The organism is Cohnella pontilimi (genome assembly GCF_005049045.1).
GTDB classification, from domain to species: domain Bacteria; phylum Bacillota; class Bacilli; order Paenibacillales; family Paenibacillaceae; genus Cohnella; species Cohnella pontilimi.
Genome location: NZ_SUPK01000006.1, coordinates 344,717 through 388,566, shown reverse-complemented (window position 1 = coordinate 388,566; position 43,850 = coordinate 344,717). Strand labels below are relative to the sequence as shown.

The window sequence follows — 43,850 nt, the reverse complement described above, 5'->3', positions numbered from 1 at the left end:
ACTTCATTGTAGAGTGACCTCCATGATGATAGGTTTTTGGGGCAACGACCCCGTGTGCAACCCTATCTTACCGAGGCACTCTTTTTTATTCAAAGTCCGAATTAATCGCATTACAGGAATTCTTAACATCAAAATCGACATTAAACGTTAACAAAGCCTTTATAAAAAGAATGAGCAACACAAAGAGCTTTTCCCCCTCTGCATTGCCCATTGAACCATAAAATGTCTAACATTGTATTCAATTGCTTATTGTTATTGGCTTTATTGGACTTCCTCCACCTTTAATGTTACAGAGTAGAGGGCTTCTTCTTTTCGATTCAGGCTTTGCTGCACCCCCGGAAATTGTGTAGGAGGTGTCAAAAGCGTCTTGATATATTCACGATATAAATCCAGTGCGGAATGAACGGCGACCAGACTTGCCTGTTGAGCCATTTGACTTCGAACAAATGCGATGGACTCCCGGGCCATATCAGCGTCCATGATTTGAGAAACCGCACCCGTTTGATTGATAACCTGAGTATCCAAGAAGCTGTAATGCGAGGTTAATCGATTCTCGTAAGCTCCGTATTTGCTCCGTTCCCCGATTACTTTTGCAATGGCCCCGTCAATCAAGTCCAAAGCATGGGAATCGGTAATCTGCAAGTTGTGAATGCCCAACGACTGAGCGGTAACTTGAGAAAGCTCTATATCCATAAAATCACCGGGGTTCGCACCGATTTGCAGACGAACGGACTCTACAGTGCCAGGGGTTGCGGGTACGTCCGGAGTGCCCGGCGTACCCGGCGTTCCGGGGATGCCCGGGGTTGGAGGTCTTCCGGGAACCCGCACTTTTTCTTCAAAGTTTTGGGTTACCGAAACGTTGAGGTGATGATAGTTGCCCCATTTGGCCGCGGTTGAATTAAATTCTATCGTATAACGGCCTGGTGATAGACCGATAATAGAGTAGGAAGAGGTTGAAGGAAACTGGGTGAGCGTCGTGCTTCCTTGAACAGGGCGATTATCGGAATCCAATATCGTAACACTGAGATTCTTTTGTTTATCGGGTCCCCGTTTCGACGTACGTACAAATTCGGCAGACAGTTGAATCGTCGTCTCCAAATTCCGAACGTCCGCCCCTCCTGAAACCTCAAATTGGTATTGCGTAAGGTACCGTACATCGATGCTGCCGCCGGAGGTGGCGGATGACGGCCGCCATTCGTAGGTATCCGGTGTACCGGGATCCGCCGGAATGTCGGGTGTTCCCGGCGTGCCGGGCGTACCGGGTATGGCGGGTGTGCCCTCGGTACCGGTATTCAACAAAGCCCGTCCGTTAAAAGTTGTTTGCTTCGCGATGGAATGAAGGGAACGGATGAGCAAGCGAGCCTCGTCCTGTAATACGGATCTGTCCTGGGCAGTCAAAGCCCCATTGCCGGCTTGGATGGCGAGTTCTCTCATGCGGTGGAGATGATCCAGCATAGAAGACAGGGCGGAATCCGCAACCTGGGTAAGGGATACTCCATCCTGAACATTCCTTTGCGCCTGACGAAGCGCACGTATGTTGGCGTTCATTCGGATGGATACCGAGAACCCGGCGGCATCGTCCGCTGCCCTGTTGATCCGAAGTCCGGAACTCAGCCTTTGAATCGACTTGCTTTGATCCGCTTCGTGTCTATACCATTGATGAACGGAATAACGTATCGCATTGAAAGAAATAATGGCGGTTCACCCCCCTGCAAGACGAGCACTCGAGTGCTATTCTAGCAACCGGGGCGTAAAAAGTTTGTCAAAATAAGTAGAGGTACACACTTTAATTTTCGACAAAAATAGTTGCGGAAACGTAGACACGCGGTAAATTCTGTATGCTAGAATAGGCATGTTACATGAAAAGAAGGAGTGTTGGATTACTTGGCTATGCCACAAAAAGAAGGAAAAGCTCCAAGCGTTTTCGGCAACCGGTTTCTTCAGACGATTTTGCTGTCCAATATTTTGCTGCAAATCGGCATCTGGGTCCGGAATTTTGCCATTTTGCTTTTTGTTTCGGAAAAAACAAACCAAGATCCGTATGCCATCTCCTTGATCAGCGTCGCCGAATTCGCGCCGATTTTCGTATTCTCGTTTATCGGAGGCACTTTCGCCGATCGGTGGCGGCCGAAACGGACGATGATCTGGTGTGATTTGTTATCCGCGGTATCGGTTTTCGTGGTGCTGCTGATGATTCATTATGGATCCTGGCAGTCCGTCTACCTGGTCACGTTCATCTCTGCGGTATTGTCGCAGTTCTCGCAGCCTTCGGGCATGCGTTTGTTCAAGCAGCATGTGCCGGAAGAGCAGCTCCAGCAGGGGATGGCGATGTTCCAGTCGTTAATGGCGATCTTCATGGTGCTTGGACCGATGCTGGGGACATTCGCTTACAGCAGGTTCGGCTTGGAGACGTCAGTCGCCGTGATGGGCATCGCGTTCCTGCTGTCCGCGCTATCGCTGGTCCGCATACCCAAGGACAAGACGGAGCAGCGGACGGATGCGGCAAAGGGTGATTTTCGCAAGGAGTTCAAGGAAGGCTTCCATTATGTCTGGCAAAGTCCTGTACTTCGGTCGCTGGGGTTTGTTTTCATGCTGGCGGGACTAGCGGTTGGTCTGGCCCAAGCGCTCAACCTGTTCATTGTGACAGAAAGACTTGGCCAGCCGAAGGAATTTTTGCAATATATTCTCATGGTGAGCGGAGCCGCCATGCTGATCGGCGGCGGGATCGTAGCCGTATTTGCGAAGCGGGTTGCTCCGCAGGCGCTGCTTGCTATCGGTATGCTGGTGGGCGCCGTCTGTACCGTCGTGGTCGGGTATTCGACCAACGTGGCGCTAACGCTCGTCGTACAGTTCGTGAACGGACTCGTGTTCCCTTGCATCCACATCGGGATCAGCACGATGATTCTGAAATGGTCGAATGAATCCATCGTCGGCCGAGTGAATGGCGTGCTGAATCCGATGTTCATCGGCATGATGGTCGTCTCCATGTCGTTCGCCGGCGCGCTCAAAGCCGCTTACCCGCTCGTATCGATTTATACCGGATCCGGAGTCTTGTTCCTTCTTGGTGCATTGGTCATGCTTCCGATCATGAGCCAGAAGGCGCCGGAGACCGTCCAACCGGTCGCCGCCGAGTAACCTCTGACCACATCGTTTTCATTTCAAAGCGATCGCGTCCACACCATGGGATGCGGTCGCTTTTGCGTGGTGACCGCAAATCATTGCGCGGGAGGGTTCATCATTTGCGCTTCCTCTCTATCTCATCTGTCTTATGATGGCTTATGATAGAAACAACTCATTATAAAGAGAACGGGAGAGAACCCCATGCTGTCCGTAATCCGCTTTAGTATGCGCAATAGTATCGCCGTTTTCTTGATCATCGCCCTGCTCGTCGCAGGCGGCCTTTATTCGGTCAACAACATGAAAATGGAAAAATACCCCGACGTGGACATCCCCTACCTGCACATGAGGATCTTATATCCTGGCGCTTCGCCCGAGCAGGTCATGAACGATATCGGCAAGCCGCTGGAACAGGAACTGGCGAATGTCAAGGGCAAAGTCAACATGTACACCGGTGCGAATCCGAATGTGTTCTGGTCGACGCTCCAATTCAATATGTCGGTCGACATGGACGATGCGGAACAACGGATGAGAGACGCTGTCGCGAAACTCAAACTTCCCGACACGGCGGGCGAGCCGTCTTTCCAGAAGGAGAGGCTGGATGCGGAAGTCTATCAGCTGGCCGTCTACGGAGGCACCGACGAGCAGGTACAGCAGGTTGTTGACGAATCGATCGTACCCGCGATCCGGAATGTATCCGGCATAGACGAGATTAACATTTTGGGTGAATCGGAACGCAATCTTTACATTCGTTTGCGCCCGGACGCGCTCAAGGAGTACAAGCTGTCTTACGATCAAGTGAAGCAGCTGATCGCAGCCAATAACTTGTCCATTCCGATCGGCGATCTCCGCACGCCGGAACAGACGCTCCCTATCCGTGCCGGAAGTGCCTTCAAGTCGGCAGAGGATGTGAGCAACATTCCGCTTCTCATGCCGGCTTCCTCCTCCAATGCAATACTCAAGCTGGGGGATATCGCCGAAGTGGCCTATGAAGCTCCCGTCACCAGTTTTACCCGCATGAACGGAAAACCGGCATTGCTCCTCTCCGTCATTCCGAAGCCGGGTGAGGATGCCGTCTCCATCGCCAATCAGGTCAAGGATGAAGTGGCCGGCACACCGCTTCCGACAGGATTGAAATCCGAAGTGATGATCGACCGGTCCGTTGAAATCGAGCATTCCGTGAGCAGCATGCTGCGCGAGGTGATGCTCGGAGCGCTCATGGCCGTTGTGGTGACGCTGCTGTTTCTGCGAAATGTGAGAGCGACGATCATCGCGATCATCTCGATTCCGCTGTCGATGTTCGCTTCGTTTATGGTACTGCAGCGTCTCGGCTACACGCTGAATATGATGACGCTGGCCGGCATCGCCGTCGCCATCGGCCGGGTGGTGGACGATTCGATCGTCGTCATCGAGAACATTTTTCGGCGTATCCGCATGTCACAGGAAAGGGGCGCCAATCTCGTCGAGCAGGCGACACGCGAAGTGTCGTCCGCGATTACTTCCTCCACGCTGACGACCGTGGCGGTGTTCCTTCCGCTCGCCTTCGTGCCGGGGATCGTCGGTAAGTTCTTCGTTCCGTTGGCGTGGACGATCGTCATCTCTCTATTATTTTCGCTGCTTGTGGCCGTTTCCGTTGTGCCGTTGATGTCCCGGTTATCGCTTCTGCGCCTAAAGCATGTCGAGCCTCGCGAAAACCGGCTGCAGATAACGTACCGCGCTGCTTTGCACTGGTCGCTCGGCCATCGGTTGTCGACGCTGGGTCTGGCGGTCGTGCTGCTGCTGGGAAGTGCGGCACTCGTCCCGTCGCTCGGCTTCAACTTCCTGCCTTCCGAGCAGGTCAAAACCTACGATATCACCGTGAAAATGCCGGTCGGAACCGCATTATCCCAAACAGACGATGCGGCCAAGCAGATCGAGGCCATCCTGAAAAGCCGGTCTGAAGTCGCTCGTGTAGGCACTTATGTCAGCGGGGAAACTGCAAATCTCTCCTTTACCGTCAAAGACGACGTCTCGGATACGAATGCTTTGGCGAAACAATTACGGGAAAAGTTCAAGCAGGTCGCCGGTCCCCGGGAAGTGACGCTGGCGGGCGTAGGCGGCATCAATGTCGGCAACCGCCTGCAAATCACCGTCAACGGGCCGAACATCGGGAAAATCAAAGAAGCCGCGGGACAGATCACCGAGGCATTGAAAGGCGTCGAGGGTCTGGCCGACGTGCGGAATTCTGCGGAAGGCGAGAAGCCGGAAATTACGATCGAATTCGATAACGCCAAACTGGCGGCCCACGGCTTAACACCGGCGACGGTATCGTTGACTTTGCACAATATGGTCCAAGGAAGCAGGGTCTCCGAGGCACAGATTGAGGGCAAGACAACCGGTGTCATTTTATCGACCCTGATGGACAGTACGCCTTCACTCAGCGCTTTGGAGGAGCAAACGATTCCGACCCCTATGGGTACGGCTGTGAAGCTGAAAAATCTGGGCACGGTGAAGCAAGTGGTGAACCCGACCACGATCGCTCACTATAACCAAGCCGAGTACTTGCAAGTAAACGGCACCATCACGGAAACCAATTCGGGCAAAGTAACCGCCGATGCCGAGAAGGCGATGAATGCCCTGAAGCTGCCGGACGGTGTCACATGGCGATCTGAGGGAGCCTCGAAAGAAATGAACGACGGCTTTGTGAATATGGGCATTGCGCTGGCGCTCAGCGTGTTCCTCGTCTACATGGTCATGCTGCTCGCATTCGGCGAATGGAAGCTGCCGTTCGTCATTCTTGCCGCGATTCCTTTCTCCGTCATCGGCGCCCTTGCCGGATTGTACGCGGTCGGGGAGCCGGTAGGCATGCCTGCGATGATCGGCCTGCTGATGCTGAACGGAATCGTGGTCACCAACGCCATCGTCCTGCTCGAACGCGTGCGCTCGAATATGCGGCGCGGTCTCGACAAGCATGCTGCGTTAATGGAAGCCGGCGCAACGCGCGTACGCCCGATCCTCATGACGGCGATCGCCACAATCGGCGCCTTGCTGCCGCTGGCGCTGTCGACGGAAGCCGGCCTCGTGTCGCGGGCACTGGCGGTTGTCGTCATCGGAGGCCTTACGACTTCGACGTTCCTGACGCTGCTCATCGTGCCGGTGCTGTTCAGCCTGGTGACGCGCGGGAAGCGGAAGGGCGATATACCGACGGACTCCACTCTTTCCTCACCGGTATGACAAAGAGAGCCATCCTGCGTTTTTCAGCAGGGTGGCTTTTTTATAAGTTGAAAATTTCGCCGCCCGGTTGCAAACTTTTTTCAAAACGGTCAGGTAATATTTATAGAATGGCATAAACGAGGTGAGCCGGTTGGAGAGACAATGGATCGAACGCATTCTGCAGGGCGACCGCAGTGCGTTTCGAAACCTGTATGACGAGTATTTCGAGTACGCCGTGCGGACAGCCGTTATGGTGACCAAAAACCGCGAGTGGGCTCAGGATGCCGTCCAGGAAACGTTCCTGCGCGCATACCGCAATATTTGGCAATACGACAAAAGCAAACCTTTCAAGCCTTGGTTTTATACGATTCTTCTTCGCGAATGCTACCGGGTCATGGAACGGGAGAAGAAGGTCGTTCCGTTCGGAGAGCAACTCGACCAAATTGCCGTGGAGCCCAAGCTTCCGGATGTTTCGGTAGATCTCTACGCGGCGCTCCAGTCGCTGGATGACTTGTACCGGATTCCTCTGATATTGAAGTATTTGCACGATTACAGCGAGAGAGAAATCGCCGAGATGCTGGATGTGAACGTGAATACGTTAAAATCGCGCCTGCTCAAAGGCCGGGAGAAATTGAAAAAAGGTCTGGGAGGGGAACCGTATGGAACGGAAGCTTAAGGAACGGATGCTGGATGAGAGCCGGTTCGACCCCGGGCTCAAGGAGGCAATGTGGGAACGCATCGAAGCGCAACTGGATATCGAAAGCCCGGCCGCGTCTCGCTCAAGAACGCATGCCAAACGTACACAGAGGAGCCGAAAAACGATGAGAAGAATTAAGATTTCCACCGGGCTTGCCGCCGCTGTGATCGCCGGAGCTGTATTTTTGACGATGCCGGCCGGCACGGCGTTCATGAAAGACGTGAGATCCTGGTTCGCCCCTGAGAAGAAAGTGGAAGTCAACATCGAAGGGGAGAAGGAACAGACGAACCAAAAACTTCATGAGAGCGGAAAAACGAATGGAGAGCAAACGCCGGGCAATTCCGAGACGAGCAAGGAAACGAGCCGTTATGTCATCTATTACGATCAAGAACGGTATAAACTGGAGCAGCAAGGCGGTAAAGACGTCATTACGACCACAACGCCTCTGCCGGACAAGTACCCTGAAGTATCGTTTACGATCGAACAGCGCCCGGGAATTCAGCCGGCAGATGCTGCCGCCGATCTGGAGAAGCAATTGGCCGCAGGCTACGCCGAGGTCCGCAAGGCGGAGCAAGTGACCGAACCCATTGCGGGATACCGAATCTATGCGCAGGACGGCAAGGACTGGAACAGCAAAGTAATGGTCGTTTATGTGGTGGACAACGGAAAGCAGGGCAGCTTCGTGCTGACGGAAAAATATTTCCTTGAAGCGTCTGAAGGCCACGGGTCGAGATTCGATCAGATGCTGAAAGAGTTCAAGGTATTAAGCGAGTAACGGAACGGACCATGGAGCATGCCTCCATGGTCTTTTTTTTATTGGGTGGGATGAGGTGGTCAAATCTTTTTCAAAAAGGTAAAATCCGTTGCTTTCTATTTCAATCGCAGTAAGGTGAAATAAAGTTATACGGCCAACTATTGCATCGGGGGGAACGGCAAGCATGAAACAGGCAGACAATTATGTGGATTCCATTCATAACGAATCCTATGAAACTCCTTATTTGTCAAAGAAAATCACGAACGAGAGCATGATATACGACAGGGGACGGCTTAAAGAATCCCTCAACGGCAACTGGAGCTTCGGTATCGATCAATACGACACTTGTTTGCGGGCCAGATGGTTCGAAGAGAAGTATCAAGATGATGAAGGCCTGTACAATCCGATGGATTTCAGCTTTGACGAATGGGAGAAAATACGCGTCCCTTCGTCCTGGAACACCCAGAAGGAGAAGTATTTGCTCTACGAAGGAAGCGCCGTGTATACCCGTACTTTTCTGTATATCGCCAAAGGCGAGGAACGGGTATTCCTGAAATTCGGGGCAGTCCAATACGATGCCAAAGTTTTTCTGAACAAAGAATACCTGGGCTGCCACAAAGGCGGTTCTACGCCGTTTTACATCGAAGTGACGGGCTTGCTGCAGGAGCATAACCGCATTCTGGTTGTCGCCAACAACACGCGCAAACGCGAGAATGTGCCGTGCGAAAATACGGATTGGTTCAATTATGGCGGTATTTATCGGGATGTGGAGCTGATCCGGCTGCCGGGGACGTTCGTCAAGGATTTCTCGATCGGCCTCATTCCGGGCAGCGGCTTCTCCAAAATACGGGTTGAAGTGGAAGTGGAAGGCTCCGGCCGGGACGGAAGCGCAACGCTGGAGATTCCGGAGCTGGGCCTCCGGGAGGCACTCCAAATCAAGGACGGAAAAGGATCTGTCACTTTGGACGCCCGTCCGGAGCTTTGGAGTCCGGAAAGCCCAAAGCTGTATGAGGTTACTTTAACGTATGGCGCAGACGAAATCCGCGAGAAAATCGGCCTCCGGGAAATTCAGGTGGAAGGCCAGGACATTTTGCTGAATGGACGGCGGATTTTCCTGAAGGGCATCAGCGCGCACGAGGAAAGCGTGAAGAACGGGAAAGCCGTAACGGATGCCGAAATCATCGAGAACTTTAAGCTCGCTAAAGAAATGAACTGCAATTACATGCGTCTGGCGCATTATCCGCATACGGAGCGTGCGGCCCAAATTGCCGACGAGATGGGGATTCTGCTTTGGGAGGAAATTCCCGTTTATTGGGCCATCGCTTTTGAAAACGCGGAAACGTACCGCGACGCGGAAAATCAACTGACGGAGCTGATCCGCAGAGATCGTAACCGCGCGAGCGTCATCGTATGGTCGGTCGGCAACGAGAATGCCGACACGGAAGCGCGCCTGAAATTCATGAGCTCGCTCGCCCGCAAGGCCAAGGAGCTCGACCCGACCCGCCTCGTATCCGCAGCCTGTATGCTGGATCATGTCAATCACGTGATCAACGACCGGCTCGCGGACGACTTGGACGTGATCGGCGCCAATCAGTATTACGGCTGGTACCAGACCGATTTCGACAACCTGGTGAAGCTGTTTGAGAACAGCAAGCCGGAGAAGCCGGTGATCATCACGGAGTTCGGCGCCGACGCCAAAGCCGGTCACCGCGGCACGGTCGACGAGAAAGGGACAGAGGATTGTCAGCTTGATATTTACCGCAAGCAAGTGGAGGTGTTGGGGCGCATTTCGTACGTGAAAGGGACGAGCCCCTGGATTCTGTACGATTTCCGCTGCCCGCGGAGGCTGCATCCGGTGACGCAAAACTACTACAACACGAAAGGGCTTTTGAACGAGGATAAGACGTACAAAAAGCCGGCTTTCTATGTCATGCAGCAGTTTTACAGAGATCGGGAATAAGCGTTATTTAAAATTCTCTGCCGCCGGATCATCGGCGGCAGATTCATCCGATAAATTGAAAACGCTTGCAAAATAAAGATAAGAGGTGGGAAAATGAGGTTAAGAAAAAGTTTTTCTGCACTGTTGGCGGTGGTAATGGTGATCAGTCTGTTCACGGTTTTTCCCGGCAGGTCGGGCGCGGCCGAAGCCAGCGGCGCCGATTCGACGACCGGGCATGCGGAGCCTGCCGCGGCGGCTTCTTCGACGCAGCCCGACTTCGGCCCGAACGTCTACGTATTCGATCCTTCGACGCCGGCGGCCGACATTCAAAGCATCAGCGATGGAATATTCCGCAAGCAGGAAACCAACCAATTCGGCACCGAGCGGTATGCGCTGCTGTTCAAGCCGGGTGTTTACAATGCGAATATCCGGTTAGGCTTCTATACGCACGTGGCCGGACTCGGACAAATGCCCGACGACGTCACGATCAACGGAGGCGTCACGGTGGACGCCAACTGGATGGCGAACCACAACGCCACCCAGAACTTCTGGCGGTCGACGGAAAATTTGGCCGTCATCCCGACAGGCGGCGATTTGAAATATGCTGTATCTCAGGCGGCTTCCATGAGAAGGCTGCACATCAAAGGCAGCGTGTCCCTGCACGATCAGGGAGGCTGGGCCAGCGGCGGCTTCCTGGCGGATTCCCTGGTTGACGGAAAGGTGATACCCGGCTCGCAGCAGCAATGGCTCTCCCGAAACAGCAAGTGGGGGGAATGGAGCGGCGGCGTTTGGAACATGACGTTCGTCGGAACCGAGAATGCGCCAGTCGATAACTGGCCCGCGAACCCCATGACGGTTATCCCCCAAGCGCCCGTCATACGGGAGAAGCCTTTCCTGACCGTTGACCAGTCGGGGCAGTATCAAGTGTTCGTTCCGGACGTCCGGCAGAATGCGCAGGGGACTTCCTGGGCCAACGGCCCCGCGGCGGGAAAATCAATTCCCATCGATCAATTTTATATCGCGAACACGACGAATTTCGATGTAGACAGCATCAATGCAGCGCTGAAGCAAGGAAAACACCTGCTTCTTTCGCCAGGCGTATACCACATCAGCAAGCCGATCGAAGTGACGAACCCGGATACGGTCGTTCTCGGCCTCGGCCTGGCTACCCTTCACGCGGACGGCGGTACCGTGGCGATGAAGGTCGCGGATGTCGACGGGGTCAAAATTGCGGGCCTTCTGTTCGAGGCCGGACAAGACAGCTCTCCCGTCCTGCTGGAAGTCGGACCCAAAGGCAGCTTGAACGATCATTCGGGCAATCCGATTTCGCTGCATGACCTGTACTTCCGGGTAGGCGGGGATGCGCTCGCCAAGGCGGAAGTGTGTATCGAGATTAACAGCAACCATGTCATTGGAGATCATTTCTGGGTATGGCGCGCGGACCACGGCACGGGAGCCGCCTGGAATTCGAATATCACGAAGAACGGCATGATCGTGAACGGAAACGATGTGACCATTTACGGACTTTTCGTCGAACATTTTCATGAATACCAGACCGTCTGGAACGGCGACCGCGGCCGGATGTACTTCTATCAGACGGAGATCCCGTACGACGTACCGGATCAGGATAGCTGGATGAGCAGCGACGGCACCGTGAACGGGTTTGCTTCGTACAAGGTGGCGGATTCGGTCACTTCGCACGAGGCGTACGGGCTGGGTGTGTACTCGTTCTTCCGGGATGCAGACGTGAAGCTGGAACGGGGGATTGAGATTCCCGACCGGGAAGGCGTTAAAGTCCACCATGCGACGACCGTTTATTTAAGCGGCATGGGAGAGATCACGCACATTGTCAACGCAGCGGGTAATGCGGTGAGAAAGGGAAGCATGAGGGCAACGCTCACCGATTACATCCCCCGGACAACCGCGGGCATCGAAGAAGTGAACGCTGCCACCTATGCGGGGAAAGCCCCGGTTCTGCCGGTGGCCGTAAAGCAATTATTCACCGACTCCACCGCCAAGCTTGCATCCGTGACTTGGGATCCGATCGATCCTTCCCGTTATGCGGCGGAAGGAAACTTTGACGCCGAAGGAACGGTGGACGGCAGTCCGGTCAAAGCGGTTGCGCACGTTACCGTGTACGCCGCGCCGAAAGTTCCGGTCACCGGCATTACGGTGAAAGGAGCCGGCGGATCGTCGGCCATTACGACCAAAGGCGGTACGCTGCAGATGTCTGCTGACATTACGCCGGCGGACGCGGACAATCAAACGGTGACCTGGCGCGTAGTCAGCCCGTACGGTACGCCAACGGATAAAGCGACGATCAGCCCGGACGGTCTGCTCACCGCGGTGAACAACGGTACGGTGAGAGTGATCGCAGCCGCAGGCGACCATAGCGGCGTGACGGGCGAAGCCACAATCTCCATCAGCGGCCAGATCGCCAAAGTAACGTCCATTTCCGTAACTGCAGCGGGCAATGCTTCGTCTATCCTGACGAAAGGCGGCACGCTGCAAATGTCTGCGGACGTAACGCCGGCGAACGCCGATGATTCGTCGGTTACCTGGTCTGTAGTCAACGCGGACGGTTCCTCCACGGATAAAGCGGCGATCAGCGCGGGAGGTTTGCTGACGGCCAAGAAGGACGGGGCCGTGCGGGTTATCGCCGCCGCGAATGACGGCTCGGGCGTTAAGGGCAGCCGGGAAATCGTCATCTATGGCCAGAAGGTCATTCTGGCCGATGGCTGGTCCTGGGTAAGGGAAAGCCAAGGGGATTGGGCGACCGATCCGCAGGACGCCGGAGTCATGAAACTGACGACGATCGAAGGAAGCTGGGGCGGTTCGAAGCCGAGCAATATTCTTCTCCGAAATCCGGGTACAACCGGCGATTTCTCGATTACCACGAAGCTGAAATTCGATGCCTCCATGGGCTTCGAATGGGCGGGATTGATCGTGTATCAGGACGACGGCAACTTTATCACGCTGGGAAGACAGGCGAACGGCAACAATCCGGGCGCCGCGAAACAAATCCGGTTCTCGCAAGGAAAAAGCAGCCCGAGTCTCGTACAAACGGATAAAAATTACGCCGATCCAGTCACACCGGCAGATATTTATTTGAAAATCGAAAAAACTGGCACGGTTTACAAAGGGTACTACAGCGCCGACGGAGTCACCTGGACCCAAGTGGCGGATACGTTCAATATCACGCTGAACAATCCGAAAGTCGGTATCTTCGTCCGCAAGCTGAATACGGCGATTCCGCAAAAAACTGCCGTATTTTCGAACTTTGCGTTGAACGGCGCCGTGATCCCGTTCTGGAATCCTGTGACAACAGTGACGGTTGCCGGAGAAGGCGGAGCAACTTCCATCACGGCCAAGGGCGGCACTTTGCAAATGTCGGCGGATGTGCTGCCGGCTATCGCACCTAATAAAAGCGTGCTCTGGTCGGTCGTGAACTCCGACGGCACGGTCACCGACAAAGCCTCGATCACAGGCGGCGGATTGCTGACCGCGGTGAAGAACGGTGAGGTTAAGGTGCTGGCTGCCGCTCTTGACGGCTCCGGCACGACGGGAAGTGCCCTCGTGAAGATCAGCGGTCAAGTTCAGGTGAATTCCATCACCGTTGCCGGCGCAGGCGGTGCGACGTCGATCGTTAAGAAAGACGGCACGCTTCAGATGATCGTGGACGTGATGCCTGCGGATGCGGATGACCGTACGGTAACATGGGCCGTTTACAACCCGGACGGAACGGAGACCGATAAAGCGACGATCAGCCAAGACGGTTTGCTGACCGCTTTGAGTGACGGACAAGTGATGGTCGTAGCGGCTGCGCGGGACGGTTCCGGCGTATCTGGCAGCGCGCTGATCGACATCAGCGGCCAAAATATTCCGGTCGCCTCCATCGTGGTAACCGCCGAAGGCGGAGCGGACAAAATCCGGACGAAAGGCGGCACGCTGCAAATGTTGGCCAAGATTTTGCCGGCTGACGCCCGAAATCTTTCGGTGATCTGGTCCGTAACCGATCCGGACGGCTCACCGACCGATAAGGCCGAGATCAGCTCCACAGGCTTGCTGAAGGCGCTTAAGAACGGCGCGGTAATGGTGACGGCCACTGCGGCCGATGGATCCGGCGTCAAAGGCCAATTCAAAGTCGTCCTCAACGGACAGCAAGGCAAAGACTGATTTTCGCCGAAAAAGCCGGGGATTCCCCCCCGGCTTTTTCTGTTTTACCATGCGGAAAAGTAAAAATATTTTCAAATCGGTCATTTTCATCTCTTATGCGGTTTCCGGATTTTCTTTACGATAGGCAATAGATTGACGAACGGAGGTCAGCTATGGATAACTCGACAGATAAGAAAAAACGAAAACAACGGGGAGAGCGGAAGGAGAATTTGGCGGGCTACCTATTCGTGGCGCCGATGCTGATCGGTTTGATCGTGCTTACGATTATTCCGACACTGCTCACCTTGATCCTGAGCTTCACGGATTGGAGTTTCATTGCGGGAATCGATAAAATCAAATTCGTCGGATTTAAGAACTACATTAAATTGTTTGACGACAATGTTTTCCGCATTTCTCTCAAGAATAACCTGATCATGCTTTTCGTCGTTCCCGTACAGATGATCTTGGCCTTGATCCTGGCGGTTATCGTGGACCGGGTCGTCTTCTTCAAAAATTTCTTCAAGGTTATTTTTTTTCTCCCTTATATTTCGAGTATTGTAGCCGTGGCGATCGTATTTCAGCTTTTGTTCCACCCCTCATATGGACCCATCAATAAATTTTTGATGGCGGTCGGCGTCAAGAACCCGCCATTGTGGCTCGCGGACATTCATTATGCTCTGCCATCCATCATGATTATTTTGGTATGGGTAGGCATCGGATTTTGTATGATCGTCTATTTGGCGGCGCTGCAATCGATTCCGAGAGATCTTTACGAGTCCGCGGATATCGACGGAGCCGGTGTATGGACCCGGTTTATGCGGATTACCTTGCCGCTCGTGTCGCCCACTACGTTCTTTCTTCTCGTTACGGGCATCATCAGCACGTTCAAGTCGTTTGACATTATCAAAGTGCTGACGGAAGGGAAACCGGCTTACTCCACGTCCGTTGTCACGTATCATTTGTACACGAAGGCGTTCGATGAACTGAAGACGGGTTACGCATCCTCCATCGCTTGGTTCCTTCTCGGATGCGTGCTGCTGATTACCTTGTTTCAACTGTATGGCCAGAAAAAATGGGTGAACTACTAGAAGGGAGCAGGAACTATGGAGAAGCAGAACCGCATCGCGAGACTCCTGATCACCCTCGTCATGCTGCTGTTGGGAGCAGCCTTCGTGCTGCCCTTCGTTTGGATGATCTCGGCTTCTTTCAAACCGGAGATCGACGTGTTCAAATATCCGATCGAGTGGATTCCGAAGCATTGGAACGCGGTCGAGAATTACCGGGAAGTTTGGCTCGGCGATCATCCTTTTGCGATCTATTATTGGAATACGATCAAAGTAACGGTTTTGACCACCATGGTCTCGGTCCTGGTATCCTGCATGGCAGCCTACGGATTCTCGCATGTCGAGTTTAGAGGCCGGAATTTCCTGTTCGTGCTCGTTCTCATGACGTTCATGGTGCCGCCTGCGTCCATTCTCGTTCCGCAATTCATGATATTCCGCTGGCTGCACCTGTTCGACACCCATCTGGGACTCGTGCTCGTCGGTTCGTTCAGCGCGCTCGGCACGTTTATGTTGAGACAGTTCTTCATGGGTATCCATAAAGATTACCTCGACGCCGGCCGGATGGATGGAGCGGGTCATCCCCGTATCTTCCTGCAAATCGCACTTCCCCTCGTCCAACCGGCGGTTGCGACTTACGCCATTCTCCGGTTTATCTGGACCTGGAACGACTACGCCAATCCGCTCGTATTCCTGCGCAGCGATAAGCTTGCCACCATCCAGCTGGGGATCCAGAAGTTTGCCTCCGAGAGCGGCGCGTTCTATTCTCTCGTCATGGCGGGAACCGTCTCCGCGATCTTGCCGCTCATCCTCATATTCGTGCTGGGACAAAAACGAGTCATCGAAGGAATCGCGCTCGGAGGAGTAAAAGGGTAAAAAAATTTCATAAATCGGTAAAAAAAGAATCTCTGCCCGAAATCTCAAACATGTTACGTTTAGGTTGTCAGATAAAGTGCTTTCATAACCATAGGGAGGTTTATTGAATGAAGAAGAAGTGGTTGTCGATTATGACTGCAACCGTTCTCACTGCAGGATTGCTGGCGGGCTGCGGATCCGGCAAGGGGGGCGATGCGTCGCCTTCGCAAGGCAACGATTCGCCGAGCGCGAGCAACAGCCCTGCGAAAGAGACGGTCACGATCAAGTTCGTCGGTTGGGAGAGCCCTGCCGTCTATCAACCGATGATCGACGCGTTCCAGCAAAAAAATCCGGATATCAAGGTCGAGTACTCGGCTCTCGTAGAGAACAATTCGAACGAATCGATCAAGAAAATCGATTTGATGTATGCTTCCGGAGACGATTTTGACGTGTTCCCGCTCAACTCCCAACGCGATTATGCACAGCGGGCGGCCAACGGGATGCTTGAGCCGGTGGACGACTATTTGGCCAAAGAAGGCGTCAAGTACGAAGACGAGTACAAAGTGGAACTGCAGAAATTCGACGGCAAACATTACGCATTGCCGGGCAAATTCGGCCCTTGGCTGATCCTGATGAACAAAGAAAAACTGGATGCGGCGAACTTGGCCGTGCCGACCAACTGGACATGGGATGAATTCCGCGATTACGCGAAGAAGCTCACAAGCGGCGAAGGCCCGAACAAAGTCTACGGCGCGCACTTCCATGAGTGGAAAGACTACTTCCTTCTCAAGCTCTACAGCTCTCCGGCAGACCAGGGGATCATGAAGGATGACGGCGTAACGCTGAACGCCGACAATCCGCTCATGAAGGCATCGCTCGAACTCCGTTACCAGATGGAAAAAACGGATAAATCCGCTACGCCTTACCAAGATGTCATTACGCAAAAAATTCCGTACCGCGACCAGTATTTCCAACAAAAAGGCGTCATGCTGCCGACCGGTCCTTGGATGATCGCAGAAGCCGGCGGCACGGACAAAATTGCTGCAACATTCGTTTCCGCATTCGCACCGTGGCCGACGAACAACAAAGGGGACGAGAACTACGCCTACGGACAGGCGGATCCGCTCGTCATTTCCTCAAAATCCAAGCACAAAGAGGAAGCCTATAAGTTCCTGCGGTTCTGGACCACGGAAGGCATGGGGCTGACGAAGCAATTGTCTGCGTGGAAGAAGGCGGACCTCAGCAAGGAAATCGATGCGATCGTGGGTTCGACCAAATCGCCGGATAAAATCGACAAAGCTTCCCTGCTCAACACGCTCAGCGTCTCTAAACTGCCGAATCCGCCGATTACCGTCTCCTACGCTTCCGATTTGGAGAAAGCCTACATCGCCGAAGCGGATAAGTATATGCTGGGCATTACGGACATCGATACAACGATCGCGAACGTGAAGACGAATCTCCAGAAAATCGTTGATGCCAACAAGTAAGCCTTAACTTTATAATGAGAAGGTGGATGCCTGTCACGGCATCCCCTTTTTTCTATATCGCTGCGACTGGGAGGAATCATGCATGAGGCTGCCTGCGATCAGTTGGAGACAGAAAGTGATCCTCACTTCGCTCCTGTGCCTCGTATTGCCATCGGTCATCACCCTCGTTCTGACGGCGGATTATACCAAGAATGAGCTGAAAAACAAAGCCGTCGCCAAAGCGGAACAGTCGCTTGAAGTGGCGGATTTATATGAATCCAACATTATGAGGGACATGATCAACGCCTTTAATTCCATCCAATATGACAGCGAAATGATTACCGATCTGCGCGTGGCATGGAACATGCATAAAACCGACCCGTCCGGCAGCGTCGATTTGCTTTCCTTCAAGAAAATCACCGAGAGATTGGAACGAATCCAATTTTTCGGAGGGAAAACATACGTCACGATTTTACTTCCCAATGAGTTGTACTTTTCCAATTATTCGACTTACAAAAATAATTTGTCGTTTCTGTACAATGAACCATGGCTGAAGTCCTTAGCCCGCGAGCCGGTCAACACGACCCGCTGGCTCGGCACCCAGAAAAACTATGTGCGGGCGGATGCCGATTCGGCTCCCCGCGTGGTGACGATCATCCGCACGTTCCAAATTTATGCCAAAGGCGTCAACGCCTACATCATTCTTAGCAAACCCGAAGAGCAATTCCGGCAAGTATTTTCCCAATATGCATCCGACCAGGTCATGATGCTGCTGGACGCGGATGGAACGATTATTTCCCATACCCAGCCGGATCAAATCGGGAAAGCGGTGAACCCGGTTCCGCAGGACGAATCGTATGCGACGGTGCGGCAGAATGGCAAAGGTTATATTGCCGTTAGCCATCCGCTTAAGTTTGCCGGATGGAGCATGCGAAGTCTCACTCCCTATGAGAATGTAACCAGCAAGATCGGGAACCTTTTTAATTACGTGTTTATCCTGCAGTTCGTCTTTTTCTTCCTTTTCTCGGTCGTCTTGTTATATTTCCTGGGTCAGTGGACCTTGCCGATTATGAAGCTCGCGAGGACGGCGAGCAAAGTGGAGAAAGGTTTTCTGGAAGAGCGCTCCAAGGTACGGGGAAGTGATGAAGTCGGCCATTTGGGGCTCGCGTTCGACAAGATGCTGGATCGAGTCAAGGAAATGATCCGGCAGGTCGAGACGGAACAAAACCGGAAACGGATGGCGGAACTCGAACTTCTGCAGGCGCAGATGAATCCGCACTTTCTCTTTAATACGCTGAATTCCATCCGTCTTAGGGCGATTCTGAAGGGCGAGCACGAGATCGGCGAGATTATCGGATCATTGTCCACTGTGCTGCGGATGACGATCAACCGGAACAACGAGTTCGTTCCGCTTCACGAAGAAGCCGAAACCGCGCGGCACTATATGGACTTGGTGAATTTCCGCCACCATGAAGGGGTTGAACTCAAGGTTAATCTCGCGTCGGATACGCTGCTCGAACTGATTCCGCGTTTCACACTGCAACCGTTGATCGAGAATGCGTATATTCATGGCCTGCAGCAGAAGAACGGAGAAATTGCCGTTTCCGCATGGAAAAGTTCTTCGTTCCTGTACATTGAAGTCATGGACAACGGAGTCGGCATAGCGGAAGATAAGCTGGCGGATATCAGAAGCGGCGCCCCCATCTCCGGGATCGGCCTCAAAAACGTGAAAGAACGCCTCCAAATCATATATGGGGATTTATTCGTAATGGAAATGGACGGGGCGCCGGGGAAGGGCGTCGCGATTACGCTCAAGATCCCTCTAAACGGAAGAGAGGAGCAGGCGCATGTATCGAGTCATGCTGGTGGATGACGATGTAGCGGTGCTTGAGTTTTTAAAGCAATTGGTTCCGTGGGAACAGATGGGATTCGGGCTTTCGGGTGTTTTTACCCGAGCGGCCGATGCGCTCGAGATGTGCCGGAAAGAGATGCCGGATCTCATCATCACGGATATCGGCATGCCCGGCATGAACGGCCTGGAACTCATCCAATGCCTTCAGACGGAAGCTGGCAAGACGCAATTCGTCATTTTGTCGTGCCATGACGAGTTTCATTACGCGCAGCAAGCGGTAAAGCTCGGCGTGCACGATTATATACTGAAGGAGACGCTCGACCTTGCCGGAATACAGGGAATTCTGGATCGGGTGCTCGGCAAGCTGGAAGAAGAGCGCCGGCTGAAGCAGCAAGTCGACCGGTTGTATTATCAAGCGCAAAAAAACAAGGCGGCATTGAAAGAAAAATGGCTGCGGGATTTGCTGGCCGGACCGGTGATCGAGGACCGCCCGCTGCTCGGTCAGCTTCAAGAGTTCGGACTGAATACGCAGCTTGGACACATTCTGCCCGTGTTGTGCCGCGTGTTCAGCTTCCAGGACGCGATTATCCGCTACCAGAAAGAGGATGTCGTCAAGTTCATCGTGGAAAACGCAGCGGAAGAGCTGCTCGAAGGCGAACCGGATGTGATGTTTTTCGGCCGTTCGGCGCAGGAATTTGTTCTGCTGTACTCTTTTCGCAAGGACTTCGCTTCCAACCCCTACGAAAAGATCGTTCAGGTGTGCCGCACCCTTCAGCTAGCGTTCGCGAAATATCTCAAGCTCGAATTCTCCATGTTGATCGGGGAGCCCACTGCGGACGGAGCCGGCATCAAACGTCAGCTGCCCGTCCTGCTGTCGGCGGCGGATCATCTGTTCTATTTCGAAGGTCCTGCGATCGTGAAAAGCAATCATTCTGCGGCCGTATGGATGAACCAGGAGGATTTGTTCGAGCATTACTCCGACTATGCCGAACGGTTCAACCGGCTGCTGCTCGAAGGCAGCGGGGATGTGGAACACGTGGTCGACGCTTTCGTCGGCTTTATGAAAAACAGGAATTATCATCCTGCCGACGTCAAGCAAATGGTGTGGAAGCTCGCGCTCGACCTGCAGCTGAAGCTGAAGTTCAGCATGGCCTACGACAAAGAAAAAATGCAGCAGACGGTCCAGCATATGATGAACGTCAGCGAGGTCCGCGAGTGGTTGGTGAAGTTTATCCAGAAAGCCGTTCGCCAAGCAGAGCATATCTCCAGAGAAAGCAAAAAAGCTGAAATCGTAGATATTCAGAAATACGTGATGCTGCATTTGAACCGAAAAATTACGCTGGAGGAAGCGGCCGCCCATCTTCACTTGAATCCGAGTTATTTCAGCCGGCTGTTCAAGAAGGAGACCGGGGAAAATTTCATCGAATTCGTCACCCGCATGAAGATGGAGAAGGCCAAGATGCTGCTCGAGGAAATGGGCAGGACGGTGGAGCAGGTCGCACTCCAACTCGGTTACGACAACAAAAGCTATTTCATCAAGTTGTTCAAACAGCACTACGGAATACCGCCCGGCAAATTCGTAAAAGCATAAGCAGCGCCCGATTACCGCTTGAAGGGAATCGGGCTTTTTTTTTTAGAAAAAAGTGAGAAAGAAGGATTTTTCACAAAAATACCAAAAATATTAAGTAATAGGACTGCAGAATCATCTTGGTTCGGGTGAGGTGGAACAGGCATGCTGAGAGAATATCAGCACATCGCACAGGAAGTATCGGAGGCGATTTCCGCCGCTCTGCAAATCGAAACGGAAATCGTGGACGACACGATGACGATCATTGCCGGAACCGGCAAATATAAAGCCAGAATCAACATGAAAGAAGAAAACGGGGAAATCGAAGCCGGATATTTGTATGGCCGCGTGCTGCAAACCCGGCAATCTTATTTCGTCGAGGATGCGCCAAGCGATTTATCCTACGATCCTTCCGTGCTGCAAGGCGAGACGGAGGAATTGGCCGAGCTCTGCACGCCGATTCATTATAACGGCAAGGTGATCGGCGTTATCGGCCTGATCGCTTTCAATGAAAAGCAGCGTAGAACGCTGGTCAATAACCGGTTGCCCTATCTGACTTTTGTTCAGAGAATGTCGGACCTGTTGGCCGGTAAAATCGCGGAGCAGACGGCCATTCGCAACTGGGAAAAAACATACATGCAGCTGGAGACGGTCATCGAATCGATCCACGAAGGAATTATCGCGATCGATGAGCACGGCGTCATTACAACGATCAACGATACGGCCGAAAAACTGATTCAATTGGATAAAGGGTCCTTGATCGGCACACCCATCGACCGGATATGGTCCGATACGCCGATGCTTCAGGTGCTGCAGTCCGGCAAAGGTTATATCGAACAGGAAGAGCTGTACCGGCTCGGCCACCATGAAATGCATTTTATTGTCACCGCCCGCCCGATCAGAAGCAACGGCGAGGTGATCGGCGTGGTCGCTTCCTTCCGCCGAATGGCGGATATGCGCAGGCTGGCATATATGCTCACCAATGAGCACAAAGATCTGAATTTCTCGCAAATTTTAGGCAAGAGCCGGTCTCTTTCCTTAATCATCAGACAAGCCCAGCAGGTGGCCAGGGGAACATCCAACATATTGATTACGGGAGAAAGCGGCACCGGCAAAGGAATGCTTGCCGCCGCGATTCACTCCTCCAGCAGCCGAAGCACCGGACCTTTGATCATCGTCAACTGCGGAGCAATCCCGGAAGCGCTGCTTGAGAGCGAATTGTTCGGATATGCCGGGGGAGCTTTTACCGGCGCGAAGCGGGAAGGGAAGGCCGGCAAGTTCGAGCTGGCGGACGGCGGGACGATCTTCCTCGATGAAATCGGTGATTTGCCGCTGCATCTGCAGGTGAAGCTGCTTCACGTACTGCAGAGCAAACAGGTCGAGCGGGTAGGCTCGAACAAGGTGGTGAACATCAATATCCGCGTCATCTCGGCCACCAACAAAAATCTTGAAGAGATGGTGCGCAACAAGGAATTTCGCGAAGACTTGTATTTCCGGCTCAACGTCATTCCCCTTCATATGCCCGCCCTGCGCGAACGCAAGGAAGATATTCCTTTGCTCATGGATTACTTTCTCGCGAAATACCGGGAGACGTTCGATCACCCGCTGCTTGACTTTACCCCGCAGGTCAAACAGCTGTTCATTCAATATCCTTGGCCGGGAAACGTACGAGAGCTGGAAAACGCCATTGAATACGCGGTCAACATGGAGACATCGGAATATATCGGAACGGACAGCGTGCCATTGCGCATTCGCAATCAGAACGGCCCGGAGCCTGAGGAACAAAGCGATGTCGGAACGCAGCTGCTGAAGGAGCAATTGAAGCAGTTTGAAAAAAACATATTGCAGGACATGCTTCGCCGGCACGGCCGGTCCGTAGAGGCGAAAAGAACGATTGCCGAGGCGCTGGGGGTCGGTTTGGCCACGCTTTATCGAAAGTTGGAAGAGCATCGCATTTCTCACTCGTGAGAAAGGTTTCCAACAAATTAGAAAGCGCTTGCGAGTAGCTGCGGGCTTCCGAACCAGGATATACGGGAATTTTGGAGATTCCGGCACGTGGATTCGACTTTGTCCTCAACATGGCATCTTTCTTGCTTGTATATTTAACACTTGGTTCGAGAAGGGGGTTATCATTACAGCCTATGGTCATCTTACAAAACCTGGTGAAACAGTACGGCTCCCAAACGGTCGTGAACGATGTGTCCCTTGAAATTCGCCAAGGGGAGTTCCTGACGCTTCTGGGTCCGAGCGGATGCGGCAAGACGACGACCCTGCGCATGATTGCGGGATTCGAGCACCCGACTTCGGGACAAATCATGCTCGACGGAGAACCAATTTTGAAAACACCTCCGTATGAGCGCAACGTGAATACCGTGTTTCAAAACTATGCGCTGTTCCCGCATATGAGCGTTTTCGACAACGTCGCTTTCGGACTGCGGGTGAAACGCGTGCGGAAAGCCGATATTCGGCAGCGTGTCGGGGATGCGTTGAAAATGGTCCAGCTGGAGGAGTTTGCGGGGCGCAAACCGGACCAGCTGAGCGGAGGTCAGAAGCAGCGGGTCGCCATTGCGCGTGCGCTGGTTAACAACCCTAAAGTACTGCTGCTCGACGAGCCTCTTGGGGCGCTCGACCAAAAGCTGCGCAAACAAATGCAGGTAGAGCTCAAGCATTTGCAGAAGCGGCTCGGCATCACGTTTATTTTCGTCACGCACGATCAAGAAGAAGCGCTGACGATGTCCGACCGGATCGCGGTCATGAACGGGGGAGTGCTGGAGCAGGTCGGCACGCCGAAGGACATTTACGAGTTCCCGGAGACCGGGTTCGTGGCCGAATTCATCGGGGAGACGAATCTCATTTCCGGCGTCGCGAAAGAGCGGAACGGTTCCTCGGTTGCCGTGGACTGCGGGGGGACGCTGCTGAGAGGTGCGGCGAAAAACGAAGTTTCCCTTGGCGGGAACGTTCTGGTCGCGGTTCGTCCGGAACGCGCCAAGCTCTCGCTGCAGCCTGATGCCGACGCCGGCGGAACGGACATTGCGGCTGAATTCACGGAGCGCATCTATGTGGGAAGCAGCATTCGCACCATGGTGAAGCTTCAAAGCGGCGCTTCCTTCGCCGTCGTGGAAAGTCCGGACCGGCTGATCGACGCGGGTGCAGGCGACAGGCTTTATGTGAGCTGGAAGCCCGAGCACGCGGTGGTGTTGAAGCGATGAGAAGACCGCCGGATTTCGCCCGTTGGTGGACGCTGTCGCCGGTGACGGTGTGGATGATCGTCTTGTTCTTGCTTCCTCTGATTTTGGTGCTGGCCGTCAGCTTCATGTCCCGGAACATTTTCGGAGGCATTGAATATACCTTCTCCCTCGACAACTACATCCGGTATTTCGATCCGTTATATTTGAAAATTTTGTGGGTCTCCTGTCAACTGGCGTTTCTCACCACGGTATTCTGCCTGCTTATCGGATATCCTTTCGCTTATATCATCGCCCGCTCGCCCGCAAAGTACCGCAACGTGCTTTTGCTGTTCGTCATCGTACCTTTCTGGACCAACTCGCTCATCCGCACGTACGCTTGGATCATACTGCTGAGGACGGAGGGCGTCATCAACACAATTTTGTTACATATCGGGATCATTGATAAACCGCTGACGATGCTTTACAACGATACGGCGGTGCTGATCGGCTTGGTATACACGATGCTTCCGTTTATGATCCTCCCCTTGTACGCTTCGATCGAGAAGCTCGACAAAGCTTTGTTGGAAGCGGCTTCAGACCTTGGGGCGCGGCCCCGGCAGACGTTCTGGAAGGTGACACTGCCGCTGACGGCACCCGGCATCATGGCGGGAACGCTGCTCGTCTTTATCCCGGCTCTGGGGTTATTTTTCATTCCTGACCTGATGGGCGGAAGCAAGGCCATCCTGATCGGCAACCTGATCAAAAACCAATTTCTGACCGCACGGGACTGGCCGTTCGGGTCCGCGATTTCCATCATTCTGATGGCGCTTACGCTGCTCTTTATCGCCGTCTATGTGAAGATCTCCAAAGATAAAGCCGGAAAGGATCTGATGTGATGCGCCTTTCCTTCGGCCGTAAGTTCGGCGTGTTTTACGCCTCGCTCGTGTATCTGTTTCTTTACCTGCCGATCTCGATCCTCATTCTGTACTCTTTTAACCGGTCGAAGCTGAACGCCGTATGGACCGGTTTTACGACCGATTGGTACGTTAGGCTGTTCCATAACGACTCCATTCTGGAGGCCGCGAAAACATCGCTGACGGTGGCGGTCATTACGACGATCGGAGCGACGATGATCGGTACGCTGGCGGCGGTAGGGATGTATCGCTATCATTTCCGGGGCAAAATCGCGCTGGAAGGCTTGGTGTTCCTGCCGATCGTCATTCCGGAGATCGTGATGGGGATTTCGATGCTCGCCCTGTTCAGCCAGCTCAAAGTATCGCTTGGCATTATGACGCTGCTCGCCGCCCATATCACATTTTCCGTTCCGTTCGTCATGGTGGTGGTACGGGCCCGCTTGGCGGGGTTCGACAAAAACATCGAGGAAGCGGCCATGGATTTGGGGGCGAAGCCGTGGACCACGTTCTTGAAAGTGACGCTTCCCGTCATCGCGCCGGGTGTGATCGCGGGCGCCTTGCTGACATTTACGCTGTCCATCGACGACGTCGTTATCAGCTTCTTCGTGGCTGGACCCGGCAGCACGACGCTGCCTTTGAAAATATACTCGATGGTCAAATTCGGCGTTACGCCGGAAATCAACGCCTTGTCCACCTTGATGCTCCTGGCCACTTTGCTCATCGTGCTGTTCGCGGAGCGTCTTCAGCAAAAAGAAAAATAGGAGGGTTCGTATGAAGGGGAGCAGCTTTCGGGTTTTGACGTCTTGCTTGGCGGTACTGGCTCTGATCCTGATGGCCGCCTGCGGCAGTTCAAAGGCGGGGTCGGACGGTTCGGGCGGCGACGGATTGGGCAAAGAACTGAACGTGTTCAACTGGTCTGAGTATTTGCCCGAATCGGTGCTCAAGAAATTCGAGGACAAGACCGGTGTCAAAGTGAATTACAGCACCTTCTCGTCGAACGAGGAAATGCTGGCCAAATTGTCGGCGGGCCAAGGCCTCTATGATCTCACCATGGCGAGCGATTACATTGTTCAACCCATGATTGCGCAAGGCATGATCCAACCGATCGACTTGAACAACATCCCGAACTTCAAGTATTTGCTGCCCGAGTTCATCGATAAGGATTACGACAAGGGCAACAAATATACCGTACCATACATGGGGAACACACAGCCGATCGGCATCAATCCGGATATCGTGAAAACGGAGATTACGAGCTACGCGGACCTGTGGAAACCCGAACTCAAAAATCAAATCGTGCTGCTGGACGACCAACGGATGGTGCTGGGCATGGTCCTGAAAACGTTGGGCTATTCCGCCAACGACACGGACCCCGCTCACTTGGAAGAGGCGAAGAAAAAAATGCTGGCGCTGATGCCGAACGTGAAGGCATTTGACAGCGACAGCCCGAAAACGCTCATGATCAGCGGTGAAGTCGGCGTGATGCTCAGCTGGGGTCCGGAAATTGCGCTGGCCCAGAAAGAGAAGCCGCAAGTGAAAACGGTTCTGCCCAAGGAAGGCTTGATTATCACTTTCGATAACTTCGTCATTCCGAAAGGCGCCAAAAACAAAAAAGCGGCCGAAGCGTTCATCAACTTCGTTACCGATCCGGACATCAGCGCGGAAATTTCCGTTTCCTTCCCGTACATCAACCCGAACGTTGAGGCGAGGAAAAAAATTGACAAGTTCTTTATGGACAATATCGCGATTTATCCGCCCACCGAAGAGTTGAAGCGCGTGGAAAGCCTCCAAGACTTGGGAGACAACGTCAAATTGTACGACCGCGTCTGGTCGGAAGTGAAGAGCTCGCAGTAAGGTTCAAAAAGTGGTGGAGCAGAGGGCTTTCCCTGCTCCGCCACTTTTTCATAGTGGGAAAAAATTTCAAGCCCGCTACTTCCTGATGGCCGTTGCTTAGTCGTTCCGCACGATAACCTCTAAGTACGCAGAGGAAACGCGAGGGGACGTAGTCTGGAATTTCATTTTGCCAAATTAATAACACGATGTGGGTGTACGACGATGCTGTAACTGCATTTTGCGAAATTACAGAGCCATTTCGAGCACACCCTTCCGCTAAGCAGCTCTCTAATTTGGCAAATTAAAATTACAAGTAGTTTCAAGGCGAAATTGTTTGCTGCAATTTCGCGAAATGCAGTTGCAGACTTCGATAGGAGTTTTTCTTGTTTTTTGCCGGTGTAAAAGCTGAAATACAGTTATTTTTTAAGATTTTAGCCGGTTTTTGAAGAATAAAAGTTGAAATACAGTTATTTGACGCATCTAAGATTACTTTAGCAGAATTTCAGGGAAAAATAGATGTACTTTAGACGTTATCTGGCCACTGAGAGGCTTGGAAGGCATAAATAACTGTACTTTGGCTGTTAGCAAAATAGCAAAGAAAAGGGGCTATCCCCCTGGTCTAGGAAGACCTTGCGGGATAGCCCCTTATACAATTACTGATGGTCAACCTACGATCGCGCTGCTCTCCTTCGCCAGCTGCGAGACGCCTTCCTCGATGCAGGCGAGAACGTAATCGATCTGGTCGTAGCTGATAATGGCCGGCGGCTCCAGCCGAATGACGGTGGCGTTGTTCAAGGTTCCGCCGACGAGAATTTTTTTGCCGAACAGCTGCTTCGCCAGCGTATAGCCGAGCGCGTTGTCGGCGAACTCCATGCCGATCAACAATCCGCGGCCGCGTACGTCAACCAATACACCCGGGTACTGTTGTTGAATTTCCCTGAGACCTTTCATAATGTAGTCGCCTTTTTCCTTGGCCATGCCGGGAATGTCCTCTTCCAAAATGGTATGGATGCCGGCAATCGCTCCGGCGCAACACAGCGGGTTTCCGCCGAAGGTCGAGGAACCGAGCAGGAACGGGTTCTCCTCCATTTGGTCCCACCACTTGCGCTTGGCCACCATGGCCGCGATCGGCATGACGCCGCCTCCGAACGCTTTGCCCAGCGTCATGATGTCCGGCACGACGTTCCAATGGTCCACGCCGAACATCGTTCCGGTCCGGCCCATGCCGGTCTGCACCTCATCTACGATCAGCAAGCATTCGTATCGGTCGCAAATTTGACGCAGCCGAGGCAAATAGTCGTCCGGCGGAATGTTCACGCCGCCCTCTCCCTGGATAGGCTCCACGATCACGCCCGCCACCGATTCCCCCGTGCTGATCAGCATGCGGATCGCTTGCTCCACCGCATCCGCGTTGCCGTACGGCACGTGCTGAAACCCCGGCACGAGCGGCAAGTAGGGCTCGCGGAATGTCCCTTTCCCGGAAGCCGACAATGAACCCATCGTCTTTCCGTGGAAGCCCCTTTCGGTTGAGATGAACCACTTTTTGCCGGTGGCCAGGCGGGCTAATTTTAAGGCCATTTCGTTGGCTTCGGTGCCGCAGTTCACCAGATAAGAATGCTGCAGATCGCCGGGCGTAATGTACGCGACGAGCTGAGACAAGTATCCGCGCAGCGGGTCGACCATTTCCTGGCTGTGCAGCGCGTACCGGTTCAGCTGCGCCTGCACGGCCTTGACTACCTTCGGATTTCGGTGACCCAGCAAATACACGCCGTACCCGCCGAGGCAGTCGATATATTCGTCTCCGAGCGTGTCGCGGAATACGGCGCCTTCATCCTCCCATTCGACGACCGAAAAATCGGTCGAAACCGACTTGCGGTGCCGCAAGATGGCTTTCGTCACATGGTTCGTGAAATTGTCGACCGACTCGGATACGATGTTTTTCTTTTGCTCCAGGGTCAGCGTTTCGCTTTCAATATAGCCCAATATTTTTTTGGCGAGCTGGAGGGATTCCTCCGTGGACTTTCGTTCCACAACGATCATCTCCTTTCGTGGTTTCCCTTTTCATCAAGCAAGAAGAATGCCAACAATCGCGGGCTTCCCTATCCGTATGTTTCGAGTCGCTTTTTCTCATTCGTTGGAACCGGTGTCGGATTTCGACGTCAGGATTGAGAACCGTTTCTCAAAAATGAGAAGAGACGTCCTATAGGGCCGAGATTCGGAGTTGGCATGAAATTTGCTTATAAAGAAGGCGTAAGCCATTGTGCAGGGGTGAGCGTCGTGAAGCTGATGGATGCTTTGAATCTGGATTCGCTCCGGCGGGCAACTGTAGTGGCCGGCACGCAAGCGTTGGAACGGACCGTACGCTGGGTCAATGTGGTGGACGTGCCGGATCCGCTGCCTTGGGTGCGGGAAGGAGATCTATTGCTCACTACCGGCTATGCTTGGCCTCGCGACGAAGACGGATTGGATCGGCTGATTGCAGCGATGGCGGGGCGGGGGCTGGCGGGCTTAGGCCTGGCGGTGCCCAACTTTTTCGAACGCATGCCCCTTGCGGCACGCCGCGCAGCCGATGCTCATCATTTGCCGCTGCTTGAAATTCCTTGGGAGATTCCGTTTTCCTCGATCACCGAGGAAATTCATCGTTCCATCTTGTCTTTACAACGGGATCTGCTGGAGCAGTCCGAGGCGATTCATAAAAAGCTGATGAAGGCCGGGCTCGAGGCGAAAAGCCTGCAGGACTTGACCGATACGCTGCATTCTTTGATCGGAAGGGAAGTGTGGATTGAACATCCGGAAGGCGGTGTATTGGCGAAGTCGCCTGCTGGCGGGAAACCGGACCTGAGTGAGAACGGGCAATCGGAACATGCCCCTTACGAATGCCCTATTCTGATCAAAAGAGAACCGGCGGCTGTATTGAAGATCGTACAGCACGGCCATCCGCTGGGCGAGCTTGAAATCCGCGCGGCGGAGTCGGCCGCCGTTGTCATCGCACTGCATTTGTCCCAGCAGAGGGCGCTCGCTTCTTTAGAAACGCAGCTCGGTTACTCATTCCTCGAGTCGTTGCTTGAGGGCGTCGTGGAGCCGACGTCCCAGATGCTCCAACGGGCGCAAATTCTGGGTTTCGACCCGGGAGGTGTTTACTCAGTCGGCCTTCTCGTACTGAGCGCGCAGGTGCCGCTTTCCCGCGACGGGGTCATACGGCGCGAAAAGCTGGCGGTATCGCTGAAGCGAGAGCTGCAAGACCTCCATGCGGCACCTCTTCTGTCGCTATCCCAAAACCATATTACGTTCTTGCTGCCGGAACGATGTCCCTTCAGCCGCTTATGGGAGCGCCTGCGATCGCCCGACGTTGCGATGTTCCTCAGCCGTACCCATCAAGGTTTTGCGGGCGTAAGGCAAGGCTTCGCCGAAGTGAGTTCGCTGCTCCCTTACACGGTGCCGGGTCGTTGCTGCCGCTTCGAAGATTTGCTCGTTCACCGGGTGCTCATCGGAGAGAGAGAGGCCCGTGCGCAATTTTTGGAGAAGCTGTTTCAACCGCTCATGCGGGACAAAAACGGCGAAGTGTTGGTTGAAACGGTCATCGCCGCCGCCCGATGCGGGTTCCATCTGAAGAAAGCGGCAGAGGCTATGTGCGTGCACCCCAAGACGCTTCGCTACCGGCTAGACCGGGCCATCTCGCTCGGCGGGTTCGATTTCCAGGATCCGCAGCAGCAATTCGAACTGCAGCTCGCGGAACGGGTTTTATCTCTTCAGGATAAATAAAGACCGTTATATTTATCTCCCGCTGCCATAGTCATTCCTGTACCCCTCCTCCTAAAATAAGGAATAAACCAAAACTGAAAGCGTTGCCAAAACAGTGAGGCGCGTAGAAGGAGAACGATCATGGACGACAAGAGGAAGAAATTCGTTTCGGTTTCGGCGGATTTTCCGGGTCCCAACACCCTGGCGCTTCTGGATAGAAGAAAGCAGTATGTTCCGAATGGCGTCGGCAACACGACACCGGTGTTCGTACAGAAGGCGCAGGGTGCGTTGATTCTTGATGTGGACGGCAATGTGTTCCTGGATTTCGCCGGCGCGATCGGCACGATGAATGCCGGACATTGTCCGCCCGAAGTCGTCCTGGCGGTCCAGAAGCAGGCCGAACAATACATCCATACGTGCTTCCACGTCGCCATGTACGAACCTTATGTCGCGCTTGCGGAAAAATTGGCGGAGATCACCCCCGGACATTTTCCGAAAAAGACGATCTTGCTTAACAGCGGGGCCGAAGCGGTGGAGAACGCGGTCAAGATTGCCCGAAAATACACCGGCAAGCCGGGGATCGTTTCGTTTACGCGCGGATTCCACGGCCGGACGCTGATGGGCATGTCGCTCACCAGCAAAGTGAAGCCGTACAAATTTAAAATGGGCCCATTCGCACCCGCCACCTATAAAGCTCCGTTCCCTTACCCGCTGCACCGTCCCGCTGGCATGTCGGAAGAGGATTACGCACTCTTCTGCGTCCGGCAGTTCGAAGACTTTCTGTACACGGAAGCGGCTCCGGAGGAATTGGCCGCCGTCATCATGGAACCGGTGCAGGGCGAAGGCGGCTTCATCGTTCCGCCTGCCGCGTTCGTGAAAGGCGTGTACGACCTTTGCCGAAAGAATAATATCCTGTTCATCGCGGATGAAATCCAGACCGGCTATGGGCGTACGGGCGAATTGTTCGCCTCCACGATTTTCGGCATCGAGCCGGATTTGATCACACTCTCCAAATCGCTGGCGGCCGGCGTTCCGATCAGCGCGGTGACCGGCCGGGCGGAAATTATGGACGCGCCAAGCCCCGGTGAAATCGGCGGCACGTATGGAGGCAGCCCCCTCGGGTGCGCCGCGGCGCTGGCCGTCATCGAGAAGATGGAGCGGGAAAACCTTCCGGCGAGGGCGCGTTCGATCGGCCAAACGATCATCAGCTTCTTCTCCGGGCTCATGCAGCAATATCCCGAGATCGCCGAAGTCCGGGGGCTCGGCGCCATGTGTGCGGTCGAATTCCTGGATCCCGCAACGCGCAAGCCCTTGAAAGAGCTCGTATCCCGGCTGGTACAAGCTTGTTACCGTTCGGGAGTGGTGCTGCTCAGTGCAGGCATTCACGGCAACGTGATCCGATTCCTGACTCCGCTCGTCATCACCGATGACCAGCTGCAGGAAGGACTCGATATCATAGCGGAATCCCTCGCCCTTATCGTAAACGGCGAAGCCGCAGAAATCTCCTGAAGGAGGAAAACCATGAAAAGCAGACGATCGAGAAACAAGTTTTTGCCGGCGCTGGTGGCCGCGATCACGGCTTTAATCGTCCTCAGCGCTTGCGGAGGCAAATCGGAAACCCCGCCTGCGGCATCCGGCTCCGGCGGCGGAAGCAATGCCGGCACATCGGGCAAAACGCTCAATTTACTTACCTGGGAAGGCTATGCCGATCCCAAATTCATCAAAGGCTTCGAAGATAAGTTCGGCGTCAAAGTGACCGCCACATACTTCGGTTCCAGTGACGAGCTGGTAGCCAAGCTGAAGGGAGGGGGAGGCGACACGTTCGACGTTATTTCTCCCTCTTCGGACGTCGCGGCGTATTTGTTGCACGAAGGTTTGGTCGCGCCGATCAACTTGGACCATGTGCCGAATTACGCGAATCTTGCATCCAAGCTGAAGGATATGAAAGACGTGCAGCAGGACGGCAAAGTATACGGTGTTCCATTCACTTGGGGGCCTGATTCCCTCATCTATGACGCGGATGTTATCAAGACGCCGCCGGACAGCTGGAACGTATTCTGGGATCCGCAGTACAAAGGCAAAGTGTCCATCTGGGACGATATCTCCAACATCTATTTGATCGGCCAAATGATGGGGCTTGACGCCACGGACCAAAGCAAAGTCTACAACATGACCGAAGACCAGCTGCAGGAAGCGAAGAAAAAGCTGATCGAACTGAAGCCGCAGATCCGCAAGTATTGGGCATCGGGCGGCGAGCTGAACGATCTGTTTTCCAACAAGGAAGTCGTGCTGGCCGTGGGCTGGCCGCTCACCCCGACAACGGTTAACGCATCCGGCCGTAATCTTCAAGAAACGATTCCGAAGGAAGGCATCACGGGCTGGATCGACCGCCTGATGATCGTGAACGCCTCCAAGAACAAAGAGTTGGCCGAAACCTATATCAATTATGTGACCGACGAACAGGTGATGAAGCTTGTGGCCGACGCAACCGGTTACGGAGTCGCCAATCTGAACGCGGCCAAACACATGTCCGCGGAGCAGGCCAAAGCGATCCATATCGACGATATGGAGAACTACATGAAGAAGGTCAACTTCTGGCAAGAAGTGAAGGATCGCAACCGGTATAACGAAATTTGGAATGAAGTGAAGGCTCAATAACGACGGAGAAATCATAGGGATACTTCGCGGCGGTCAGCCGCGGGGTATCCCTCCCATCCTGAGGAGGGGAAACATGCAAGATGAAGCAGCATTGGCCATAAACAAGAACGAACGACCCACGGCGCGCCGGCAGCGGGCGTGGAATCCCCGCCTGCTGATCCTGCTCATCCCTCCCATCATCTGGCTGTCCATATTTTTGTTCGCACCGTATGCCGTTCTTTTCATCAACAGCTTCTGGAAAGTGGATTTCGGTTCGATCGTGCATGAATTCACGTGGGGCAATTATACGAAATTTTTTACGAACTCACTCTATTACGGCACCTTCCTCAAAACGCTGAAAATCGCCGCCTGGGTTACGGTATTCAGCATTTTGCTCAGCTATCCGCTGGCCTACTTCATCAACTTTAAAATCAAAAAAAACAAGCAGCTGTTCTATACGCTGGTCATCATTCCGCTGTGGGTCAGTTACTTGGTTCGCGCCTATGCGTGGAAAATCGTATTGGGGCAGGACGGGATCCTGAACAATGTGCTGCTGGCTGTCGGCCTGATCGATCACCCGATGGAAATTTTCCTCTACAGCCAATATGCCGTCGTGCTCGCCTTGACCCATATTTATACGCCTTGGGTGCTCATGTCCATCTATACGTCTCTTGAGCACATTCCCCGGGATGTGCTCGAAGCTTCGAAGGATCTCGGAGCCGGAAGGTTCCGGACGTTCTTCCGTGTGGTGTTACCGCTCAGTCTTCCGGGATTGATCGCGGGCGCCACGTTCGCCTTCGTGCTGACGATGGGCGACTTTCTGGCGCCGCAGCTGCTCGGCGGAACGAGCAGCATGATGGTGTCCAACGTCGTCTACAGCCTGTTCGGCGTCGCCAACAATTGGCCTCTCGGTTCGACCATCGGCATTTTGACGTTGTTCGTGGTTCTCGGCATTTTGCAGTTGACCCACCGTCTGGAGCATAGAACGACGAGCTTCGAAGCCGGAACGAGGGGGAGGTAGGCTGCCGTGGACAAAAGGTTCAAATTCGATTGGCTTCACGCGGGGCTTTCGACGTCGGCGGTTCTGGTGTTCGCGTTTATTTACCTGCCGATGATTGTCGTCGTTTTTTATTCGTTCAGTGAGAACGCCGTGAATTCGTTTCCGATCCGGGAATGGTCGACAAAATGGTACGGCGTCATGATGCGCGATACGGCCTTGCTGGACTCGTTAAAGAACAGTCTGATCGTCGCGGTGGCCGGCACCTTAATCGGCTTGCTGCTTGGCATTCCGGCGGCGTTCGCGGTTGACAGGTTTCATTTTCCCGGCAAGGCGTTGTTCGAACGGATCGTTCTGCTGCCCATGATTTTGCCGGGCATCATTACCGGCGTCTCCATGATGAGCGTATTCGTACTGGCGGGCGTGAAGCTATCGCTAATCACCATTTTGCTCGGTCACGGCACGTTCCTCATCGCGGTCGTCATGACCCAGGTGTACGCACGGTTGAAACGGTTCAACCGTTCGATCGAGGAAGCGTCGATGGATTTGGGAGCTACCCGGATGAAGACATTCTTTCGGATCACGCTGCCCAACATCCGTACCGCGATCATCGGAGCCTCGCTGCTTTCTTTTACGCTGTCCCTTGATGAGATTGCCGTCAGTTACTTCCTTACGGGAAGGGATCTCACGCTGCCGGTGCAAATCTGGGCCATGCTGCGCAGAGGGATTACGCCGGAAGTGAATGCGATTTCGACGATGATCTTCGTGTTTTCCGTCGTGATGATCGTCATCGTGACCAGATTAACGAGCGAGAAATCGGAGGCTTGAGGATGAACCCGATTGTGGAATTGGTACAGGTGGAGAAAAGGTTCGGCTCGGAGACGGTCGTCAAGGGCATCGATCTGGCCGTGAGAAAGGGCGAGTTTCTCACCATTCTCGGTCCGAGCGGATGCGGCAAAACGACGACGCTGCGCATGATTGCCGGGTTCGAAAGACCGACCGGCGGGGAAATATTGCTGGAAGGCCGGAATGTGGTCGACGTTCCGCCGTACAAGCGGGATGTGAACACGGTATTTCAAAGCTATGCTTTATTCCCCCACATGACGGTATATGACAATATCGCTTACGGTTTAAAAATGAAGGGAGTGCCTATGGCGCAGCGAGCGGATCGGGTCAAGGAAGTGCTGCGGATGGTGCAGCTCGAGCCGATGGCCGGACGCAAGCCGATGCAGCTGAGCGGCGGCCAGCAGCAGAGGGTGGCGGTCGCCCGCGCGCTGATCAACAACCCGAAAGTGCTGCTGCTCGACGAACCGCTTGGCGCGCTGGACCTGAAGCTGCGCAAACAGATGCAGATCGAGTTGAAACATTTGCAGCAGAGACTGGGCATCACGTTCATTTACATTACGCACGATCAGGAAGAAGCGCTGACGATGTCCGACCGGATCGCGGTCATGAACCAAGGGCGGATCGAACAAGTGGCTACACCAGAGGAGATCTACCATTACCCGCAGTCGAAATATGTGGCGGACTTCATTGGAGAGACGAATTTGCTGGACGTGCAGATCGTCTCCCGCACCGATTCCGGCATCGTGCTTGATTACGCGGGCCGCAAGCTGGTCGGAAAGCTGGGGCGCAACCAGACGCCGACGGACAAGATGACGTTGTCGGTGCGGCCGGAACGGATCCGGATGGCCAAAGAGGAAGAAGCGGATTGGCCTTTCGCACTGCCCGGCAAGGTAGAGGAAGTGATTTTCGTCGGTTCGTTCGTCCGCACAATCGTGCGGCTGACGGACGGAACCCAGCTGCACGCCATGGCGCCGAGCCAAGGGAAAGCGGCTTTTACCGCCGGCGAGCAAGTGTGGCTGGGATGGGAAGAAGCAGACGGCATCGTCATCGGCGCGTAGTTCCATCTAGGAGGGATAGGCATGAAAAAGAAGCTGTTTATCGGAGGAGAATGGCTCGAAGCGGATACCTATTTCACTTTAAAGTCCCCCTATAACGGGGAAGCGATCGCGGAAATCCCAATGGCCAGCGAGCAGGAAGTGGACCGTGCCATCACGGCGGCTTATGAAGCCCGGGAGACAATGGCCCGCATGCCCGCCCACAAGCGGTGGGCGATCTTAGATTCGCTGTCGAGGCTGCTCGAGCAAAGAGCGGACGAAGCGGCCCGCATCATCGCGACCGAAGCGGCGAAGCCGATCAAGACGGCGCGCGCCGAGGTGGACCGCACCGTGCAGACTTATCGGTTCGCTGCGGAAGAAGCCAAACGCATCCACGGGGAGACGCTTCCCTTAGACGCCGCGCCGGGCGGCGAAGGGCGGGTGGCTTATACGGTCCGGGAGCCGCTTGGCGTCGTGGGCGCCATTACCCCGTTTAACTTCCCGATGAACCTGGTCGCCCACAAAGTCGGGCCGGCGATCGCTTCCGGCAACACCTTGGTGTTGAAGCCGGCGTCTCAAACGCCGCTCTCTGCCTATTTCATAGCCGAACTGCTGGAGCAAGCGGGACTTCCTGCAGGTGCCTTGAACGTGGTGACGGGAAGCGGATCGAAGGTCGGCGATAAAATCGTTCAAGATGAGAGAGTCAAGGTCATCACCTTCACCGGCAGTCCGCCGGTCGGAATCGGCATTCGCAATCGCGCCGGACTGAAAAGGGTGACCTTGGAGCTGGGTTCCAACTCCGCGGTGATCGTGGACAAAGGAGTGCCGGTGTCCAAAATCGTTCCCCGCTGTGTAACGGGCGCCTTCTCGTTCCAGGGCCAGGTGTGTATTTCGCTGCAACGGATTTATGTGCATGAGCAAGTGTACGACGATTTCGTCACCGAATTTGTGAAGGTGACCGGCGGCATGAAGAGCGGCGATCCGCTCGACCCGGACACCGATATCACGGCGATGATATCGCCCGGTGATGTGAGCCGGTCTCTGGAATGGATCGAAGAGGCGGTGGACCATGGCGCTAAGGTGGCCTGCGGCGGCAAGGCGGAAGGGAATGTGCTGGAGCCGACGGTGCTGCTGGGTGTAGAAGCAGTCTCCAAAGTGTCTTGCCAGGAAGCGTTCGCCCCCATCGTGCTGATTAATAAAATCCGCGATCTGCAGGAAGGAATCCGGCTGGTCAACGAATCCCGGTTCGGGCTGCAGGCCGGTATTTACACCGAAAACATCCACAACGCTCTCGAAGCCGCGGAGAAGCTGCATGTCGGCGGGGTCATCGTCAACGATATCCCGACTTTCCGGGTCGACCATATGCCGTATGGCGGCGTGAAAGAGAGCGGGTTCGGCCGCGAAGGCGTGAAATACGCGATCGAAGAAATGACTGAATTGAAGCTGGTCGTGTTCAATCGAAATTGATTCTCCATAAGGAGGGCTGTCGACACATGAATGATACGCTCAAAATGTTCATCAACGGAGAATGGACGGAAGCGGAGTCCGGGAATACGCGCGAGGTGCTGAACCCGGCGACCGGCAAAACGATCGCCGTCGTCGCAGAAGGAGACGAGCGGGACGCCAAGCGGGCGATTGCGGCGGCGAAAAAGGCGTTTTACGAAAACGGCTGGTGGGACACGAAACCGCACGAACGCGCCAGATTACTGTATGCCGTCGCGGATCACATGGAAGCGATGGCGGAAGAGCTTGCTGAAGCGGATACGCGCAATAACGGAAAACCGCTTCGGGAAGCCCGGTTCGACGTAAGCGACGCGGTGGGGTGTTTTCGTTACTATGCCGGACTCGCCAACAAGCCTCACGGCCAAACCTACGAAGTCGCCGATCCGATGCAGGCGATGGTCGTGCGCGAGCCGATCGGCGTCTGCGGCCAAATTGTTCCCTGGAACTATCCGCTGCTCATGGCTGCGTGGAAATTGGCTCCGGCCCTGGCCGCGGGGAACACGGCGGTGTTCAAGCCGTCCGAAATCACTCCTCTGTCGGCCATCAAGCTGTTCGACATTTTCGAGCAAGCGGGTTTCCCGGCCGGCGTCGTGAACCTGGTCCTCGGAGCGGGTCCTGCGGTCGGACACGAGCTGGCCGCCAATGACGACGTCGATAAGATCGCCTTTACGGGCGGAACGAAGACCGGACGCAGCATTATGCAAGCGGCGACCGGCAATCTGAAGAAAATATCGCTCGAGCTGGGAGGTAAATCTCCGAACATCGTATTTGCCGATGCCGACTTCGAAACCGCGGTCGATTACGCGCTGTTCGGCATATTCGCGAATCAAGGACAGGTTTGCTCGGCGGGATCCCGGCTTCTTCTGGAAGAAAGCATTCATGACCGCTTCGTGGAGCGGTTAGCCGAGCGTGCGGCCAAAATCAAAGTAGGCGACGGCATGAAGCCGGAGACGGAGATGGGTCCCCTCATCTCGCGGCAGCATATGCAGAAGGTGCTGGACTACATACAAATCGGGCTGGATGAAGGGGCCACGCTGTTGTGCGGCGGTAATCAAATGACCGAAGGCGATTTGGCCAACGGGAATTTCGTCGCCCCTACCGTCTTTATCGATACGAGGCCGGATATGCGGATCGTCCAGGAAGAAATTTTCGGGCCGGTACTTGTCGTGCAGAAATTTAAGGATGAGGCGGACGCGATTCGGCTCGCCAACGATTCGGTCTATGGATTGGCAGGAGCCGTGTTCACAGGCGACGGCGCCAAAGCTCAGCGGGTCATCCGCAAGCTGCGCGCCGGGATTACCTGGATCAACTGCTATCACCCGACCTATAACGAAGCGCCGTGGGGCGGTTACAAACAAAGCGGCATCGGCCGCGAGCTCGGCACTTTCGGATTCGACGAATACACCGAGGTCAAGCAGATCAATGTGAACCTGAACGTGGAGCCGACGGGATGGTTTGCCGGGTGAGGTGATGACGATGCGTCCAAGCTTGTCCATCTCTCAACAGCTCAAGCTCAACGTGAAGTTGATGTTAAAGCCTGAGCTCCAGCAATCGCTCCATATGCTCCAATTGTCCGGATACGAATTGATCCGTTTTTTGAACGAACAGGCGGACCGAAATCCGGTATTGGATTTGGAGCTGCCCCAGCTCTCCGGCGGACGTGAGAGAAGAAAGGGTTTTTCGCTGCAAGCTTCCCGAGGGAATTCAGATCCGTTCTGGAGCGCCCGGGCATTCGAAGACACTCTGGAACAAGACCTGCTCAGCCAACTGCGGATCGCCGGTATGCCGGAGGGGTTGTATCGGATTGCGGCATTTCTGGCCGGAAATTTGGATGAATCGGGGTATTTGGCGGTTTCAAGTGCGGAAGCCGCTCTGCTTCTCGGCGAGCCGGAAGAGAAGGTGCTTGAAGCGCTGCGCTGTATCCAGTCCATGGAGCCGGCCGGTATCGGGGCAAGGAATCTCCAAGAATGCCTTCAGCTGCAAATCGAGCGGGATCCGTCGGCGGAAGCGCGTGCGTATGAAGCGGTCCAACATTGCCTGTCCCTTATCGCCAGGGGAAAGTGGGAGCAAATCGCCCGGCAAATCGGCGTGTCCGCAGAGGAAGCGAAACGGATCTCGGCCTATATACGGGGGCTGAACCCGAGACCTTGTGCGGCGCTCGGTGGAGAGGTACCCGGGTATGTCGTTCCCGACGCGTATCTCACTCTGGAAGACGGCAAACCGGTAGTCCGGCTGAATCCATCCTCGGTGCCGAAAATCTCGATCAACCCCTTGTACTCAGGGATGGTGTTTAGCGGTGCGAGCGCCGATACCGTCACTTACCTCAAGGATCAGGTGAAATCGGCCATGTCCCTTGTACACGCGCTGCGGCAGCGGCAAGTCACCTTGTTTCGCGTCATCGCCGCGATATTCGAAGTGCAGGATTCGTACCTGACGCACGGAGAGAAAGCGCTCAAGCCGCTGACATTGATAGCCGTTGCCGACAAACTGCAAATCCACGAATCGACCGTGAGCCGGGCGGTTCAGCACAAGTTCGTCCGGACGCCGTACGGACTTCGCGAGCTTAAGTTCTTTTTCTCTTCCGGCCTGAGCACCGATTCGGGAGAGTACGCTTCTGCCACCCAAATCAAGATCCGGATCAAGGAGCTCATTGCCCAGGAAAATAAAAACCGTCCGCTGTCGGACCAGAACATCGCCGGCTTGCTGTCACGTGAAGGATTCTGCATTTCCAGAAGAACGGTGGCCAAGTACCGGGAAGAGCTCAACTTCCTGTCCTCGGCGCTTCGCAAAAGCATTCTATAACCCAAATTCAAAGGCATGGGGAGTGATGGAACAAATGCCAGCAACCTATCACAGCTACATCGACGGGCAGTGGGTGAATACGCCGGAGACGTTCGAGGTGAGGAACCCTGCTACAGGGGAAACGGTAGGCAGTGTGGATTTGTGCGGAACGGACCATATCGGGCAAGCCGTTGCCGCGGCCAAACGGGCGTATCCCGAGTGGGTTGCGCTGGGTCCGGCAGGACGTTCGGAGCTGCTGCTCCGCTGGTCGGAAATTTTGAAAGAGCGGGCCGCCGAATTTGCGGAGCTCGAAACCGCGCAGACCGGCAAGCCGATTATCATGACGGAAACGTTCGACATTCCTTTTTCCATCGATAATTTACGGTTTTTCGGAGCAGCGGCCCGAATCGTTCCCGGTATGGCAACTGTGGAGTATGTCCCCGGGCATCAAAGCTCGATCCGCAGGGAGCCGCTCGGTGTCGTCGGTCTTATCTCACCTTGGAACTACCCGATGAATATGGCGGTATGGAAGCTCGGACCCGCGCTCGCCGCCGGTAATACCGCGGTCATCAAGCCGGCCAGCCTGACGCCGCTCACCACCATCGAGATGGCAAGAGCCGCGCATGAAGCCGGTATTCCCGCTGGCGTCCTCAATGTGGTGACAGGTCCGGGAAGCTCCGTAGGCGAAGCGCTTGTAAAACATCCGGACGTGCGCATGATCTCGCTCACCGGCGATACGCTGACCGGCAAAAAGATTATGGCGCAAGCTGCTTCTACGGTAAAGAAGCTTCACTTGGAGCTGGGCGGCAAAGCGCCGTTCGTCGTATTCGCCGACGCGGATCTGGAGGCGGCCGTTCAAGGCGCCGCGATGGGCGGGTTCATCAACTCCGGCCAAGATTGTACCGCTGCCACGAGGGTGTATGTTGAAGAATCGATTTACCATGAATTCTTGGCAAGGTTGGCGCAGCGTGTTCGACGGATCCGTGTAGGTCTGCCGACGGATCGGGACACGGAGATGGGATCGCTGATCTCGTGGGAGCATCGCGACCGCGTAGAAGGTTTCGTGAAGCGCGCGGTGGAGGCCGGAGCCAAGGTCGCCGCCGGCGGGCGGCGTCCGGACGATCCCCGGCTTGCGGAAGGAGCCTATTATATGCCCACCGTGGTTTATGAAGCGGCGCAAGACTCGGAGATTGTGATGGAAGAAATTTTCGGTCCCGTCCTCGTGGTGCTGCCTTTCCGTGACGAGGCGCATGCCCTGGAACTCGCGAACGATACGATTTATGGTTTGGCCGCATCGGTCTGGACCCGGGACGTATTCAAGGCGAACCGGATGTCCGCCGGAATCCAGGCCGGCACGGTATGGGTGAACGACCATATCACGATCGTGTCGGAAATGCCGCATGGAGGGTTCAAACAAAGCGGGTTCGGCAAGGACATGTCGGTGTATGCGCTGGAAGATTACACGCAAATCAAGCATGTCATGGCGGATGTCACGGGACGGGTATATAAAGATTGGCATTACATGAAGTAGGGGGAGGGATGCCGAATGCAAGAGGCGGCAACGGAAGTGATCCGCATCCGGAATTTCATCGGCGGCCGATGGACGGACGCTGAGGTTTCACGTTACGATGATGTGCCGAATCCGGCCACGGGCCAAACGATTGCCCAAGTCCCCATATCCACGAGACAGAACCTCGACCGGGCGGTTGAAGCGGCGCATCAAGCTTTCGCAGAGTGGAAAAGAACGCCGGTCCCCCGCCGGGCACGCATTCTGTTCCGCTATCAGCAGCTGCTTGTCGAGCATTGGGAGGAACTGGCCCGGATCGTCACGACGGAGAACGGAAAAAGTTACTCGGAAGCGTACGGGGAAGTGCAGCGAGGCATCGAGTGCGTGGAATTCGCCGCGGGCGTTCCCACTCTGATGATGGGCAGCCAATTGCCGGACATCGCGACAGGCGTTGAATCCGGGATGTACCGCTATCCGCTGGGCGTTATCGGCGGTATTACGCCATTCAATTTTCCGATGATGGTCCCTTGCTGGATGTTTCCGCTTGCCATCGCGTGTGGCAACACCTTCGTTCTAAAGCCTTCCGAACGCACACCGTTGCTGGCCAATCGGCTGGCTGAGCTGTTCGCAGAAGCGGGATTGCCGGACGGCGTGCTGAACGTCGTACACGGCGCGCACGATGTCGTGAACGGGCTGCTCGAAAACCGGAAGGTGAAGGCGATCTCCTTCGTCGGCTCCCAGCCGGTGGCGGAATATATTTACAAAACCGCGGCTGCGAACGGGAAAAGGGTTCAGGCGCTCGCAGGCGCCAAAAACCACACCATCGTGATGCCGGACGCGGACTTGGATAACGCTGTGTCCAACATTATCGGCGCCGCATTCGGCTCCGCAGGCGAACGGTGTATGGCCTGCTCCGTCGTCGTAGCCGTTGGCGAGGTTGCCGAGCCGCTGATCGAACGGCTGGTGAAAGCAGCGGACGAACTCAAGATCGGCAACGGACTGGAGGATGGCGTGTTTCTGGGCCCCGTCATCCGGGAACAAAACAAAACCCGGACGCTCGGATATATCGAACATGGTGAAATCGAGGGCGCGGTACTCGTCAGAGACGGCCGAAATGACGACGCAGTATGGCGCGATGGCTATTTCCTCGGTCCGACCATCTTCGACCATGTCAAGCCCGGCATGAAAATATGGACGGATGAAATTTTTGCGCCGGTGTTGTCTGTCGTGCGGGCTGCCGATTTGACGGAAGCGATTGAAATCACCAACCGTTCCGAGTTCGCGAACGGAGCCTGTCTGTTCACGGACAGCGCCAAAGCAGTGAGGCAGTTCCGGGAAGAGATCGACGCGGGCATGCTGGGGATTAATTTGGGTGTTCCCGCTCCCATGGCGTTTTTCCCATTTTCGGGCCATAAAAAGTCGTTCTACGGCGATCTTCATGCCAACGGGCGGGACGGTGTGGAGTTTTATACACGCAAGAAAATGGTAACCGCACGCTACTAGCGGGAAGTGAAGCCATTCTCCGCGAAGAAAGGGGCTGAAGAACATGTCGTTGAACCACGGAACGATGGATCTTGTGTCCAAAGACCGGCAGTTTTTGTGGCATGCGTTCTCGCCGTATAAGGATCAGGCGCCTCCGATGGTCGTCGTCGAAGGCAAAGGCTCATGGATCACCGATTTGAACGGAAAAAAATATCTCGACGCGATGTCGGGCCTTTGGTGCGTCAATGTGGGCTACGGAAGAGAAGAGCTCGCCAAAGCGGCCTATGATCAATTGGTGACGATGCCCTACTACCCCTTGACGCAAAGTCACGTTCCCGCCATCCGTCTCGCAGAGAAGTTGAATGAGTGGCTGGGCGGAGAGTACGTCATCTTCTTTTCGAACAGCGGTTCGGATGCCAATGAGGTCGCCTTCAAAATCGCCCGACAATATCACCAGCAGAACGGGGAACACAGCCGCTATAAATTCATCTCACGATATCGGGCTTATCACGGAAGCTCCATGGGCGCGCTGGCGGCAACCGGACAGGCGCAGCGGAAATATAAGTATGAACCGCTGAGCGGAGGGTTCCTGCACGTCGCACCGCCGGACAGCTACCGCCGTCCCGAAGGGATGACGGAGGAAGAGTTCAACCTGCAATGCGCGAGAGCCATCGAACAGACGATCATTTGGGAAGGCCGGGAAACGATCGCCGGGGTCATTATGGAGCCGGTCATCACGGGCGGCGGAGTCAT

At 54.7% G+C, this 43,850-nt stretch carries 30 protein-coding genes (1 of these 30 cut by a window edge); 28 read left to right on the top strand and 2 right to left on the bottom strand.

The window, feature by feature from the left end; all coding sequences use genetic code 11:
* Positions 1 to 261 precede the first annotated feature (261 nt).
* Positions 262 to 1,677, bottom strand: a complete 1,416-nt coding sequence (locus tag E5161_RS20830) for a flagellin N-terminal helical domain-containing protein (protein WP_281279881.1) — start codon at positions 1,675 to 1,677, stop codon at positions 262 to 264.
* A gap of 213 nt (positions 1,678 to 1,890) precedes the next feature.
* On the opposite strand from E5161_RS20830, the gene E5161_RS14370 reads away from it, so the two are divergent.
* The 16 genes from E5161_RS14370 (at position 1,891) to E5161_RS14295 (ending at position 26,590) form a co-directional block, all read left to right on the top strand.
* Positions 1,891 to 3,135, top strand: a complete 1,245-nt coding sequence (locus E5161_RS14370; protein ID WP_136778532.1) for an MFS transporter — start codon at positions 1,891 to 1,893, stop codon at positions 3,133 to 3,135.
* A gap of 186 nt (positions 3,136 to 3,321) precedes the next feature.
* Entirely contained in the window at positions 3,322 to 6,330 is a 3,009-nt protein-coding gene (locus E5161_RS14365; protein WP_136778498.1) for an efflux RND transporter permease subunit, read from the top strand.
* 130 nt (positions 6,331 to 6,460) lie between these two features.
* Entirely contained in the window at positions 6,461 to 6,985 is a 525-nt protein-coding gene (locus E5161_RS14360; protein ID WP_136778497.1) for an RNA polymerase sigma factor, read from the top strand.
* Entirely contained in the window at positions 6,969 to 7,781 is an 813-nt protein-coding gene (locus tag E5161_RS14355) for an anti-sigma factor (protein WP_136778496.1), read from the top strand. The genes E5161_RS14360 and E5161_RS14355 overlap by 17 nt, the downstream gene beginning before the upstream one ends.
* 163 nt (positions 7,782 to 7,944) lie before the next feature.
* Positions 7,945 to 9,720, top strand: coding sequence for a glycoside hydrolase family 2 protein (locus tag E5161_RS14350; RefSeq protein WP_136778495.1), 1,776 nt, complete (start codon positions 7,945 to 7,947; stop codon positions 9,718 to 9,720).
* 93 nt (positions 9,721 to 9,813) lie between these two features.
* The gene (locus E5161_RS14345; RefSeq protein ID WP_136778494.1) at positions 9,814 to 13,875 is read left to right on the top strand and encodes an Ig-like domain-containing protein; all 4,062 of its coding nucleotides are present in this window, start codon (positions 9,814 to 9,816) and stop codon (positions 13,873 to 13,875) included.
* Between the two features lie 152 nt (positions 13,876 to 14,027).
* On the top strand, positions 14,028 to 14,942 hold the full coding sequence (locus E5161_RS14340) for a carbohydrate ABC transporter permease (RefSeq protein WP_136778493.1): 915 nt from the start codon (positions 14,028 to 14,030) through the stop codon (positions 14,940 to 14,942).
* 15 nt (positions 14,943 to 14,957) lie between these two features.
* On the top strand, positions 14,958 to 15,791 hold the full coding sequence (locus E5161_RS14335; protein WP_136778492.1) for a carbohydrate ABC transporter permease: 834 nt from the start codon (positions 14,958 to 14,960) through the stop codon (positions 15,789 to 15,791).
* A 107-nt stretch (positions 15,792 to 15,898) separates the two neighbouring features.
* Positions 15,899 to 17,257 (top strand): ABC transporter substrate-binding protein, encoded by a 1,359-nt coding sequence (locus E5161_RS14330; protein WP_136778491.1) that lies wholly within the window; start codon positions 15,899 to 15,901, stop codon positions 17,255 to 17,257.
* A gap of 82 nt (positions 17,258 to 17,339) precedes the next feature.
* Complete coding sequence (locus tag E5161_RS14325; protein WP_136778490.1) at positions 17,340 to 19,109, top strand: cache domain-containing sensor histidine kinase; 1,770 nt, start codon at positions 17,340 to 17,342, stop codon at positions 19,107 to 19,109.
* Positions 19,084 to 20,679, top strand: a complete 1,596-nt coding sequence (locus tag E5161_RS14320) for a response regulator transcription factor (RefSeq protein ID WP_136778489.1) — start codon at positions 19,084 to 19,086, stop codon at positions 20,677 to 20,679. The genes E5161_RS14325 and E5161_RS14320 overlap by 26 nt, the downstream gene beginning before the upstream one ends.
* 141 nt (positions 20,680 to 20,820) lie before the next feature.
* Positions 20,821 to 22,623: a sigma-54-dependent Fis family transcriptional regulator gene (locus tag E5161_RS14315; RefSeq protein ID WP_136778488.1), complete on the top strand. Its 1,803-nt coding sequence runs from the start codon at positions 20,821 to 20,823 to the stop codon at positions 22,621 to 22,623.
* A 173-nt stretch (positions 22,624 to 22,796) separates the two neighbouring features.
* Positions 22,797 to 23,864: an ABC transporter ATP-binding protein gene (locus tag E5161_RS14310; protein ID WP_136778487.1), complete on the top strand. Its 1,068-nt coding sequence runs from the start codon at positions 22,797 to 22,799 to the stop codon at positions 23,862 to 23,864.
* The gene (locus tag E5161_RS14305) at positions 23,861 to 24,718 is read left to right on the top strand and encodes an ABC transporter permease (protein WP_136778486.1); all 858 of its coding nucleotides are present in this window, start codon (positions 23,861 to 23,863) and stop codon (positions 24,716 to 24,718) included. The genes E5161_RS14310 and E5161_RS14305 overlap by 4 nt, the downstream gene beginning before the upstream one ends.
* Complete coding sequence (locus tag E5161_RS14300; RefSeq protein WP_136778485.1) at positions 24,718 to 25,497, top strand: ABC transporter permease; 780 nt, start codon at positions 24,718 to 24,720, stop codon at positions 25,495 to 25,497. Before E5161_RS14305 ends, E5161_RS14300 begins: the two co-directional genes overlap by 1 nt.
* A 10-nt stretch (positions 25,498 to 25,507) precedes the next feature.
* Complete coding sequence (locus E5161_RS14295) at positions 25,508 to 26,590, top strand: ABC transporter substrate-binding protein (protein WP_136778484.1); 1,083 nt, start codon at positions 25,508 to 25,510, stop codon at positions 26,588 to 26,590.
* Between the two features lie 642 nt (positions 26,591 to 27,232).
* On the opposite strand, the gene E5161_RS14290 is transcribed toward E5161_RS14295, so the two are convergent.
* A complete protein-coding gene (locus E5161_RS14290) occupies positions 27,233 to 28,600 on the bottom strand; it encodes a putrescine aminotransferase (protein WP_136778483.1) in 1,368 nt (455 codons plus the stop codon).
* A 195-nt stretch (positions 28,601 to 28,795) separates the two neighbouring features.
* Here E5161_RS14290 and E5161_RS14285 point away from each other — a divergent pair, with 195 nt between their 5' ends.
* The 12 genes from E5161_RS14285 to E5161_RS14230 all read left to right on the top strand — a co-directional run.
* Positions 28,796 to 30,331, top strand: a complete 1,536-nt coding sequence (locus E5161_RS14285) for a PucR family transcriptional regulator (protein WP_136778482.1) — start codon at positions 28,796 to 28,798, stop codon at positions 30,329 to 30,331.
* Positions 30,332 to 30,451: 120 nt separating this feature from the next.
* Entirely contained in the window at positions 30,452 to 31,819 is a 1,368-nt protein-coding gene (gene gabT, locus E5161_RS14280) for a 4-aminobutyrate--2-oxoglutarate transaminase (protein ID WP_136778481.1), read from the top strand.
* Between the two features lie 12 nt (positions 31,820 to 31,831).
* Complete coding sequence (locus E5161_RS14275) at positions 31,832 to 32,968, top strand: ABC transporter substrate-binding protein (RefSeq protein ID WP_136778480.1); 1,137 nt, start codon at positions 31,832 to 31,834, stop codon at positions 32,966 to 32,968.
* Positions 32,969 to 33,041: 73 nt separating this feature from the next.
* The gene (locus tag E5161_RS14270) at positions 33,042 to 33,968 is read left to right on the top strand and encodes an ABC transporter permease (RefSeq protein WP_136778479.1); all 927 of its coding nucleotides are present in this window, start codon (positions 33,042 to 33,044) and stop codon (positions 33,966 to 33,968) included.
* A gap of 6 nt (positions 33,969 to 33,974) precedes the next feature.
* On the top strand, positions 33,975 to 34,772 hold the full coding sequence (locus E5161_RS14265) for an ABC transporter permease (protein ID WP_211246739.1): 798 nt from the start codon (positions 33,975 to 33,977) through the stop codon (positions 34,770 to 34,772).
* Between the two features lie 2 nt (positions 34,773 to 34,774).
* Entirely contained in the window at positions 34,775 to 35,848 is a 1,074-nt protein-coding gene (locus tag E5161_RS14260; RefSeq protein WP_136778478.1) for an ABC transporter ATP-binding protein, read from the top strand.
* Between the two features lie 21 nt (positions 35,849 to 35,869).
* The gene (locus tag E5161_RS14255; RefSeq protein WP_136778477.1) at positions 35,870 to 37,291 is read left to right on the top strand and encodes an aldehyde dehydrogenase family protein; all 1,422 of its coding nucleotides are present in this window, start codon (positions 35,870 to 35,872) and stop codon (positions 37,289 to 37,291) included.
* A gap of 26 nt (positions 37,292 to 37,317) precedes the next feature.
* The gene (locus E5161_RS14250) at positions 37,318 to 38,793 is read left to right on the top strand and encodes an aldehyde dehydrogenase family protein (RefSeq protein ID WP_136778476.1); all 1,476 of its coding nucleotides are present in this window, start codon (positions 37,318 to 37,320) and stop codon (positions 38,791 to 38,793) included.
* A 10-nt stretch (positions 38,794 to 38,803) separates the two neighbouring features.
* Complete coding sequence (rpoN, locus tag E5161_RS14245) at positions 38,804 to 40,129, top strand: RNA polymerase factor sigma-54 (RefSeq protein WP_136778475.1); 1,326 nt, start codon at positions 38,804 to 38,806, stop codon at positions 40,127 to 40,129.
* Positions 40,130 to 40,163: 34 nt separating this feature from the next.
* Positions 40,164 to 41,639 carry a gamma-aminobutyraldehyde dehydrogenase gene (locus E5161_RS14240; protein ID WP_136778474.1) on the top strand — a complete coding sequence of 492 codons (1,476 nt, stop codon included), beginning with the start codon at positions 40,164 to 40,166 and terminating at the stop codon, positions 41,637 to 41,639.
* A 15-nt stretch (positions 41,640 to 41,654) separates the two neighbouring features.
* Positions 41,655 to 43,118: a CoA-acylating methylmalonate-semialdehyde dehydrogenase gene (locus E5161_RS14235; RefSeq protein WP_136778473.1), complete on the top strand. Its 1,464-nt coding sequence runs from the start codon at positions 41,655 to 41,657 to the stop codon at positions 43,116 to 43,118.
* 43 nt (positions 43,119 to 43,161) lie between these two features.
* Positions 43,162 to 43,850 carry the 5' portion of an aspartate aminotransferase family protein gene (locus E5161_RS14230; protein WP_136778472.1) on the top strand. Its footprint extends 664 nt past the window's final position, so only the first 689 of its 1,353 coding nucleotides appear in the window; the start codon lies at positions 43,162 to 43,164; its stop codon lies off the right edge, out of view.

What these genes read in the sequence shown, in the direction of transcription:
- E5161_RS14355 (WP_136778496.1), top strand. Translation starts at nt 6,969, where the DNA reads ATGGAACGGAAGCTTAAGGAACGGATGCTGGATGAGAGCCGGTTCGAC.
- E5161_RS14320 (WP_136778489.1), top strand. Translation starts at nt 19,084, where the DNA reads ATGTATCGAGTCATGCTGGTGGATGACGATGTAGCGGTGCTTGAGTTT.
- E5161_RS14285 (WP_136778482.1), top strand. Translation starts at nt 28,796, where the DNA reads ATGAAATTTGCTTATAAAGAAGGCGTAAGCCATTGTGCAGGGGTGAGC.
- E5161_RS14340 (WP_136778493.1), top strand. Translation starts at nt 14,028, where the DNA reads ATGGATAACTCGACAGATAAGAAAAAACGAAAACAACGGGGAGAGCGG.
- E5161_RS14325 (WP_136778490.1), top strand. Translation starts at nt 17,340, where the DNA reads ATGAGGCTGCCTGCGATCAGTTGGAGACAGAAAGTGATCCTCACTTCG.
- E5161_RS14345 (WP_136778494.1), top strand. Translation starts at nt 9,814, where the DNA reads ATGAGGTTAAGAAAAAGTTTTTCTGCACTGTTGGCGGTGGTAATGGTG.
- E5161_RS14305 (WP_136778486.1), top strand. Translation starts at nt 23,861, where the DNA reads ATGAGAAGACCGCCGGATTTCGCCCGTTGGTGGACGCTGTCGCCGGTG.
- E5161_RS14315 (WP_136778488.1), top strand. Translation starts at nt 20,821, where the DNA reads ATGCTGAGAGAATATCAGCACATCGCACAGGAAGTATCGGAGGCGATT.
- E5161_RS14240 (WP_136778474.1), top strand. Translation starts at nt 40,164, where the DNA reads ATGCCAGCAACCTATCACAGCTACATCGACGGGCAGTGGGTGAATACG.
- E5161_RS14300 (WP_136778485.1), top strand. Translation starts at nt 24,718, where the DNA reads ATGCGCCTTTCCTTCGGCCGTAAGTTCGGCGTGTTTTACGCCTCGCTC.
- E5161_RS14335 (WP_136778492.1), top strand. Translation starts at nt 14,958, where the DNA reads ATGGAGAAGCAGAACCGCATCGCGAGACTCCTGATCACCCTCGTCATG.
- E5161_RS14275 (WP_136778480.1), top strand. Translation starts at nt 31,832, where the DNA reads ATGAAAAGCAGACGATCGAGAAACAAGTTTTTGCCGGCGCTGGTGGCC.
- E5161_RS14310 (WP_136778487.1), top strand. Translation starts at nt 22,797, where the DNA reads ATGGTCATCTTACAAAACCTGGTGAAACAGTACGGCTCCCAAACGGTC.
- E5161_RS14365 (WP_136778498.1), top strand. Translation starts at nt 3,322, where the DNA reads ATGCTGTCCGTAATCCGCTTTAGTATGCGCAATAGTATCGCCGTTTTC.
- rpoN (WP_136778475.1), top strand. Translation starts at nt 38,804, where the DNA reads ATGCGTCCAAGCTTGTCCATCTCTCAACAGCTCAAGCTCAACGTGAAG.
- E5161_RS14270 (WP_136778479.1), top strand. Translation starts at nt 33,042, where the DNA reads ATGCAAGATGAAGCAGCATTGGCCATAAACAAGAACGAACGACCCACG.
- gabT (WP_136778481.1), top strand. Translation starts at nt 30,452, where the DNA reads ATGGACGACAAGAGGAAGAAATTCGTTTCGGTTTCGGCGGATTTTCCG.
- E5161_RS14330 (WP_136778491.1), top strand. Translation starts at nt 15,899, where the DNA reads ATGAAGAAGAAGTGGTTGTCGATTATGACTGCAACCGTTCTCACTGCA.
- E5161_RS14255 (WP_136778477.1), top strand. Translation starts at nt 35,870, where the DNA reads ATGAAAAAGAAGCTGTTTATCGGAGGAGAATGGCTCGAAGCGGATACC.
- E5161_RS14350 (WP_136778495.1), top strand. Translation starts at nt 7,945, where the DNA reads ATGAAACAGGCAGACAATTATGTGGATTCCATTCATAACGAATCCTAT.
- E5161_RS14260 (WP_136778478.1), top strand. Translation starts at nt 34,775, where the DNA reads ATGAACCCGATTGTGGAATTGGTACAGGTGGAGAAAAGGTTCGGCTCG.
- E5161_RS14370 (WP_136778532.1), top strand. Translation starts at nt 1,891, where the DNA reads ATGCCACAAAAAGAAGGAAAAGCTCCAAGCGTTTTCGGCAACCGGTTT.
- E5161_RS14235 (WP_136778473.1), top strand. Translation starts at nt 41,655, where the DNA reads ATGCAAGAGGCGGCAACGGAAGTGATCCGCATCCGGAATTTCATCGGC.
- E5161_RS14250 (WP_136778476.1), top strand. Translation starts at nt 37,318, where the DNA reads ATGAATGATACGCTCAAAATGTTCATCAACGGAGAATGGACGGAAGCG.
- E5161_RS14295 (WP_136778484.1), top strand. Translation starts at nt 25,508, where the DNA reads ATGAAGGGGAGCAGCTTTCGGGTTTTGACGTCTTGCTTGGCGGTACTG.